Raw genomic sequence first — 56831 nt, 5'->3', positions numbered from 1 at the left:
AAGCTGGCCGAGACGCTCGCGATGGGCGAAGCCCTGCTCGACGAGATTCCGGCCGCGGTGCGGGAGCAGTCGAACCTGGTGAAGGTGCTGAACAGCAGCGCCGGTTCGCTGGTCAAGTACGAGCCGCTGATCGTGCGCGGGCTGGCGTACTACACGTCGACCGTGTTCGAGGTCTTCGACACCTCGCCGCAGAACCGCCGGGCGCTGTTCGGCGGCGGCCGCTACAGCGACCTGGCGTCGATGTTCACCCCGCAGCAGATCCCGGGCATCGGGTTCGGCATGGGCGACGTGACGCTGATGGACTTCCTCGACACGCACGGCCTGACCCCGGCCCCGCGCAACGAGGTCGACGTGATGGTGATCCCGGTGACCGAGGACCTCTTCGACGCGGCCCGGTCGGTCGCTTCGTCGCTGCGCGCCGCGGGGCTGCGGACGTCGACCCCGATCGACCACCGCAAGCTCGGCAAGGAGCTGACCCGCGCCGACAAGGCGGGCGCGGCCGCGGTGGTGATCGTCGGCCAGGAGGACTGGGCGGCGGGCAACGTCACGGTCCGCAGCCTGGCAACACGCGAGCAAAACCCGGTAGCAGTCGCCGACGCCCCCGCAGCAGTCCAAGCCCTCCTGGCGTAACCCGCGTGATCGAGCGCGGATCTCGCGTGATCGAGCGCGTAACTCGCGTGATTGAGCGCGTAACTCGCGTGATCAGAGGGGCATCTCGCGTGATCGGGGAGGCATCACGCTGATGCCCGCCGGATCACGCGAGATGCCCGCTCAATCACGCGAGATCCGCCTCCAATCACGCGAGATCTGCCTCTGATCACGTGGGTTGCGGGTTGGGTCACGAGGGGTCGGCGCGGAGGAGGCGGAGGGTGAACGTGGCTCCGGCTCCGGGGCGGGCCGCTGCGGCGATCGTTCCGCCGTGGCCCGTCACCACTTCGCGGACCAGCGCCAAGCCGATGCCGAAACGGCGGCCGTCGCCGTCGGAGCCTCGGGCGAACCGCTCGAAGATGCGTTCCGCGTCGGCCGGCGGGAAGCCCGCTCCGGTGTCGCGGACCCTCAGCTCCACGTACCGCGAGTCGGGGACACCGAGCCACACCTCGATCGACCCACCCGGTGGTGTGTGGCCGAGCGCGTTGTCCAGCAACGCCGACAGCACGCGGCGCAACGCCGTCGGGACGCCCTGGACCACGTACGGCCGCCGCTCGCGGGTCACCGCCAGGCGGACTTGGCCCTCCGAAGCGCGCACCGCCTCCGCCGCCACCGCCTCCTCGGCCAGCACGCCCAGCTCGACCAGCTCCAGCGCCGGCCGCTCGCCGCACGCCTGGGCCGACAGCAGCAGGTCCTCGACGACCTCGCCGAGTTCCCGCGTGCCGCGGACCAGGTGGTCGAGTTCCGCCGCGTCGCGGCCGGACGAGCGGCGGGCCAGCAGCTGCGCGCGCGTGTGCAGCCGGGTCAACGGCGCCCGGAGCTCGTGGGACGCGTCCGCGACGAACGTCCGCTGCCGCCGCAGCGCGTCCTCCAGCGGCCGGATCGCCCGGCGCGCCAGCACCCGCCCGCACCCCAGGGCCGCCAGCAGCGCCAGCACCTCGGCGACGCCGAGCCCGAAGACCAGCGACGCGCGGTCCTGGATCTGGTAGCGCTCCTCGAAGAACGCCTGGGAGACGACGCCGCCGTGGTTCTCCACCCGGAACGTGTACGTCATCCCTTCGATCGACCGGCGTTCGGTGTGGACGTCACCCGGCGCGGGCACGAGTGCGTTCAGTTCGGGGATCGGCATCCCGGCGGGCGGCGGCCCGGGCGGCGCCTGCGCCCCCGGCGTGAACAGCCAGACGCAGCCGGGCGGGGTCGCGCCCGGGCCGAGCTGGATGGTCCTGGCCAGCAGCCGGTCGGCGTCGGCGTGCTGGCCGGACAGCAGGATGCCGTACGCGATCGCGCCCGCGACGGCCACCAGCAGCGACACCACCACGGCGATCTGCGCGGTGATCACCCACCGCGCCCGCCGCAGGGCCCGTTCCTCGGGTTCGGGGCTCATACCACGCCGATCTGGTACCCCAGGCCGTGCACGGTCCGCACGGCGTCCCGGCCGAGCTTGCGCCGCAGGTAGTAGACGTATGTGTCCACAATGGACTCTCCGGTGGTGTCGGCGAACACGCGCGTGCGCAGGGCCGCCCGCGGGTGGATCGCCTTCGGCCGCTGCGCCAGCGTCCGCAGCAGCTCGAACTCCCGCCCGGACAGCGTGATCCGCTCGCCGCGCGGCAGCACGACCTCGTGACGCCGCAGGTCGAGCGCCGCCGTGCCGAGCGGCAGGCACTCGGCGCCTTCGAGGTCACGGCGGCCCAGCGCGCGCAGCCGCGCGAGCAGCTCCTCGGCCTCGAACGGCTTGACGAGGTAGTCGTCCGCACCGGCGTCCAGGCCGGCCACGCGGTCGGCCACCTCGCCCAGCGCCGAGAGCACCAGCACCCGCGTGGTGACCGCGCGGGCCCGCAGCTGCCGCAGCAGCTCCAGCCCGTCGAGCACCGGCAGCCGCCGGTCGATGACCATCACGTCGTACCGTCCGGTGAGCCCGAGGTGCAGGCCGCGCTGGCCGTCGTGCACCGCTTCGGTCTCGTAGCCTTCGTCGGTGAGCAGCTCCCCCAGCATGCCCGCCAGTTCGCGGTCGTCTTCGACCAGCAGCACCTTCGGTTTCGCCACCCCGTCGCGCACCGATCCATCTTGACAGTTATTTCCGAACTTGAATAATCAACTTTTCCCGGTCAGCGGTACAGGTTCGGCCGTCAGGAGTACGTCGGTGCTCCCCCTGCGGGCATCGCGGCGGTCGAGCCAGCCCAGCGCCGGCGCGGTCATGATGGTGGTGACCAGCGCGACGAGCACCAGCACGGTGAACAACGCCGGCGAGACGATCCCGGCGGCGAGGCCGACGTTCAGCGCGATCAGCTGCATCAGCCCGCGGGCGTTGACCAGCACGCCGACGCGCGTCGCGATGGCCTGCGGCTCCCCCGCCAGCCGGGCCGCGCCCCAGGACGCGCCCAGCTTGCCGATGATCGCGACCACCACGCACAGCACCGCGAAGGCGAGCAGCTTCGGGTCGGCGAGCAGGGCGAACCGGGTGTTCAGGCCGGAATAGGTGAAGAACAGCGGCAGGAACACGATCCGGCCGATCGGCATGATCTTCGCGAGCACGGCGTCGGCGGCCGGCGTCCGGGGGAACGCGATGCCCACGCAGAACGCGCCGAACACCGCGTACAGGCCGATCACATCGGTGAACCAGGCAGCGGCGAACAACGTCATCGCGGTGACGAGCACCCGCTGGTCGAGCCCCATCCGCTCGCTGCGCATCGCCCTCGCCAGCAGCCGCCGCCCGACGATGAACACCAGCCCGGCGAACAGGACACCGCCACCCAAAGCGAGCGCGATCGGCCCGGCCGACCCGGCGTGCATTCCCAGCACGACCGCCAGCAGCAGCCAGGCCAGGACGTCGTCGAGCGCGCCGCAGGCCAGGGCCAGTGAGCCGAACTTCGTCCCGGCGATCCCGCGTTCGGTGATGATCCGCGCCAGCATCGGGAACGCCGTGATCGCCAGCGCGACCCCGACGAAAGCCGCCGACGTCGCCGGCGAAACGCCGTCCTTGCCGATGCCGACCCACGACATGCCGACGACCGCGACCCCGATGCCGAGCAGAAGCGGCACCAGCGTCCCGGCCGCTGAGACGGCCGCGACGGACTTCCGCGACTGCCGGATGCTGCGGGGGTCGAACTCGTAGCCGGCGCCGAACATGTAGATCACCAGGCCGATCTGGCCGCCGACGTAGAGCAGCGGCCGGATCCCGTCCGGGAACAGCGCCGTCTGGACGCCCGGCAGCAGCAGCCCCAGCAGTGAGGGGCCGAGCAGCACGCCGGCGATCATCTCCCCGACGACCGGCGGCTGGCCGAGCCGGACCGCGGCCAGGCAGACCAGCCGGGCCACCACGAGGATCACCACGACGGCGAGGAAGAAGACCGGTGCCGCTTCGGACGGGCTCATCGGTTGCCTCCGGCGAAGTAGGTGGAACACAGGGCCTGGCGACGGGCGTCGAGGACCATGTACGTGCCGAACACGAGCTGGGCGAAGCTGCGCCAGACGTCTTCCCAGCGGTCGCGGACCGCGAGCCACACCAGGGGCGCGCGCCCCCGCCGGGCCCCGCGGGGGGTGAGCAGCACCGGGCCGCGGTTGGGGATGGAACGCGTGTGGGCGGCCGTCGAGGCGAGGCCGAAGCGGCGCAGCACTTCCTGCGCGACGACCCGCATGGTCGGCGGCGCGAGCCCGCGCGCCGGGCAGGCGCGGTTCTGCGCGACGCCGAACGGGATGAACTCCTCCTTGGGGGCCTGCTCGGCGAAATCGGGGTAGCTGAAGCACAGCACCGTCCCGGCCGGGATGGTCAGGTGGTCCAGCTCGATGTCCGCGGTGGAGATCCGGTGCGCGATGCCGAACAGCGGGTACGCGCGCAGGCCGTCATCGATCACGCGGTCGATGTCCTCCGGGTGGTCGGCGAGCCGCTGCTGGCTGCCTTCGTCCTGCGCGATGATCATCAGCAGGTGCGCCATCGCCTCCGACATCTGCACGACGGCGGTGGTGAAGAAGGTGCCCTGCAGGTAGTAGGCCTGCTCCTCGGGGGTCAGTGACTCCGGGAGCGGGTGCGGGACGTCGGCGAGCCGCTGCCTGAGGTACTTCGTCAGCCGGGCCCGGCGGCGCATGTTCCGCGGCCGCACGCACTTCAGCGCCGAGGCGACGTCGTCCGCGTGCGCCACGATCAGGTCGCGCGCCTCGGGCGGGCACGGCTCGTCGAACACCAGCTCGTAGTACAGCTCGGCCCAGATCGGCATCATCTCGTCACGCAGCCGGACGAGCCCCGGGCGGACGCCGTCCAGGACGTGGCCTGCCACGCGCCGGGCCAGCTCTTCGGAGTCCTTTTTGGACTTGACCAGGATGTGGCGGGTGCACTTGGCGACCTCGTCGTAGCGCGGCCCGGCTTCCAGGTGTTCCTGGTGCACTTCGGCCCCCGGCGACAGCCAGTACCAGAACAGGTCGGACAGCGCGGCGCCCCGGCTGCGGCCGTTCGCCGCCGGGTCGGCGTAGACGCGCTTGAAGTCCGCGGCGCCGACCTGCGGCCCCGGGACCGTCACCACGTCCTGGCCGTTGACCAGCGCGAAGATCCGCATCCGCAGCGCCACCACGCGCTCCGGCAGCCAGGCGAGCACCTTGCCGATCATCGCCGCACCTGGTCCGGGGTCAGGTCGGCCGGGTGCCGGCCACCGCACATCGCGAGGGCCTGGTCGAAGTCGTCGCGCAGCAGCTCCAGGACCTGCGTGACGCCTTCGCGGCCGCCCGCGGCCAGGCCCCACACGACCGGGCGGCCGACGCCGACCGCGTCCGCGCCGAGGGCGAGCGCTTTCACGACGTCGGTGCCCCGCCGGAGCCCGCCGTCGAGCAGCACCGGGATCGCCTTGCCGACCGCCGCGGCGATCTCGGGGAGGACGTCGACGGTCGCGGGCACGGTGTCGAGCTGGCGGCCGCCGTGGTTCGAGACGACGATCCCGGCGACGCCGTGGTGCACCGCCAGGCGCGCGTCCTCGGCGTGCAGCACGCCCTTGATCAGCACCGGCAGCTTGGTCTTGCCCCGCAGCCACGCGATGTGGTCCCAGTTCAGCCCGGCCGACATGACGATCTCGCGAACATGGCTGACATTGCCGCCGCTGCGGTTTTCCCCGATGTTGCGCAAGTTCTCCACGACCAGCCCCGGCGGCAGGTCGTGGAAGCCGTTGCGGTCGTCGCGCTCGCGGCGGCCGAGCACCGGCGAGTCGACCGTGACGACGAACGCCTTCACGCCCGCGTTCTCGGCCCGGCGCACGATCGCCTCGGTGAACTCCAGATCCGGCTGCAGGTAGAGCTGGAACCACAGGCCGGGGTCCGGCGCGACCTCGCGGGCGGCCGCGGCGATGTCCTCGATCGCCGTGGTCGCGGCCATGCTGACGATCATGATCGTGCCCGCCATCGCCGCCGCCCGCGCGGTGGCCAGTTCGCCGTCGGCGTGCGCGAGCCGGTGGAAAGCGGTGGGCGCGACGAGGATCGGCATCGACGACGGCGTCCCGAGCAGTGTCAGGCTCAGGTCGCGCTTGTCGCTGCCGCGCAGCACCCGCGGCAGCAGCCGCAGCTTGCGGAACGCCGATTCGTTCTCCGCCACGGTGATCTCGTCCTGCGCGCCGCCCGCGAAGTAGTCGTAGTGCACCGGGTCGAGGCGCTGCCGGGCCGCCGCCTCGAACTCCGCGACCGTGCGCATCAGAGCTCCCGGGTGAAGAACGCGGTCAGCGGCTCGACGTGCACCTCTTTGTCCCACTCGTTCTCGAGGTTCTCGGTGACGTGGTGGGTCGCGACGAGCTCGCCGCGGCGGTAGTGCCGGACGATCGGGTGCAGGTAGTGGCCTTCGCCGTGGTCGTTGGCCTTGTCCTGGGCGGCACGGGCGACGAAGTCGAACGGGTCGATCTTGTCGTGGTCCGGGCCGTAATCGAGGGTGACGACGTAGGCGTCGTCCGGCGGGTTCTCGAGCACCCGGTCGACCGGCACCTCTTCGAGGTAGCGGGCGGTGTCGCCGTCGACGACCAGGACGTCGCCGAGAAAGCCGAACTGCTGGTACAGCGCGGAAGTCCGGTTGATCCGGGTGATCACGGCTTCGGTCAGCGCGTCCGGTTTGGCGGCCAGCTCGGTGTGCGGCCACGGGACGTCGTGGTAGCGCTCGTTCAGCACCTTGGCCAGCGCGCGGACGCCGTAGCGGAAGCCGTGGATGAAGGCGCTGGTGGCCTTCTTGAAGTCGCGGACCTGGGTGATCGTGCCGGCGAAGTGGAGGCCGGGCACGTTGACCGACTCCCAGCTCGGCGTCTGCGCCGGGAACCGGTCATCGATGGTGAGCTCGGGGCGGCAGTCTTCGTCGAAGAGGTCGGCGTCGAAGCGGAATCCGGTGCAGCCGATCACGCGGTCGTAGCGGATCTCCTTGATGACCTCGTCGGCGCGGGCGAAGGCGAACTTGACGTGGTAGCCGTCGGCGTCCTTGCGGATTTCCCGCACGTCGCCGTCGAGGATCGCGTGCTGCAGCTTGAGCTGGTACATGTCGAGGATGCCCGCGTTGTAGGCGCGGAGGTGGCCGACGAAGTGCGTGCGCCAGGCCAGCTTCACCGGCCGCGGCCCGCCGACGTGCACGACGGCGGCCTGCTCGATCAGGTTGTCGGCCGTCTCGAAGGCGGAGTTTCCCTTGCCGAGCACGAGAACGCGCTGGTCGGTGAAGCTCTTCGGGTCGACGTCGACGTCCACGTACTGGTCGATCAGCTCGGCGCCGGGGAACTGCGGGATGTACGGCTTGGTGACGCCGGTGGCCATGATCAGCCGGTTCGCCCGGTACTCGGCGTCACCGGCGGTGAGGACGAAAGTTTCGTTCTCACGGCGGATGCGTGTCACCCGGGTGTCGTACCGGATGTTCAGCTGGTGCTTCGCCGCGTAGTCGGCGAGGTAGCGGAGGAGGGTTCCGGCTTCGGGGAACAGCTTTTCGCTGTAGCCGGTGAAGAGGATCGGGTCGACGTCGCCCTCGGCGAGGATCGAGTTCCAGTCCATCCGCAGGCGCAGCTCGGGATCGGCGTACCCGGTGTGCTTCTTGTTGATGGAGATGAGGGTCCGGTGCCGCGGGAAGGTCTCGAAGAAGTGCCCGGGCGCGGAACCGGCCTCCAGCACGAGGTACCGGCGCCCGGCGTGGCCGAGGTGCTGCGCCAGCTGCAACCCGGCCGGCCCGGCCCCGACGACCAGATAATCGAGCACTTCCTCCGCCACGACGACCTCCTGAAGCTCGGCACCGATCGCATGATCGGCGCCGAGCCTGCTCCGGAGATCTCAGAAAAGCCTCAGAGCCCGGCTTTCCCGTGAAAGTTTCGCGTCAGCGGCCCGTGATCGAAGCCGGGACTCGCGTGATCAGCCGCGTGACCCGCGTGATCAGGGCCGTAACTCGCGTGATCGAAGCCGGGCCGGGCCGGATCACGCGAGTTACGGCTCGGATCACGCGAGTTCGGGGTTCGATCACGCGCGGTGCGGGCTCAGCGGCCGGCTGCGCGGGCGAGGCGTTCCGGGTAGCGCTCCCCCGCGATCGCGTCCGCGGGAGCGGCCGCCGCGATCGCCGCCAGGTCGTCCGCCGTCAGCTCCAGCGAAGCCGCGGCCACGTTCTCCTCCAGGTACTTGCGGCGCTTCGTGCCCGGGATCGGCACCACGTCCTCGCCCTGGGACTGGACCCAGGCCAGCGCCAGCTGTCCCGCCGTCACGCCCTTGGCCGCGGCCAGCTCGCGCAGTGCCTCGACGATCGCCATGTTGCGCTCGAAGTTGCCCTCGGCGAACCGGGGCAGGCCGCGGCGCATGTCGTCCTCGGGCAGGTCGGCCATCGACGTCACCGCGCCCGTCAGGAACCCGCGGCCCAGCGGCGAAAACGGGACGATCCCGATGCCGAGTTCCCGGCACGTGGAAAGGATTTCGCCTTCGATCCCCCGCGTCCACAGCGACCACTCGCTCTGCAGCGCCGTCACCGGGTGCACCGCGTGCGCGGCGCGGATCGTCGCCGCGCCGGCCTCGGAAATCCCGGCGTACCGGATCTTTCCGGCCTCCACCAGCGAAGCCAGCGCGCCCCAGGTCTCCTCGATCGGGGTGTCCGGGTCGACGCGGTGCTGGTAGTACAGGTCGATGTGGTCGACGCCGAGCCGGCGCAGCGACTCGTCGCAGCTCTGCTTCACGTACTCGGCGTCACCGCGGGCACCCATCGCGCCGTCGTTCCACACGATGCCGAACTTCGTCGCGAGCACGACCTCGTCGCGGCGGCCGGCGATCGCGCGGCCGACCAGCTCCTCGTTGACGCCGCCGGCGTAGACGTTCGCCGTGTCCAGCAGCGTCACGCCCAGCTCGAGCGCGCGGTGGATGGTCGCGATCGACTCGTCGTCGTTGTCGCGGACGCCGTAGGCCTGGCTCATGCCCATGCAGCCGAGCCCCTGGGCACCGACTTCCAGGTCGCCCAGCTTCCTCTTCTTCACGCGGAAATCTCCTCCACACCGGGTTCCACGCCGAGCACGTTGCGCTCGACCTGGGCGTAGTTCTCGATCTTGTAGTCGAGGATGTCGAGACAGCCCTGCAGTTCGGCGATCCGCTCGGCGACCGACCGGCGCTGCTCCACCAGCAGGGCCTTGCGCCGGCCCGCGCTCGCGACCCCGTGCCGGCGCAGCGACGCGTACTCGCGCATGCTCTTGATCGGCATCCCGGTGGTGCGGAGCTTGGTCAGGAAGCCCAGCCAGTTGAGGTCGTCGTCGGAGTAGGCCCGGCGGCCCGCCGCGTCCCGCGCGGGCGGGTCGAGCAGTTTGATGCGCTCGTAGTACCGGAGAGTGTCGATGGACAGTCCGCTACGTCGAGCGGCTTCCGCTATCGAGTAGCTCATGGCCCGACAGTACGACCTGGAGTGCACTCCAGGTCAAATCCGCTCCCTGGTCTTTCATAACAGCGTTCCGATACGCTGGGTGCATGGCGCGACCACGCACGCACGACGAAGCGCTCCGGCTCAAGCTGCTCGACCGGGCCGGCGAGCTGATCGCCGCCGACGGGCCGAAGGCGCTTTCCCTGCGCAAGCTGGCCGCCGACGCCGGGACGTCCACCACCGCCGTGTACTCGCTCTTCGGCAGCAAACCCGATCTGGTGAACGCCCTCTACACCGAGGGCTTCCGCCGGTTCGGCGCCCGGATGGCCGGGACGCCGCTGACCGGTGACGCGGTCGAGGACCTGGTCGCGCTCGGCAGCGCCTACCGCCGGAGCGCGCTGGCCGACCCGAACCTCTACGGGATCATGTTCACCAAGTCCGTCCCCGGCTTCGAGCCCAACGAAGACGCCGAGAAGCTCGCCCGCAAGACCCTGGAACCCCTGGAGCGGATCATCCGCCGCGCCATCGCCGACGGCGTCTTCCTCGACGTCCCGCCGGAGACGGTCGCGGTCGGCTGCTGGGCCATCGTCCACGGCCTGGTGTCGCTGGAGCTGACCGGCAACCTGCCGGAGGAGTTCGACGTCACGGGCGCGTACGAAGCGGCTCTGCGCGCAAACGCCTCCGGCTGGCTGCGGCCTCAGAGCAGCGGCAACGTCCCGTCGTAGACGACCGCGCCCGTCGCGTCCCGCGCCACCACGCGCGCGGTCGCGTCCGGCACGTACCGCTCCTTCGGGATCCAGGTCGAGGCCATGCCGTCGACGACGTCGGCCTCGACGCTGCTCCCGGTGCCGAAGTCGACGGCCGCCTTCGCCGCGGTCAGGGGCAGCGCCAGGACGAACGGCGTCCGCGACTTGCCCGGCTCGCCGCCCGCTTCGACCGCGCCCAGGGTGCTCACCCGCAACGCCCGCACCGGCGCCACCGGCCGTGGGGTGAGATCGGGGTACAAGCGGAACCTGTTCTTCCCGGGCCGCTGGTGGTCGGGCTCGGTCGTGCAGACCACGACCCGGTCACCGCGGCGGCCCGGAACCACCTGGTAGCCGTCCGCGTCGAGCAACGGCCCCGGCGCGTAGCCCGCGGCGTCGGGGACCACCTCCTCGGCGGCGGCCAGGCACTCGCCCAGCGCCCGTCCCGCCGGGGAGGTCCGGTCGGCGGTCACCGGCCGGTCGACGACCGAAATCAGCGATGCCGGCGCTTCGGGCAGCTCGACCCCCCTCTGTTCCGGAGGGTTCGAGAGGGTGAGCTTCGTCCGCGCCGGGTCGGTCAGGGTCATCGCGACGAACTGGCGGCTGACCGGGGAGAACCGGATGTCCTGCGACGCGGCGTCCCCGTCCTCGGTGCGCGACTCGAGGGAAGCGCCCTCCGCGCCGGGCCCGAGGAGCCCGCCGACCACGCCCGTGGCGCTGTGGAACAGCAGCTGGAAGTTCACCCCGGGCACCGTGGCCGGCGCGGCGGCCGGATCCGACAGCGTCACGGTCGTTTCGGTCGTCTCGCAGAACATCGGCTTGCTCGCCGCGGTCAGTGCGACCACCGAGTCCGCGCCGGCGGTCCGGGTGAACAGCGGGACCCATTCCTCGCGCGGGGGCACGTAGCCCCCGTCCGCCGACTTGCCCGCCGCTTGCAGAGCCGCCCAGCAGCGGTCGAGCGCGGCCGTCGCCACCCGGGTGTCCAGGGTCAACCCCCCGTCGGCCGTCGGGGCGGGGGCGACGTCGGCGGGCTGCCGGAGCACCTGCGTCGCGACGACCGCCCCGGCGGCCAGCACCACGACGGCCGCTGCGGCGGCGACGTACCGGACGCGGGATGGACGCCGCTTCCCCATGCCCCGGCGCAGCTCCGCCCGCAACCGCGCCCGGACGTCGTCCGGCAGCTTCCGCCGGAGTGGCAGCCCGAAGTCGTCGCTCATTTCTCCTCCAGCAGCGTGCGCAGCCGGGCGCGGGCCCGGGACAGGTGGGCGCGGACGGTGACCTCGGCGACGGCCAGCAGCGCCGCGGCGTCGGCGGCGCTCACCTCGGCCAGCAGGCACAGCTCGACGACCTCCCGCTGGGCCTTCGGCAGCGTCCGGACGGCCTCGACCACCTCGCGCAGCCGCCGCTCGCCGTCGAGCCGCTCGGCCACGGCGTCGGCGTGGTCGGACACGACCGGCGGGTCCGGCACCTTCCGCAACAGCCGCAGCCGTCTCCGCGCGCTGCGGTACTCGTCCCGGGCCGCGTTGCCGGCGACGGTGTAGAGCCACGGCAGCGCGCTGTCGCGCACCAGCGTGACGTCGGCGCGCCGGCGCCAGGCGGTCAGGAAGGTGGTGGAGGTGAGGTCTTCGGCGCCGACCCACGAGCCGGTCAGCCGGTAGGCGTGGTTCCAGACGGCCTCGGCGTACCGCTCGAAGAGCTCGGTGAAGGCCGCTTGGTCACCCTCGGCCGCCCGGTCCCACAGAGCGCGGTCGCCCACCGGCGCCCCCGTCGCTTGGCTGGTCACACCTCTCAGTGGCCGGCACGGGCCCGGACGTTGCGCTACCCGGCCTCGGGGAACCGCGCGTCCGCGAGGTCGAGTTCCTCGTGTTCGCCGTCCTCGAAGACAGCGCCCCGGTGACCGCGACGGCGGTCCACCGCCGCTTCAGCACCGGTACCGGCTCAGACGGCGCCGTACTGGCGGTCACCCGCGTCGCCGAGGCCCGGCACGATGAAGCCCGAGTCGTTGAGGCGCTCGTCGATGCTCGCCGTGACCACCCGGACCGGCAGCCCGGTCTTCTCCAGGTGCGCCAGGCCCTCCGGCGCCGCCAGCGCGCAGATCGCCGTGACGTCGTCGGCGCCGCGGTCGGTGAGCAGCCGGATCGTGTACTCCATCGAGCCGCCGGTGGCGAGCATCGGGTCGAGCACCAGCACCGGCCGGTCGGCGAGCGACTCCGGCAGCGATTCCAGGTACGGCGTCGGCTTCAGCGTCTCCTCGTCGCGCGCCAGGCCGACGAAGCCCATCTGCGCGTCCGGGATCAGCTTGTGTGCCTGGTCGGCCATGCCCAGCCCGGCGCGCAGGACCGGCACCAGCAGCGGCGGCTTGGCCAGCTTGAAGCCGTCGGTGCGGGCGACCGGCGTGTGAATCTTCTCGATCTTCACCGGAACATCGCGCGTGGCTTCGTAGACCAGCATGACGGTCAGCTCGTGCAGCGCGGCCCGGAACGCGGCGCTGTCGGTGCGCGCGTCGCGCATCGTGGAGAGCCGGGCCTTCGCGAGGGGGTGGTCGACGACGTGCACATCCATGCGCGTCAATCTAGCTGTTTCGCGAAGCTCTTCACCCAGCCGCGCTGCCAGGGTGTTTCGACGGCCCGCTCGTGGTAGTTCGCCCGGACCCAGGTCACGGCTTCCTCGGCCGGGACACCGGAGAGGACCGCCAGGCAGGCCATCACCGTGCCGGTCCGGCCCGCGCCTCCGTAGCAGGCGACTTCCACCTTTTGGGTCTTCGCCCGTTCGTGGAGGGCTTTGATCTTCTCGCGGGCGTCCGCGGGGTTGGTGGGCAGCAGGAAGTCGGGCCAGGTGATCCACTCGTGCGGCCAGGTGATGCCCCCGCCGTGCTTGCGCCGCAGCCGGCTCGTGCCCAGGTAGAGCCCGAAGTCGGGGGTGGGTTCGTCGGGGCGGGGGCGGCCGAGGCCACGCCCGTGCACGCGGGTGCCGTCCGGAAACTCGACCATGCGGCCAGTGTCCTCCGGAAGATGGACACGCAGGGTGGTTTTCGCCGATAAGCTGCGCCGGGTGAGCGAACTGACGCCCGACCAGATGCGGGCCTCCGACGCGGACCGTGAACGCGTCGCCCAGGTGCTGCACAACGCCCTCGCGGAGGGGCGGATCACCGTCAACGAACTGGAAGAGCGGCTCACCACGGTCTACGCGGCGAAGACGCTGGGAGAACTCAAACCGGTGACGGCGGACCTGCCCTCGTCGTCCGCGGCCGTCGAGCCGGCCACCACCCGGGCGCTCGGGTTCCCGGACCAGCGGATCGGCGGCCACCCGGGCAGCCCGGTGTCGATCGGCGTGCTGTCGGGAGCGGTCCGCAAGGGCAGCTGGGTCCTGCCCCCGCAGCACAACAGCCTGGCGTTCTGGGGCGGCGCGGAGATCGACCTCCGCCAGGCCCGCTTCGCCGACCGCCACTGCACGATCACCGCGGTCGCGATCATGGGCGGCATCCAGATCACGGTGCCGGACGACATCAACGTGGACGTGACGGGCATCGGCCTGATGGGCGGGTTCACCCTGGAGGACAAGTCGGGCGCGCCGCCCGCACCGCCGACCGCGCCGACGGTGAAGATCAACGGACTGGCGTTCTGGGGCGGGGTCGTCGTGTACCGGAAGCCGGCGAAACGGGCTGAGCCGCCGCAGATCGAAGGCGCCTGACCTCGTCGTTGTGACGCGCTCAGCACCCAGCGTCACAACCGATGGGGGCTCGAACTGTCGGACCCGCCGCCTAGACTCAGGCGCATGACAGCCACGACCAGCACGTCAGCGGCGCCGGCCACCCCGGCACCGCTGGTGGACGCGACTCGCGACGACGCGAGCCTGCGCCGGTTCCTGCTCGGGCTGCCCGGTGTCGACCAGGTCGGCGTCGAGCAGCGCGCGGCGGGCCTCGGCACGCGCAGCATCAAGAAGGACGCCAAGCGGTGGGCCATCGACACCGCCATCTCCATGGTCGACCTGACCACCCTGGAGGGCGCCGACACCCGGGGCAAGGTCCGCGCGCTCGCCGCGAAGGCCGTCCGGCCCGATCCCGAGCGGCAGGACACCCCGCGCGTCGCCGCCGTCTGCGTGTACCCGGACATGGTCGCCACGGCCGTCGAAGCGCTCGAGGGCAGCGGCGTGCACGTCGCCAGCGTCGCCACCGGCTTCCCCGCCGGGCGCACCAGCCTCGAGATCAAGCTGGCCGACACGAAGATCGCCGTCGACGCCGGTGCGCACGAAGTCGACATGGTGATCGACCGCGGTGCCTTCCTCGAAGGCCGGTACATGGCCGTCTTCGAAGAGATCCAGGCCGTCAAAGCCGCCTGCGGGGACGCCCACCTGAAGGTCATCCTCGAGACCGGTGAGCTGGCGACCTACGACAACGTGCGGCGCGCGTCGTGGCTGGCGCTGCTGGCCGGCGGGGACTTCATCAAGACCTCCACCGGCAAGGTCTCCCCCGCCGCGACGCTGCCGGTCACCCACATCATGCTGCAGGCGGTCCGCGACTGGCACGCACACACCGGCGAGCTGCGCGGGGTCAAGCCCGCCGGCGGCATCCGGACGACGAAGGACGCGATCAAGTACCTGGTCGCGGTGCACGAGGTGGCCGGCGAGCAGTGGCTGACCCCTGACCTGTTCCGCTTCGGCGCGTCCAGCCTGCTCAACGACCTGCTGCTGCAGCGCCGCACCCAGGTGGACGGCCACTACAGCGGCCCCGACTACGTGACGGTGGACTGATGCCCGTTTTCGAGTACGCACCGGCGCCGGAGTCGCGCGCCATCGCGAACCTCAAGGATTCCTACAAGCCCTTCGTCAACGGCGAGTTCGTCGACGGCTCGGGTGAGCCGCTCAAGACGATCAACCCGGCCACCGAAGAGGTGCTGGCCGAGGTCGGCACCGCGTCGAAGTCCGATGTGGACGTCGCGGTGAAGGCCGCGCGCAAGGCGTACAACGGTGTCTGGTCGAAGATGCCGGGCACCGAGCGCGCGAAGTACCTCTTCCGGATCGCCCGGCTGATCCAGGAGCGCTCGCGCGAGCTGGCGGTGCTGGAAAGCCTGGACAACGGCAAGCCGATCAAGGAGTCCCGCGACTCCGACGTCCCGACGGCGGCCGCGCACTTCTTCTACCACGCGGGCTGGGCCGACAAGCTGGAGTACGCGGGCTACGGGCCCAACCCGAAGCCGCTGGGTGTCGCGGGCCAGATCATCCCGTGGAACTTCCCGCTGCTGATGCTGGCCTGGAAGATCGCCCCGGCGCTGGCCACCGGCAACACGGTGGTCCTCAAGCCGGCCGAGACGACGCCGCTGACCGCCCTGGTGTTCGCGGAGATCTGCCAGCAGGCCGAGCTGCCGCCGGGCGTGGTGAACATCCTGCCGGGCGCGGGTGACATCGGTGCGTCCATCGTGGCGCACGCGGACATCGACAAGATCGCCTTCACCGGCTCGACCGAGGTCGGCAAGGCGATCCAGCGCCAGGTCGCGGGCACGCCGAAGAAGCTGACCCTCGAACTGGGCGGCAAGGCGGCGAACATCGTCTTCGAGGACGCGCCGCTGGACCAGGCCGTCGAGGGCATCGTCAACGGCATCTTCTTCAACCAGGGTCACGTCTGCTGCGCGGGTTCGCGCCTGCTGGTCCAGGAGTCGATCGCCGAAGAGGTGCTGGAGAAGCTGCACCACCGCGTCTCGACGCTGCGCATCGGCGACCCGCTGGACAAGAACACCGACATCGGCGCGATCAACTCCGCCGAGCAGCTGGCGAAGATCCGCGGGCTCGTCGAGTCCGGTGACGCCGAAGGCGCGGAGCGCTGGACGAGCCCGTGCCCGGTGCCGGACCGCGGGTTCTTCTTCGCCCCGACGGTGTTCGCGAACGTCCACCAGTCGATGCGGATCGCGCGCGAGGAGATCTTCGGCCCGGTGCTGTCGGTGCTGACGTTCCGCACGCCGGACGAGGCCGTGGCGAAGGCGAACAACACGCCGTACGGCCTTTCGGCGGGCATCTGGACCGAAAAGGGCTCCCGGATCCTGTGGATGGCGAACCAGCTGCGCGCCGGCGTGGTCTGGGCCAACACCTTCAACCGCTTCGACCCCGCCGCCCCGTTCGGCGGCTACCAGGAATCCGGCTTCGGGCGCGAAGGCGGCCGCACCGGGCTGGAGGCGTACCTGAATGTCTGACCGGATTTCCGTCGCCAAGACGTACAAGCTGTACATCGGCGGCAAGTTCCCCCGTTCGGAGTCCGGCCGGGTGTACCCGGTGACGGACGCGAAGGGCAAGTTCCTGGCGAATGCGGCCCACGCGTCCCGCAAGGACGTCCGCGACGCGGTGGTGGCGGCCCGCAAGGCGTTCCCCGGCTGGGCCGCGGCCACGGCGTACAACCGCGGCCAGGTGCTCTACCGGGTGGCCGAGGTCCTGGAGGGCCGCCGCGACCAGTTCGTCGCGGAAGTGTCCGCTTCGGAGGGTCTGGCGGCGAAGAAGGCGGAGTCCGTTGTGGACGCGGCCATCGACCGCTGGGTCTGGTACGCGGGCTGGACGGACAAGATCGCCACGGTCCTGGGCGCGGCGAACCCGGTGGCGGGGCCGTACTTCTCGTTCACCGTCCCGGAGCCGACGGGCGTGGTGGGTGTCCTGGCGCCGCAGGGCTCGTCACTGCTGGGCCTGGTCGAGGTCCTGGCCCCGGTCCTGGCCACGGGCTCGACGGCGGTGGTGGTCTCCAGCGCGGAGCGGCCGTTGCCGGCGATCACGCTGTCGGAGGTCCTGGCGACGTCCGACGTCCCCGGCGGGGTGGCGAACATCCTGACCGGGCGGGCCGCGGAGCTGGGTCCGTGGCTGGCTTCGCACGGAGACGTCAACGCGCTGGACCCGACGGGAGCGGCCCCGGCGGACCGCGTGGAGCTGGCCCGCGAAGCGGCGAACACGGTGAAGCGGGTGCTGACGGTCCCGGAGTCCGAGCCGGACTGGACGGCAGCCCCGGACCTGACGCGCTTGCGGCGGTACCTGGAGGCGAAGACGGTCTGGCACCCGCTGGGCGTCTGAGTTCGACGACGGAGGCCACCCCCGTGGTGGCCTCCGTCGCGCTTTGCCTGACACTCACCCCGATCACCGGTACCGTCCCCCCGGGTACGGAGCGTGACGCATCGGGGAGGGTGCAGATGCCGGACGACGAAGAGTGGGCATTCGAGGCGGAGACCGACCTCTGGGACGACGGCGAACGCCCGTCGCCGGCCGCCGACGAGCCGGAACCGGACGGCCGGGACGGGGACGCGGTCGTGACGGTGACCGTCGCTCCCGACGGCGAGGTCCGGCAGGTCCGGCTCACCGAAGTCTGGAAGAGCAAGGTCGATCCCCGCGGGCTGCACTCGAACGTCCTGACCGCGGCCAACGCGGCGGCCATCGAAACGCTGGCCCAGCGGGCCCGCGAAGTCCAGGAGAACCCACCTCCGCGACCGCCGTCCGAGGCGGACGAAACACCCCTCCCGGCCCAGGACGTCCTCCGGCTGGAGGACGCGGTGCGGGCGAACTGGAGCAGTACTCCGCCCGGCTGTCTTCGGCCGGAACCGGCATCGTCTCCGCGGAAAGCAGCGGCGGCCACGTGCGCGGCTTCGATCGCCCGGAACACCGAGGTGGAGAGCGAACTGCTCGACGTGCTCCGCATCTTGCACCGGCGGTCGGCCCCGGCGGACTTCGCACCGCAGCCGCGAGGCCCCGCCTACACGGAACTGATGAGCCTGCTGGCCGACCACGCGAGCCGCCTCGGCAAGCTCGACGGGCACTGAGGGGACGAACGTGACCGCACCGGGCGGCACCGCGATCATCGATCGGACCCTGGACGACCTGCGCGCCATCGAGGAAAAGTTCCGCCATCGACCTGGTGAACCACGTCAACGAAAAGTTCGCCGCCTACCAACGAGCGACCGTGCGGTTCTGGTCCGATCAAGGCGATTCCGACAAGCTCAAGCAGGTCGGGCGGCAGTGGATCGAGGAGTTCTCGCACACGGTCGACGAGATCGCGAGCACGCTGCACCTGGACAAGCTGAAGGCCAACATCGAGTGGCAGGGCCGGGGCGCCGAAACGTACAAAGCCGCGGTTCCCGCACAGCTCGAGCACCTGGACTCGATGAAGGACCTCGGCGAGCAGATGCGCGACTCGCTCACCAGCCTCGCCAACGGCATCGACTCGTTCTGGCTCGCCATGAAGGTAATCGCCGGCGGTCTCGTCGCCGCGATCGTGTCGGCCATCCTCACCGCGGTCACCGTCGTGGGTCTGCCGCTGGCGCTGGGGATCCTCTCGGCCGCGATCTCGATGGCCGTTCCCGCCATCACCGGCACGATCGTCGCGATCGAGACCTTGCTGTTGTTCGCCCCGGCCTGGGTCGAGGTCGGGCACTACCCCGGCGGTACCGGCCACATTCTGCGGCTCCGGCCCGCCTCCGTGTCCGTCGGCCCGCTCTGCGGTGGGGCCGTTTCGATCGTCGGGTGGCCGCTGTTCTACCTCTCCTACGCCACGCCGCTGACCTGGTCCGACCCCGGCCCGGTCAACCCGCACGGGTTCGTCCAGATCACCTTTGGCATCTTCGTCCTGCTGGTCATTCCGGTGATCGCCGTCGTGCTCGGGGTCGTCGACCTCATCGTGGGGCTGCCGGCGCTGCGGCCCTCGCCGCAGACCCTCCAGCGGTACGCCCGCTAGCTCATCGTCACCGAGAAGTCCGACAGCGTGAACCGCGCCTTGCCGCCGCCCGTCGAGCAGAACTCGATGCCGTAGCCGATCTGGTTGACCGTCGGGTTCGGCGGTATCAAGCCCTTGCCGATCGCCCAGGCGATCATCGCCTTCAGGTCCACGCTGCCCGAATACTGCGTCGAGCGGGACACGAACGCCACGTACCCCTGGTCCTCCGCCCAGACGTCGTACGTGGTGCCAGCCGCCGTGTACGTCGTCAGCTTGTCGCCTGCCGGGACCTGCTTGTGGTTCTCCGTCCAGACCATCAGCTCGCTGACGCCCTTGCCGTCGCCCACGCCGTTCAGCCACAGGTCGTACGCCACGTCGTAGACGCCCGTGCCCGGGCCGCGGCCGGCGAACGTCGATTTGATCACCGAATAGTCGTTGAACGGTTTCCCGTTCTGGTCGTTGATGTCCTTGTGCACGTTCGGATAGGTTTTCACCGACGTCGAATCGGGTTGGGTGGATTCGACGTACCAGTTGTCGTACGCGCACGCGCGCAGCGTTTCCGGGCCCGCTTCCCCGGCGTTCCACATGTTGTTGTGGACGTAGTAGCCGCCGTCCGACCAGCCGCCGTCGGGGTCGCTGGTGGTGAACTCCGGGGTGCGGCAGTTCCGCACCGGCGTGGTCGACGGGGGCGTCGGAGTCGGCGGAGGCGCAGGTACAGAGGACGAAACCGAGGACGGAGACGGCGAAGCCGAGGTGGGCGTCACGGAGGCGGCGGCCGGGGACGGCGGCGGCACCGGCGCGGCCGCCACGCCGTCGACCGGTGCGCTCCCGCACCCGGCGACCGGCAGAAAGGAAATCGCCAACAACACGGCCAGTGTTCTTCGTCGCATTTTCCCGCCCGCAGCTGCAATTTGGCAGAACGAGGCGGAACCCTAACACGGAAATCCGCGAATTCAGTCCGGGTCGAGGTCGCCGGAGGTGATCGGACGGCCGGGAAGCGACGAACCCGGCCGCGCGCTCAAGCCGTCGATCATGATGCCGACGCACCGGCGCGCCGCCATCTCGGCGACCTCCGGCGTCTTCGCGCGCGCCTGGCGCAGCAGCGTCGCGAACAGGATCGCGATGTCGCCCGCGCCGACGTCGTCACGGAGCTTGCCCTCGGCCTGCGCGCCCTCGACGAAGGCGTCGAGGACCTCCAGGATCTCGTCGCGCAGCCGGCGGACCTCGGGGTCGTTCTTGAGGATCACCAGCGCCCGGTGCGACACCATCGCCAGCTGCACGCTCAGCTGCAGCTCCACCGACTGCCGCAGCAGCCGCTCCAGCGCGCGCCACGACGACGTCTCCTCGGCGGCGATCACGCGCGCGTCGATCAGCACCCGCTCGAAGTTGTCCATGGCGACCGCGCGGACCAGCGCGTCCCGGTCCGGGAAGCGGCGGTACAGCGTGCCGACGCCGACGCCCGCCGCGCGGGCGATCTCCTCCATCGGCACCTCGGGACCGGAAGCGGCGAAGATGCTCTTCGCGGCGGCCAGGATCTGGTCGCGGTTGCGGCGCGCGTCCGCCCGCAGGGTGGTCTCGGGGTCTGCCGTCATGCCGTTCGCCTTCCGCTGAATCGCGCGGGGTGATTCTCGCACGGTCAACGGGCCACGCACCGCCTCCTCGAATGGGTAGGCGGCACCTAGTGGACGACTTCCTTCCGCTTCGGTACCTTGGGAGCTAGAACCGGAATGTAATCCTCCGCATACTTTCCGTCCGATTTAGGGGGTCCGAAATGACTGATCTGGCCGAACCTGCAACCCAGGACGAGACCTTCCCGATGGCCCGCACGTGCCCGTTCGCCCCGCCGCCCGCGTACGAGAAGCTGCGCGAAGCCGGTCCGGTCCACCGCGTCACGCTGCAGTCCGGCCAGGAGGCGTGGGCCGTGACGCGCCTGGAGGACGTCCGGACCGTGCTGAACGACCCGCGGTTCAGCTCCGACCGCTTCAACCCGGGCTTCCCGATCCTGACTCGCGAGGGCCGCCCGCAGCGCCGCCGCTTCACCGCGTCGCTGATCAACATGGACCCCCCGGAGCACGGCGCCGCCCGCCGCGAGGTCGTCGGCGAGTTCACCGTCAAGCGCATGAAGGCGCTGCAGCCGCGGATCCAGCAGATCGTCGACGAGCACATCGACGCGATCCTGGCCGGCCCGAAGCCCGCCGACCTGGTCTCCGCGCTGAGCCTGCCGGTGCCGTCGCTGGTCATCTGCGAGCAGCTCGGCGTCCCCTACGCCGACCACGACTTCTTCCAGTCGCGCAGCTCCACCCTGCTGAACCGCGAGGTCTCGCAGGAGGCGCGGATGCAGGCCGTCGAAGAGCTGCAGAACTACCTCGACGAGCTGGTCTCGGAGAAGGAGGCGAACCCGACCGACGACCTGCTCGGCCGGCAGGTCCTCAAGCAGCGCGAAGAGCACGGCGAAGCCGCGCACGACGAGCTCGTTTCGCTCGCCTTCCTGCTGCTGCTCGCCGGGCACGAGACGACGGCGAACATGATCTCCCTCGGCACCGTCGCCTTCCTGGAGAACCCGAAGCAGCTCGAGCTCGTCAAGAACGACCCCGGCAAGACCCTCGACGCCGTCGAGGAGCTGCTGCGGTACTTCACCATCGCCGAGTTCGCGACCTCGCGCGTCGCCACCGAGGACGTCGAGATCGGCGGGCAGCTGATCCGCGAGGGCGAAGGCGTGCTCGGCCTGAGCTACTCCGGCAACCGCGACCCGGCCGCGTTCGACAACCCGGACGAGCTGGACATCGAGCGCGGTGCCCGCCACCACGTCGCCTTCGGCTTCGGCCCGCACCAGTGCCTCGGCCAGAACCTCGCCCGGATGGAACTGCAGATCGTCTTCGACACCCTCTTCCGCCGCATCCCGGACCTCAAGCTGGCCGCCCCGGTCGACCAGCTGCCGTTCAAGCACGACTCGTCGATCTTCGGCCTCTACTGCCTGCCCGTGACCTGGTGAGGGAGACGTCATGACCGCGGTCCACGAATTCCCGATGACGCGGACGTGCCCGTTCGCGCCGCCGCCGGCGTACACCGAGATCCGCGAGGAGGACCCGGTCACCCGGGTGGGGCTGCCCGACGGCCGGAGGGCCTGGGTGGTCAGCAGGCACGAGGACGTCCGGACCGTGCTGAACGACCGGCGGTTCAGCGCCGACCGGCAGCACCCGGACTTCCCGCAGCTGGTGCCCGGGTTCCGCCGTCCGGACGACGAGCGCACCATGATCACCATGGACGCGCCCGAGCACGGGCCGGCCCGCAAGGCCGTGCTCGGCGAGTTCACCGTGCGCCGGATGGAGGCGCTGCGGCCGCGGATCCAGGAGATCGTGGACGAGCGGATCGACGCGCTGCTGGCCGGGCCGAAGCCGGGCGACCTGGTCGAGGCGCTGTCGCTGCCGGTGCCGTCGCTGGTCATCTGCGAGATGCTCGGCGTGCCCTACGCCGACCACGACTTCTTCCAGACCCACACGGCGAAGCTGATCAAGCGGGACACGCCCCCGCAGGAGCGGCGGGCCGCGGTCGAGGCCGTGCGCGAGTACATGAGCGACCTCATCGCCGGGAAGGAGGACAACCCGCCGGACGACCTGCTCGGGCGGCAGATCGTCAAGCTGCGCGAAGAGGGCACCTACCGGCGGGCGTCGCTGGCCGCGACCGGCTTCCTGCTGCTCGTCGCCGGCCACGAGACGACGGCGAACATGATCTCCCTCGGCACGGTCGGGCTGCTGGAGAACCCGGACCAGCTGGCGCTGATCACCGGCGACCCGGGCAAGACGCTCGACGCCGTCGAGGAACTGCTGCGGTACTTCACCATCGTCGACGCGGCCACGGCCCGGCTCTGCGTCGAGGACGTCGAGGTCGGCGGGCAGCTGATCCGGGCGGGCGAGGGCGTGCTGGCGCTGGGCTACGCGGCCAACCGCGACGCGGCCGCGTTCGAGAACCCCGACGAGCTGGACATCGAGCGCGGCGCCCGCCACCACGTCGCCTTCGGCTTCGGCCCGCACCAGTGCCTCGGCCAGAACCTGGCCCGGATGGAACTGCAGATCGTCTTCGACACCCTCTTCCGCCGGATACCCGGGTTGAAGCTGGCCGCGCCGGTCGACGACCTGCCGTTCAAGGACGACGCGAACATCTACGGCCTGTACCGGCTGCCGGTGACCTGGTAGAGACGAACTGCCACACCACCACAGGGAGAAGAGGACCATGAAGATCATCGCGGACACCGGCAAGTGCGTCGGCGCCGGTCAGTGCGTACTTACCGAGCCCTCGCTGTTCGACCAGAGCGAGGAGGACGGCACGGTCATCGTGCTCGACGACCAGCCCGTGGGCGACCTGGTCGAGAAGGCCCGTGAAGCGGTGCACGTCTGTCCGAGCCAGGCCCTCTCCCTAGAGGAGTGACGCGCGCGGAGGCCACCTCGAGCCGGGCTCGAGGTGGCCTCCGGCGTTGCCTGTCACTTGACCGCGCCCATGGACAGGCCGCGGACCAGGTGGTTCTGCGCGATCCAGCCCACGATCATCACCGGCAGCGAGGCCAGCAGCGCCGCCGCCGACAGCTGGGCCCAGTACAGGCCCTCGCTGGTGATGAACCCGACCAGGAACACCGGGACCGTGCCCGCCCGCGCGGCCGTCAGGTTGACCGCGTAGAAGAACTCCGTCCAGGAGAAGATCACGCAGATCAGCGCGGTCGCCGCGATCCCGGGTGCCACCACCGGCATGATGATCTTGCGCAGCAGCGTCGGCAGGTTGGCGCCGTCGATGCGGCCCGCCTCGATCATCTCGTGCGGCACCTCGAGGAAGAACGACCGCATCATCCAGATGGCCAGCGGCAGGTTCATCGACGTGTACAGGATGACCAGCGCCCACACCGTGTCGAGCAGCTCGGTGTTCTGCGAAATCACGTACAGCGGGATGATCGCCGCCACGATCGGCAGCATCTTCGTCGAGAGGAAGAAGCCGAGCGCGTTCGACGTGCCTTTGACCGGCGCCAGCGACAGCGCGTACGCGGCCGGGACGCCGAGGAGCAGCACCAGCAGCGTCGAGAGGACCGTGACGAACGCCGAGTTCGACAGGTACGGCAGGAACCCGCCGCTCAGGACGTTGCCGAGCTGCTCGAACGTCGGGGTGAAGAACAGCTTCGGCGGGTCGGTGTAGGCGTCGGCCTCCTGCTTGAACGCGGTGAGGATCATCCACAGCAGCGGGAAGACGAACAGGATCGCGATCACCCAGGTCGCGACGGTCAGCGAGCCCTTGCCGTACTGCTTCTTGCGGGGAGCCACGGTGGTCACTTGATGCCTCCGCTCACCGAGAAGGTCCGGAACATCAGGCGCAGCGCGAAGGTCGCCACGATCATCGTCAGGATCACGACGATCACGCCCATCGCCGAGGACTGGCCGACGTCGAAGCCCTCGAACGCGCGCTGGTAGATGTAGTACGGCAGGTTGGTGCTCGCCGTGCCCGGGCCGCCCTGGGTCATCAGGAAGATCGCGTCGAAGCTGTTCACGATGTAGATCGCGCCCAGCAGCGTGGCCAGCTGCAGGAACCGGGACAGGTGCGGCAGCGTGATGGAGACGAACGTCCGCCACCGGCCCGCACCGTCCACATTGGCCGCTTCGAGCACGTCCTTGGCCTGGCTCTGCAGGCCCGCGAGGATCAGCAGCATCATGAACGGCGTCCACTGCCACACGATCTGGGCCATCACCGACGCCAGCGGGAACTCCGAAAGCCAGTCGACGTCGGTGCCGAAGACGAAGTGCAGCAGCCCGTAGGTCGGGTCGAACACCGTCGTCTTCCACAGCAGCGCGCCGGCCGCCGGCAGGATCAGGAATGGCGTGATCAGCAGCGTCCGGACGACGCCGCGGCCGAGGAACTTGCGGTCGAGCAGGATGGCGAGGCCGAGGCCGAGCTGCAGCGCGACGAACACGCACACCACGGTCAGCAGCACCGTGTTGAGCAGCGCGACCAGGAACGTCGTGTCGCTGAAGACGTCGACGTAGTTCTGCAGGCCGACGAAGTGCCGCGAGCCGGGCCGGACCAGGTTCCAGGACTGGAACGAGTAGAACACGGTGAGCAGGAAGGGCAGCTGCGTCACCGCGATGACGAAGATGAGCGCGGGCAGCAGCGGGAGCCGCCGTTTGGCCGCGGTGCTCAGGCCGCGTTTCTCCGCGACCTGCGCCTTCGCCTGGGAGGTGGGGGTGGATACGGAGAGCGTGGACATCACTGCACCGCCTTGTACGAGTCGCCCACGGTTTGCGCGTAGTCCTGGGACTGCTTCAGCGCGTCTTCGACGGATTCGCGGCCGGCGATCGCGGCCGACAGCTGCTGGCTCACCCGGGTGCCCAGGTCCTGGAACTCGGGGATGCCGACGAACTGGATGCCGGGGTAGGGCACCGGGTTCGCCATCACCTTCTGCTGGTTGGCGTCCGCGATGCCGTCGAGCGTCGGCTTCGCGTAGGCCTTCGCCGCGTCGGCGTACTCGGGGATCGCGTAGGTCGACTGGCGGACGCCCGGCGGGACGCGGTTCCAGCCGTAGGTGTGGCCGACCTTCTGCACGTACGCCTTGTCGGTCATCCAGGCCATGAACTTCCAGGCCGCGTCCTTGTCCTTGGCCACCTTCGGGATACCGAGGGCCCAGGTGTAGAGCCAGCCGCTGGCCTGGGTCTTGACGACCGGGGCGGGCGCGTAGCCGGACTTGCCGACGATCTTGCTGCTGGAGGGGTCCTCGTTGGTGCCCGCCATGACCGTGGCGTCGTACCACATCGCCGCGTTGCCCTGCGTGTAGCGCGTGCCGCACTCGGAGAACCCGGCGCTGGAGGCGCCGACCTCGCCGTGCTCGCGGACCAGGTCGACGTAGAAGTTCGCGGCCTGCGTGAACTCCGGCGAGGTCAGCTTGGCGTTCCAGTCCTTGTCGAACCACTGGGCGCCGAAGGTGTTCGCGACGGTCGTGAACGGCGCGAGGCTCTCGCCCCAGCCGGGCTTGCCGCGCAGGCAGATGCCCGCGACGCCGTCGGCCTTGTCGTCGAGCTTCGCGGCGAAGTCCGCGATCTGGGGCCAAGTCGGCCTGGCCGGCATGGTGAGCCCGGCCTTGTCGAAGAGGTCCTTGCGGTAGGCCAGGAAGGACGACTCGCCGTAGAACGGCACCGCGTACATCTGGTTCTGGTACGACAACGACGTCTTGATGCTGGGGATGAAGTCGGCTTCGTCGTAGCCGGGGGTGGCCGCCATGTGCGGTTCGAGGTTCTCGAGCCAGCCGTTGGCCGCCCACTGCGGGGCCTCGTAGTTGCTGATCATGACGACGTCGAACTCGCCGCCCTCGGTGGCGGTCGACGCGGTGATCTTCGCGCGGGCCTGGTTTTCCGGCAGGGACACGAACTTCAGCCCGATGCCGGTGGCCTTTTCGAACTCGGGCGCGAGCGCGATCGCGTCCTTCATCTGCGGGTTGGACACGATGGCGATGACGAGCGTGCTGCTGCCGGTGCCGAGCGAACCGGCGCCCGCGCAGCCCGTGGCCAGCAGCGACGTCGCCGCGATTAGGGTGAGGAGCTTACGCACGGCCACCTCCGGGGAGGACTTGCACCTTCAGGCCCGCGCCGCTGCGCATCTTGGCCAGCGCCTCGGGGTACTGCTCCAGCGGCAGGGTGTCGGTGAGCAGCGCGCCGGTGTCGATGGCGCCGGTCGCGACGAGGTCGAGGGCAGCGCCGAAGCTGTGCAGCACGGCCATCGAGCCCACGATGGTGATTTCGTCGTTGTAGATGCGGAACGGCGAAAGCGCGACGCGGGCTTCGGCCGGGGCGACGCCGAAGACGAGCAGCCGTCCGCCGCGCCGGATCGCGTCGAAGGCGGCTTCGATGGCGGGCGCGGCGCCCGTGCAGTCGACGGCGACGTCGAACTTCTCGCCGTTGAGGTCACTTACGTCTTTCGCGGTGGCGACGGCACCGAGGCTCTTCGCGCGCGGCAGCCGGGCTTCGTTGCGGTCGACCACCGTGACCTGCGCGCCCGAGCGCTGCAGCAGCTGCTGCATGATCAGGCCCATGGTGCCGGCGCCGACGACGAGGAACCGTTCGCCGGCCTCGACGCCGACGCGGCGGACGCCGTGCACGGCACAGGAAACCGGCTCGACCAGGGCGCCCTGCTCCCAGGTCATCGCGTCGGGCATGCGGTAGCAGGTGGACGACGGGACGGCGACGTACTCGGCGAAGGCGCCGTTGACGGTGTCGCCGGTGGCGCCCCAGTTCGCGCACAGGTTGCCGTGGCCGGCGCGGCACGGGCCGCAGTAGCCGCAGAACAGGGACGGGTCGACGGCCACCCGGTCGCCGACCTTCCACTCGCCCGGCACGTCCGCGCCGAGCTCGACGATCTCCCCGGCGAACTCGTGCCCGGGGACGATGGGGTACGGGGTGGGCGGGAAGTGCCCGTCCGCGATGTGCAGGTCGGTGCCGCAGATGCCGCACGCTCCGACCTTGACGACGACCTGACGTTCCCCGGGTTTCGGATCGGGCACCTCGCCGACCCTGATCTCACCGGGCCGGTCGACGATGGCGGCACGCATGCCTTCCCCTTCCTCGCCGCTCATATGAGCAACATTGACCTATTGCGTCGAGAACATGTGAAGGCATTACAGGTCTGACGTCGGCGTTACGTCAACCTTTCGGCTGGATTTCGCGCTATTATGCTCAGATGAGCGCTTCTCGTAAGAGCGCTTCGCTCACTGAAGCGATGCTGCTCGCCACCGTCGCCCGGCGCTTCTACGTGCAGGGACGCTCCAAGCTGGAGATCGCTGGCGAGTTCGGCGTCAGCCGGTTCAAGGTGGCACGAATGCTCGACACGGCCATGGAGTCCGGCCTGGTCAGGGTGGAGTTCTCGCTGCCGGCCCCGGTGGACCTGGCGCTGTCGGACGAGGTGCGTTCGGCGTACGGTCTGGAGCGGGCCCTGGTGCTCGAACGCTCAACCGAGCGGGAGCCGAGGGAGGTCGTCCGGGCGAAGATCGGCTCGCTGGCGGCGCGGCTGCTGGAGGAGATCGCGGTCCCGTCGGACGTGATCGGGCTGTCGTGGGCGCGGTCGGTGAACGCGATGGCGGAGGCGGTCCGGTCCCTGCCCCGGTGTCCGATCGTCCAGCTGTGTGGGGTGCAGGCGGGGATGGACATGCGCGGCCGGTCGGTGGAGACGGTCAGCCGCGTGACGTCGGTGTCGGGCGGCGACGCGTACCCGATCTTCGGTCCGCTGGTCCTGCCGGACCGCCGCACGACCGAGACCCTGCGGCGGCAGCCGGGCATCGCGGAGACCTTCGGCCAGTTCCGGTCACTGACCAAGGCGGTGGTGAGCATCGGGGCGTGGCAACCGGGCGAGTCGACGGTGTACGACGCGCTGGACGAAGCCGAGCGAGCGGCAATCGCGGCCCGAGGGGCGACGGCGGAGGTCGCCGCGCGCCTCTTCGACGCCTCGGGAAACGCGCTTTCGACCGGCTTGGCCCACCACGTCCTGGCGATCAGCCACGAGGAGCTGATGGCGGTCCCGGAGGTGATCGCTTTGGGTTACGGCAGGCCGAAAGCCGCGGCGGTGGACGCGGTGTTGCGGTCCGGCATGGTCTCGACGCTGATCACCGACGCGGCTGCCGCGGTCCCGCTGCTCGCCTTGGCGGCGAAGAACCCGCCGCGCTGACCTAGCGGCCTTTCCGGATCAGGCCGGTGGCCCGCTCGCCCTCGGCGAGGCTGAGCGGTCCCGAGCCGTCCGGGTCCGTGACGCCGAGCGCCACCGCGAGGTCACGCGCGTGGAGGTCGACGGCGGCTTCGGCGAGCGAGGTCAGGTCGGTGATCGCGGACCGGCCGCGCAGCCAGCCGGTCAGCCCGGCGGCGACGGCGACGAGCAGCGCGGGCCACCAGAACACCCCGAGCACGAGGTACGGCACGGCCCACGTGCCGGTCGCGACCGCGGCCGCGAACGCGGCGTGCGCGTTGCCCAGTTCGGTGCGCACGGTGTCGGGCAGCACCAGCCACAGCCGCGGCCAGCCGAAGGCCAGGTCGAGCCCGTAGCGGTTCAGCGCCACCGCTTCGACCGCGTGGACCCGGTCGCCCATCCAGGTCGGCCGCCCCGGCTCGGCCAGCGCCAGCCGGTTGACGCGGTGGGCGGCCGCGTCGATCCGGTCCTGGTCGCCGGAATCCCGTTCCAGCACCCGGCGGCGTTCGACCAGCTCGGACCAGCGCGCCCGGCGGCGGCGGGTCAGCGGCGCCGCCAGCGGCCGCGGCCACTGCCCCAGCCAGATCCGCCGGGTCACCCCGGCGAGCGCCTGCACGGCGACTCCCACCCCCGTGGCGGCCAGCAGGAACGCGACCACGAGCAGGATCTGCGCCCCGGCCGGCAGGTTCTTGACCGCGGTGGCCGCGGTGCCGGAGCGCCGGACCAGCGAGTCGGGGTTCAGGGCGTGTGCCTGCCCGAGCGTGGCGGCCGGCCAGACCGCGGCGGCGAAGAACGCACCGGGCAGCGCGAGCAGGCTGAGCCAGCGCTGGGCCAGCACCTTGGCCAGCTCCTGGAAGAATCCGCCCACCGGGCTACATCCGTTCCATGGGCAAGCCCGTGACGCGGCAGCGGGGCAGCGCGCCCGCGGGCGGCGGCACGTCGATCCGGTCGCAGGCGCCGTCGGGACAGCCGAACCGCTCCGCCGTGGCGCGCCCGGGCCCGGCGCCCGGCAGCCCGGCGCCGAGCGCGCGCAACGTGGTGTCGTTGTCGGTCCCCAGCAACCCGCTGATCAGGTCGAGCACCGGACGCCGGGCCTTCGCCTCGGCCGCGATCCGGTCCAGCAGCTGTACTCGATCGGGTGAATGTCGCCGTGCCTCCTCGCGAAGCGCGTCCCACTCCCGGCACAGACTGGTCAAAGCCGCCCGCTCCCTGTCCACGAGCCAGATACTGTCACAACGTGGTCACCGGCTCCGGTTACGCGCGTTCGCTGTCCGACAACGCCATCGCGTGGTGGACGCAGGCGCAGCAGACCGGGCGGCTCGCGGACGTGGACCAGGCCATCGGGCTCGGCCGCCAGGCGATCGCCGCGAGCGGCCCCGGCGAGCCCGACTACCTGACCTACGTCGCCAACGTCGGCACGTACCACCTGACCAGGTTCGGGCTGAGCGGCGAAGGCGCGGACCTGGACCAGGCGATCGCCCACCTCGGTCCCGGCGCCGGCGTACCGGGGCCGAACCAGGTGCTGTTCCGGACCAACCTGGGCGCGGCGTCGCTGCTGCGGTTCCAGCTCACCGGTCAGGTGGCGGATCTGGACCAGGCCGTCGCGCAGCTTGCCTCCGTCGCCGACGTGCCCGGGCCGAACCAGGTGACCGCGCGGACCAACCTCGGCGCCGCGCTGCACCACCGGTTCGAGCTGCACGGCCGGATGGCGGACCTCGACGCGGCCATCGGGCAGCTCGGCCTGGCGATGGCGGCCGCACCCGGATACGGGCCGGCGGCCGGCAACCACGGCACCGCGTGCTGGTCCCGGTTCGAGCGCACCGGCGACCCGGCCGACCTGGAGGGAGCCATCGGTTCGCTGCGGAAAGCCGTCACCGTCGGGCCGGGCGACCCGCACCTCGCAACGTTCCTCAGCCATCTGGGCTTGGCCCTGCAGGCACGCTTCGAGCGCACGGGCGTACTCGCCGACCTGGAGGAGGCGATCACGCACCACGATCGCGCGGTGGTCGCCGGCGAGACCCAGCCGCACGGGGCTCCGGCGCGGTTGTCGAACCTCGCCTGGGCGTACCTGGCCCGCTTCGAACGCCTAGGCCGACCGGCGGACCTGGACCGGGCCATCGACGCGGGGCGCCGGGCCGTGGCCGCCGTCGGCGACGGACCGCTGACCGCGCCGATGATCAACAACCTCGCGATCAGTCTCCAGACCCGGTTCGAGCGCACCGGCGAGCTCGCCGACCTCGACCTGGCCGTGGAACTCAAGGAGCGGGCGGTCGCCGCGACCCCGGACGGCAGCCCCGGCAAACCGGTCTGGCTCATGAACCTCGCGAGCGCCTACACCATGCGGCTCGAACGGACCGGTCATCCCGAAGACGGGGACCGGGCGGTCGAAGCCGGGCGGCGAGCGGTGTCGGCCATGCCGGCGAACCACCAGCGCCGGGGGATGGCCCTGTCGAACCTCGGGGCGGCACTGCAGGAACGGTACGACCGGACCGGGGACCTCGCCGACCTCGAGGAAGCGGTCGCCGCCAAGGAGCAGGCGGTGTCGGTCACGCCCGAGGGGCATCCGGACCGCCCGCTGTTCCTTTCCAACCTCACGCTGGCCTACCAAGAACGGCACGTGCGCACCGGAAGTGCCGCCGACCTCGACCGCGCCATAGAGGCCGGCCGCGCGGCACTCGAGGCCGTCCCCGGCGACCACGCCGACTATGCGCTCTACTTGAACAACGTCGCGAGCGCCTACCAGTCGCGCCACACCCGGTTCGGCAGCCAGGCCGATCTGGACCTCGCCATCGAATACCGGGAGCGGGCACTGGCCGCCACCCCCGACGACCACTACCGACGAGCGTTGTACCTGTCCAACCTCGGGAGTGCCCGGTTGTCCCGGGCGTCGAGGACGAAGTCACCGTCCGACTTGGACGCTGCGATCGACGCGGGCCGCAAGGCCGTCGCGGCCACCCCGGCCGATGCCCCGGACCGGTGGCAGCGCCTGATCAACCTCGCGGCGATGTACCTGGAGCGCTTCGACCGCACCGGTGACGGCGCCGACGCGGACCTCGCCGTGCACAACGCGCGGCAGGTGGTCGACAGCGCGCCCGCCGGGCATCCCGTCCACACGAGCGGCCTGTTCCGGTTCGGCGCCGCCTACCTCGCGCGGTTCCGCTTCACCGGCGCGCTGCCCGATGTGGAACTGGCGATCGAGACGGCGCTGCGGGCGGTCGCGGAGACTCCCGAGGACTACCCCTTCCGCGCGTCCCGGCTCTACATCGTCGTGGCCGGGTACCTGCGCCGGTTCGAGGCGGGCGGCGGCGCGCCGGACCGGGCGCGGGTCGACGAGCTGGTCGCGCAGGTGGACGGGGTGCGGGAGTCCCTGCCCGGCGACCGCGTGATGCTGGGCTGGGCCGCGGGCCGGCTGCTGGAAGCGCTGGGAGACCACGAAACCGCCCGCCGACTGCTGGACACCGCGGTCCGGCTGCTGCCCGCGGTCGCGTCCCGCGTGACGCCGTTCGCCGACCAGGAAGACCGGCTCGGCGGGCGCATCGGGCTCGTCGGCGAGGCGATCGCCGCGCACTGCGCGCTCGGCGACGCGGCCGGTGCGCTGGAAGTGGCCGAGCACAGCCGGGGCATCCTGCTGGCCGCCCAGCTGGACAGCCGGACCGAACTCGACGCCGTGCCGCCGGCCCTGGCGGACCGCTTCCGCCACGTGCGGGACCGCCTCAACGCCGCCGACCTCGGCACCGACGTCGTCGACCGCCGACGGCGGCTCTGGGCGGAGTACGACGCACTGGTCGGCGAAATCCGCCGGCTGCCCGGCCTGGCCGGGTTCCTCGTGCCGCCGAGGTGGCAGGACCTGCGGCCGGCGGACGGGGTCGTGGTGCTCCTCAACGCGGGACGGCGGGGCGGGAACGCCGTCGTCGTCCCGGCCGGCGCGGAGCCCGTGCCGGTGGCGCTGCCGGAGCTGACGGCCGCGGAAGTCGAGGCACGGGCGGACGAGCTGGCCGGCGCGATCGCCGACCCCGGCGCCTTCGCGGGGGAACTGCGCCGCCAGCGGGTCGTGGCGGAACTGCTGGCGTGGCTGTGGGAGGCGGCCGTCGGCCCGGTGCTGGAGGTCGTCGCGGCGCCGCGGGTGTGGTGGCTGCCGACGGGCGGGCTCGGGATGCTGCCGCTGCACGCCGCCGCCCCGGCGGACGGCCCGGGTGCGCTCGACCGGGTGATCTCGTCGTACACGCCGACGTTGCGCGCGCTCGGCCACGCGCGCGGGCGCGCCGCGGCGGCGGCCCGGCACCACCTGACGGTGGCGATGGAGCACACCCCGGGCCTGCCGGACCTGCCCGCGACCGTCGCCGAGGCCCGGTCCGGGCACGCGGGCACGCTGCTCACCGACGAACAGGCCACTGTGGACCGGGTGCTGGCCGCGCTGCCGCAGGCGAGCTGGGCCCACTTCGCCTGCCACGCGGGCACGAACCCGCGCACGCCGTCCGAAGGCGCCCTGCACCTGCACAACGGCACGCTGCCGATCGCGCGGATCAGCAGGCTCGCCCTGCCCACGGCGGAACTGGCGTACCTCTCGGCGTGCTCGACCGGGCAGATCGGCTGGCGGCACGCCGAGGAGTCGATCCACCTCGCGTCGGCGTTCCAGCTGGCCGGGTTCCGGCACGTGATCGCGAGCCTGTGGCCGTTGGAAGACCGCACCGCCGCCGTCGCCGCCGAACGGTTCTACGCGCTGATGCCGGCCACCCCTTCGGCCGGCCAGGCCGCTGTCGTCCTGCACCAGGTGGTGCGGGAGCTCCGCGAAGCGCAACCCGACCGGCCCCACGTATGGGCCCCGCTCATCCACGGCGGCCCGTGACCGCTGGGGTATGGGACACGGGACCGCGTACCCCACCGGGTGTACGCCCGGCCCGCCCGGGTCCGGGGCGAAACCCGGGTCGCGCCCGATGTGCCCGCGCCCGCGCTTCGCGAGCCTGGAGGCCGTGAAGACTTCTCCTCGCTGGCGCCAGGCCGTCGTCTGGCTGCACGCCGTGTCCTCGGTGGGCTGGATGAGCCAGGCCCTCGCCCTGGTCGTGCTCATGTCGTCGGGTGCGCCCGCGGCGGCCGACCGGCTCGACTCCGCCCTGCTCGCACCCATGGCCAACGTCTCGGCGTTCACCGGCCTCCTGCTCGCCGGGGCGACGGCGTGGGGCTACTTCCGGCACTGGTGGGTGCTCACCAAGTTCGCCCTCACGCTGATCCAGCTCTACGCGGGGATCTTCCTGCTCTCCCCCGCCCTCCGGAAGTCCGCGGACACCGGCGCCGTCGCCTGGCCGCAGATCGCCGGGGCGTCGCTGATGGCGAGCGCGCTCGCGTTCCAGGCCTGGCTGTCGGTCGCGAAACCGGGCCGCAGGACGCCGTGGTCCCCCACCGCCAAGCCGCCGACCGCGCCGGCCTGGGTGTTCGTGGCCGGCCTCGGCGCGCCGGCGTTCGACGTCACCGCCGGGCTGCTGCTCGGCTACCCGCTGCCCGCGGTGGAGCTGCTCACGCTGATCGTGCTGCTCGGCTTTGAGCGGCGACGACGTCGTCGCCGTGCTAGGCGGCCCAGCGCCCGAAACCCTCGATCGGCTCCAGCAGCGTCTCACCCAACGGCGTAAGCGCGTACGCACCTTCGCGCCGCTCGACCAGGCCGTCGGACTCCAGGCGCCGCAGGGCTTCCGTGAGCACCTTCGCGCTGATGCCGCCGATGGTCCGCCGCAGGTCGACGTGCCGTCGCGGACCGTGGCGCAACGCCCACAGCACCACCGGGTTCCAGGTGTTGGCGACCAGGTCGAAGGCGAGCCGCGTACGGCAGTTCCTGCCATCGTGCTCGCACCAGCCAATCACCAGGAAACGTGTGCGGAGCAGGCTCTTCGGGACGGGCGGGATGGCGGACACGCTCGGCACAAAGTGGGGTCGGGCCGGTCACGACTTGATAGTGAGCGGCCGCTCGGACCCGAGCGCCTTGGCTGGGCGGCTCGACGCGACCGGAACCGGGCGCGAGAGAGCCACCTTGTTCGAAGCCCTGACCCTGGCCGCCCCGCGGCCGCGATCAGCGCGGGTGCTCACCGATGCGGTGCTGGCGGACAGGACCGCCGAACCCGGCCTGACGGGAACCCCGGTGCAATCGCGGATCACCAAGGCGACCGACGACATGCGGCTGTGCAACTCGGCCCACGTCGACGCCCAGCGGACCACCCCGCCGGTTTTCGCCATCGGTCTCGCTGTGCGGCGACGCCTGCGCAGCGCTCGACGCCGTCAGCACGCGGGCCCGCGACACCTGCGCTCACCCGGCCCCGCCGGCGTTCGTCATCGGGCTGTGGTTCGCCGGCGAAGACGCCCAGGCGATCCTGACCCCGGTGAGCTGAGGCTCAGAGGCCGTATTCGATGGCGGTCGCGTCGGGGCTCGCCAGCAGGGCGTACTCCACCATCGATGCGGCCGACGCGGCCGGAGCCAGCGCCACGACCACCGCCGCAGCGAAGAAGATCCCGGCCAGCAGGCGCTTGACGTTCCCCATGGTCCCTCCCAGGTCGCGAAGCTCCACGCTAACGCGGAACCCCGCCGCCGGACTGGGCCGTTGGGCGCAACCGGTGCTAGTGCGGGCCCACCTCGGTCACCCGGACGACCGCCATCCCGGCCTCGTCCGACGCGGCCAGGTCGACCTCGGCGCTGATGCCCCAGTCGTGGTCGCCCGCCGGGTCGTCGAAGATCTGGCGGACCTTCCAGACGTCCGGCTGCTGGTCGATCAGCAGCAGCTTCGGGCCGCGCGCGTCCGGGCCGGTGCCGAGCGAGTCGTACTCCTCGAAGTAGTCCTCGATCGCTTCCTGCCACGCGTCCGCGTCCCAGCCCGAAGCCGCGTCGAGCTCGCCGAGCGGGAACCACGCGCGCCGCGCGAACAGCTCGACCCGGCGGAACAGCTCGTTGCGGACCAGGACGCGGAACGCGCGCTCGTTGCGGGTGACGGCCGGCGGTTCGGACGGCGGCCGCGTCGAGACCGGGCCCTCCTCGGCCGGGTGGCGCAGCGCCTCCCACTCGTCGAGCAGGCTGGAGTCGACCTGGCGGACGAGCTCGCCGAGCCATTCGATCAGGTCCTGCAGCGGCTCGGTCTTGGCCTCGTCCGGGACCGTGTGGCGCAGCGCGTCGTAGACGTCGGCGAGGTAGCGCAGCACCAGGCCCTCGGACCGGGCCAGCTGGTAGAAGCCGATGTACTCGACGAAGTTCATCGCGCGCTCGTACATGTCCCGCACGACCGACTTCGGCGACAGCTCGTAGTCCGCGACCCACGGGTGGCCCTGCCGGTAGCTGCGGTAGGCGTTGTTCAGCAGCTCTTCGAGGGGCTTCGGGTAGGTGACGTTCTCGAGCAGCTCCATCCGCTCGTCGTACTCGATGCCCTCGGCCTTCATCGCGTTCACGGCCTCGCCGCGCGCCTTGAACTGCTGCTGCGACAGCACCGGCCGCGGGTCATCGACTGTGGATTCCACAATGGACACGACGTCGAGCGGGTACGACGGCGACTCCAGGTCGAGCAGTTCGATCGCGGCCAGCGCGAACGGCGAAAGCGGCTGATTGAGTGCGAAGTCGAACTGCAGGTCGACGGTGAGCCGGATGATCCGGCCCTGTTCGTCCGGTTCGGACAGTCGTTCGACGACGCCGGCGGCGAGCAGCGCGCGGTAGATGGCGATCGCGCGCAGGATCAGCTTGCGCTGCGACGCCCGGTCTTCGTGGTTGTCCTCGAGCAGGTGCCGCATCGACTCGAACGCGTTGCCCGGCCGCGAGATCACGTTCAGCAGCATCGAGTGCGTGACCTTGAAGCTGGACGTCAGCGGCTCCGGGTCGGCCGCGATGAGCCGGTCGAAGGTGCTCTCGGTCCAGTTGACGAACCCCTCCGGCGCCTTCTTCCGGACGATCTTCTTTTTCTTCTTCGGGTCGTCGCCGGCCTTCTCGAGGGCCTTGGCGTTCTCGACGACGTGGTCGGGCGCCTGGACGACGACGTAGCCGTCGGTGTCGTAGCCCGCGCGCCCGGCCCGGCCGGCGATCTGGTGGAACTCGCGCGCCTTGAGGTGGCGCTGGCGGACGCCGTCGTACTTCGTCAGCGCGGAGAAGACGACGGTCCGGATCGGGACGTTGATGCCGACGCCGAGGGTGTCGGTCCCGCAGATCACCTTGAGCAGCCCGGACTGGGCCAGGGTCTCGACCAGCCGGCGGTACTTCGGCAGCATGCCGGCGTGGTGGACGCCGATGCCGTGGCGGACCAGCCGCGAGAGCGTCTTGCCGAAGCCGGCGGAGAACCGGAAGTCGCCGATCAGCTCGGCGATGGCCTCCTTCTCGGCCTTCGACGTCACGTTGATGCTCATCAGCGTCTGCGCCCGCTCGATGGCCGCGGCCTGCGAGAAGTGCACGACGTAGACCGGCGCCTGGCCGCCGTTGAGCAGCTCGGACATGGTCTCGTGCAGGGGCGTCAGCGCGTACCGGAAGGTCAGCGGGACCGGGCGCTGCGCCGACGTGACGACGGCGGTGGGCCGTCCGGTGCGGCGGGTGAGGTCCTTTTCGAAGAAGGAGACGTCGCCGAGGGTCGCCGACATCAGGACGAACTGGGCCTTCGGGAGCTCCAGCAGCGGCACCTGCCAGGCCCAGCCGCGGTCGGGCTCGGAGTAGAAGTGGAACTCGTCGGCGACGACCTGCCCGACCGGGGCGTCGGCACCGAACCGCAACGCGATGTTCGCCAGGATTTCGGCCGTGCAGCAGATGATCGGGGCATCCGGGTTGACGCTGGAGTCACCGGTCATCATGCCGACGTTGTCGGCGCCGAAGATGTCGATGAGCTGGAAGAACTTCTCCGAGACGAGGGCTTTGATGGGCGCGGTGTAGTAGCTGCGGCGGCCCTGGGCGAGCGCGGTGAAGTGCGCGCCGACGGCGACGAGGCTCTTCCCGGAGCCGGTCGGCGTCGAGAGGATGACGTTCGCTCCGGAGACGACCTCCATCACCGCCTCCTCCTGCGCCGGGTACAGCTCGATACCCCGTTCGGCCGTCCAGGTCGTGAAGGCTTCGAAGAGGGCGTCGGGGTCGGGATCCGCAGGCAGGAGGTCGGTGAGAGTCATCAGACGTCCATCGTGCCATCCGCTCGTCGCAAAGTCGGCAGGGGCGATCGCATCGCGCGTGGTTAACCCGTAGGCTTCGCGTTACCGCGCACCGACCGGGGGATACATTCGGTCTCGCGCGCACACGGGCGGTACTCCGGAGGGCTAAGGAATGGCACAGGACATCATCCCGATCGAACTCGGCCTGCCGCAGGGCGACGTCGTCACCCTGTGGGCGCCGCGCTGGCGGGAAGACGGCGAGGAGTGGGAAGCGTTCCTCGGCGACGAGGACGACCTGTACGCCTTCGCCGACGCCGCCCACCTGGCCGCGTTCGTGCGCACGTCCGAGCGGCACGACCTGCTGGACCACCCGGCGTGGGACGCGGTGCCGTCGCTGAACGTGCCGGAGCTGATCCCGGACGAGGACCACACGTACGACCTCGTCGGCGTGCCGGAGCTGGTCGCCGAAGAGCCGGACGTCTGGCACATCGCCGAGCTGGCGGAGATCGTCGGCATCGTGCGCTCGCTCGCCGACGTCTGCGACCTCGAAGAGGTCCACGAGATCCTCGACTCGACCGAGGGCTTCTCGCTGCTCGACCAGGGCACGCTGCCGTTCACCGGGAGCGTCGGCGTCCAGGTGTGGAACGACCTGTCCGAGACGGTGTCGCAGAAGTGGGACACCGTGCTCGACGCGATCGACGGCCTGGTGACCCAGCCGGAGGTCGACGAGAAGGTCCTGGAGCAGACGGCCGAGGAGCTGGCCGCGTTCCACGAGGAGTCCGCCGAAGCCGAGGCCGGCGCCGAGGGCGAAGAGGACCTCGAAGCGCTGTCCTCGGATGAGGACGAGGACTCGATCGAGGAAGAGGGCCCGGTCGGCTTCTGGGCCGAGGTCGGCATCGACCCGATCAAGATCATCACGTCCGGCGCGGAGTACTACACGCTGCGCTGCTACCTCGACGACGCCCCGGTGTTCCTGGGCAGCGACGGCGAGATCGACGTGTTCACCTCGCCGTCCGCGCTCGCCCGCGCCCTCGCCGACGGCAAGGAGCTGGCCGACACGGACCTCGCGGACGTGTCCACGTGGGACGAGGTACTGGCCAAGGCGACGGCCGGCGAGCTCGAGATCGAGGTCGACCCGGAGAACACGTACGTCCTGACGGGCCTGGACGCGGACATCGCGGAGGGCCCGGAGTCGATCGACCCGACGCAGCTGGAGCTGGCGGTCGAGCTGATCACGGACGCGGCGGAGTGGGCCGGGGACGACTCGGCGGAGACGGCGTTGGCGGGCAACGAAAGCCTGGGCTGGCTGGTGTCGTTCGTCCTCCGCCCGGACCCGACCCGCCTGGAGCCGTCGGCGCCGTTCGACGCGGAGCAGAGCGCGTGGCGCAAGCTGGTCGAAACTTTCGAGAACCGGCTTACGGTGGCTTGAGTTTCGCGTTGAAGGCCGCCTCCCGCGGGTTGGGGAGGCGGCCTTCGCCGTGTCGACCCTCCAATCACGCGTGTCGACCCCTCAATCACGCGTGTCGACCCTCCAGGCACGCGAGTCGTCCACCTGGGTACGCAAGTCGTCCGTCCAGGTACGTGAACCGACCGTCCAGGTACGCCGGCCGACCCTTCGGGTACGCAAACCGACTGTCCAGGTACGCCGGCTGTCCCTTCGGGTACGCGAACCGACCGTCCGGGTAGGCGGATCGGCCGGTCCACAGGCGAGGCGAGATGTGGACTACTCGGCCGAGCGCGCCCCTCGCCGCCGGTTTTCGTCATGGGCGGCCGATACGCTGGAGACGGGGGGCGCCCCCGCGGGGCTGAGCGGAATTTCGGCGCTGAGCGCGAGGGCAAGCTGCGGAACCCATCTCGTCGATCGGCTTGCCTGGGCGCGCGGTGCGCCGCCCGCCCATCGGCCGGCAGACCGGGCGGGCGGCTTGGCGGCGTGGCTCGTGCACCCGAACGAGCGGTTCCCGCATCCAGATGGTCGACCAGCGCGCCCAGGCGGTCGGCCCGCGTCCCCAGACGGTCGCCCCGCGTCCCCAGACGGTCGGCCCACGTACCCAGACCGTCGGCCGTGCATCTGAAACATCGGCCGGCGTGCTCAGCCGGGCATCTCCCGTGATCGCGCGGGCATCTCGCGTGATCGGAGGGGCATCACGTGTGATCCCGGAGTCGACACGGGTGATTGGAGGGTCGACACGGCATCACGGGGACGGGGGTTCGGCGCGGACCGGGACCACCGCCACGGCCAGCGCCGGGAAGATCGCCGCCACGCAGAACGCGAGTGCGTACCTGCTGTCGCCGATCAGCAGGCCCAGCAAAGGCGGGGTCAGGGAGGCCGCGATGTTCTGGGCCGTGTTCTGCGTTCCCATCGCGCGCCCCGACCACGCCAGGCCCGCCAGCTCGGCCGAGGCCGTGAAGCCCAGGCCGTTGTCCGCCACCGTGATGATCCCGCCCAGCGCCAACGCCAGCAGCACCAGCCACGGCCAGGAAGCGTCGCCGAGCGCGACCAGCAGCATGACCAAGCAGCTCAACACCGCCAACACCCGCATCGGGCGCAGCCGGCTGCCCACCCGGTCCGACCACCAGCCCGACCCCAGGCGTCCCAGTGCCCCCAGCACCTGGACCACCGCCAGGTACCAGCCCGCCGCCAGCGGGCTCCAATGCTGCACCGCCACCAGGTACACCGGCGCGAACGCCGACACCGCGAACTGCGGCACCACCAGCAGCGCACTCGCCCCGTGCACCCGCCACAGCGCCGCGTGCCGGTACGGCGAAGGCGGCCGCTCCCCCGCCACCGCGCGAGGCGGCCGCGGCGGGTCCGTCACCAGCCACGCCACCAGGAGCGCGACCACGATCGCCAGCCCGGCCGGCAGCAGCAGCGCCGCCCGGAAGCCGTGGTGCGCGGCCAGCGGCGGCAGCCCCAGCGCCGCCACGCCCACGCCGAGCGGCTGGGCCGTCTGGCGGATCCCCATCGCCACGCCCCGCTCGGACTTCGCGAACCAGCCCATCACGACGCGCCCGCTCGCCGCGTTCACCGAAGCCGTACAGGCGCCGGCCGCCAAGAACACCCCAAAGAGGAGCCCGACCGGGTGATTTCCTACCCCGGCGTACACCAGGAGTAACCCCGAGATGCCCAGGCCAAGGGCCATGATGAGGCGCTCCCCGTAACGGTCCGCAGCCGCGCCCCACACGATCAGGGTGAACAACAGCCCGATGCTCGGCGCCGCCACGACCGTGCCGACCTCGGCCAGCGTGAGCCCTTCGGCAGCACGCATCGCCGGGACCAGGAACGGAAGGCCGTACAGGAACGAGCAGCTCGCCGTCTGCGCGGCGAGGCCGAGGGCCAGGACGAGCCATCGCCGCCGACTGGTCGATACCGCCACGACCTGCGCCATCATCGTCACCGTCTCAAATAATGAGATACATTTCCTACATGGTGAACGATAGTTGGCATGGCTAAGGACCGCAAGCGAGTTGCGGTCCGAAGCGGGGAGGGTCAGGCGAGCGCGGCGTACCCGGGCTTGATGACGTCGTCGATCAGCGCGAGCCGGGCGTCGAAATCGATGAACGCGGATTTCATCGCGTTGATCGTGAACCAGCGGAAGTCGTCGATACCATAGCCGAACGTCTCGTGCAGCGCGGCGAATTCGCTGGTCATCGTGCATCCGCTCATCAGCCGGTTGTCCGTGTTCACGGTCACCCGGAAGCGCAGCTTGGCGAGCAGGCCGATCGGGTGCTCGGCGATCGAGCGGACCGTGCCTGTTTGGACGTTCGACGTCGGGCAGATCTCCAGGGGGATGCGGCGGTCGCGGACGTACGCGGCCAACCGTCCAAGGTGGACCGTGCCGTCCGCGTCGGTCTTGATGTCCTCGGCGATCCGCACGCCGTGCCCGAGCCGCTCGGCACCGCAGTGCTGAATCGCCTCCCAAATGGACGGCAAACCGAATGCCTCGCCAGCGTGAATGGTGAAATGCGCATTGTTCTGACGCAGGTATTCGAACGCGTCGAGATTGCGGGTCGGCGGGAATCCGTCCTCCGGGCCGGCGATGTCGAACCCGGCGACGCCGGCGTCGCGGTAGCGGACGGCCAGGTTCGCGATCTCGAGCGCCCTGGCGTGCTGGCGCATCGCGCAGAGCAACGTCCCGACGCGGATCGTGCCGCCGTTCGCGGCCACCCGGCGTGCGCCCTCCGTGAACCCCGCCTGCACGGCCTCGACCACCGCATCGAGTGACAGACCGCGTTCGACGAACAACTCCGGTGCGTAGCGCACCTCGGCGTAGACGACGCCGTCGGCGGCCAGGTCCTCCACCGCCTCCGCGGCGACCCTGACCAGCGCTTCCTCCGTTTGCATCACTCCGCACGTGTGCGCGAAGGTCTCGAGGTAGGAGACGAGTGAGCCGGAGTCGGCCGCTCGGCGGAACCAGTTGCCCAGGTCGGCCGGGTCCGTGGTGGGCAGACCGGCATAGCCGGTCGCGTCGGCGAGCTCGGCGACGGTGGCCGGGCGGAGCCCGCCGTCGAGGTGGTCGTGCAGCAGCACCTTGGGTGCGCGGCGGAGTGTCTCGGTGGGCAGAACAGGGCTTTCGTCAGGCATCCCCCAACGGTAACCTCGTTGTCATTCCCCTACATGGCCGTAACTCTCAGGCTCGGGCTAACCCTCAGCGTTGAGGATCATGTCCCGAATCGGCCATCCGGGGGCTGCCTCCGCAATAGCCTCTTCACGGGGGCCATACAGACAGCAATTTTTCCAATCGATAAGCTTCGTGGCACGTCCCTCCATTTCCCCGCCGACGAAGGACACACAGCAGTGACCACTGACAACCACATTGCCGCCCCGTCCTTCGACCGGATGCGCAACATGCTGGTGCGCGCGGCCGAAGTGCGTGAGAGCGAGCAGCAGCAGATCTTCGACGCGCTCGACGACATCTACGCCCGCCTCGCGCCGGTCGACTCGCTGGGCGCCGTCCGCAAGCGGCTGTCCGAGATGCCCGACCGCACCGAGGTCAGCGTCCTCGCCGAGCGCCTCGACGAGACGATGTCCCGCCTCGAGGCCCAGGACGCGGCGATCGCCGCCCTGACCCGCGCGGTCGAGAGCATCGTCGACAAGCTCGCCAAGCCCTTCGCGCAGCTCGACGGCCGCCTCGACGGCGTCGCCGCGCGCTTCGAGGGCGTCGCCGGCCGGATGGACGGGCTCGAGGACAAGCTCCAGAACATCCACCGGCGGCTCGACGAGCTGGGCGGCCACCTCGACAAGCAGGACGCGAAGCTCGACTCGATCCCGCAGTCGGTGCACGGCCCGGTCCGCGAGCGGATCGAGCAGACCGAGGCGACGCTGCGCGAGCGCATCGACTCCACCGACCACGAGCTGCGCGGCAAGGTCGACGAGCTCAGCCGCGTCACGCAGGAGCGCGTCGGCGAGCTGGGCCGCACCACGCACGAGCGGATCGACGCCAACACCGAGGCGCTCAAGGTGGCGCTGACCGAGACCGGCGAGATGATCGACGCGTCCGACCGGCTGGAGAACCTGGGCAACCGGCTCGAAACGGTCACCACCCGCCTCGACGACCTGGCCTCCCGCCTCGACAAGGTGGAGGACGGCTTCCTCTCCGGCATCGGCGACCTCGACGGCGCGCTCAAGGCCGGGCTGTCGAAGGTCGAAGGCACGCTGTCCAAGCAGCCGGACACCGACTCGGTGGACTCGCTGGTCCGCAAGAGCAACGACGAGAGCGTCCGCCGCATCGGCGGCCAGCTCGACGAGGCGATGGCGACGTTCGCGGAGCTGATGCTCGGCGGCGGCCCGGCGGTCCAGCAGATCGCCCCGCCCCCGCCGGCCCCGCGCCAGCCGCGCCGCAGCTCCCGCAACGGCCGCGCGCCCAAGCCGGCCGACGGCAAGGCCAAGGCCGAAGGTGCGGAAGAAGCAGCGGAGTAAGGCTCACGCATGAAGAAGGCCCCGCCGGGATCCCGGCGGGGCCTTTCTCATGCTTCAGATGTCACTCGGACGGGTGATCATCTTCGCGACAAGCATCACACCTCGGCGCGGATGGTGTCCACGACGATCGGGCCCGGCTCGGGTGCCGAGTCCGCGATCGAGAACCCGCCTTCGAGGGCGGCCAGGGCCGCGGGGACCGCGTCCGGTGTGTCCGTGTGCAGCTCCAGGAGCGGGTCACCGGCCGAGACCCGGTCGCCCGGCTTCGCCAGGCACAGGATGCCCGCCGCCGCTTGGACCGGGTCCTCCTTGCGGGCCCGGCCCGCGCCCAGCCGCCACGCCGCGACACCCACCGCGTACGCGTCCAGCGAAGCCAGCACCCCCGACGCAGGCGCCGACACGACGTGTACGTGGGCAGGCGTGGGCAGCGCCGCCGAAGGGTCGCCGCCCTGGGCGGAGATCATCCGGCACCAGACCTCGTACGCCTTGCCGGAAGCCAGCACCGGCTCCGGGTCCACGTCGAGACCGGCGAGGGCCAGCATCTCCCGCGCCAAGGCGAGAGTCAGCGCCACCACGTCCGCCGGCCCGCTGCCCTGGAGCACGTCGACCGACTCCGCGACCTCCACCGCGTTGCCGACCGCCCGCCCCAGCGGGACGTTCATGTCGGTGAGCAACGCCGTCGTCGGGACGCCGTGGTCCGCGCCGATCGAGGTCAACGCGGAAGCCAGCGAACGCGCCTGGTCGAGCGTCTTCATGAACGCACCCGACCCGAACTTCACGTCCAGCACCAAACCGGACGCGCCCTCCGCGATCTTCTTGCTCATGATCGAGCTCGCGATCAGCGGGATCGACTCCACCGTCGAGGTGACGTCCCGCAGCGCGTACAGCTTCTTGTCCGCCGGCGCCAGCCCGTCCGTCGCCGCGCAGACCACCGCGCCGACGTCTTCCAGCTGCCTGGCAATCTCCGAAGTGGACAGTGCGGCCCGCCAGCCGGGGATCGACTCCAGCTTGTCGAGCGTCCCACCCGTGTGGCCGAGCCCGCGCCCGGACAGCTGCGGCACCGCCGCCCCGCACGCCGCCACCAGGGGCGCCAGCGGCAGCGTGATCTTGTCGCCGACCCCGCCCGTCGAGTGCTTGTCGACCGTGGGCCGGGAAACGGACAGCGAAAGCCGTTCCCCCGACGCGATCATCGCGTGCGTCCACCGCGAGATCTCCGCCGAAGTCATCCCGTTCAGGAAGATCGCCATGGCCAGCGCCGACATCTGCTCTTCGGCCACGACCCCGCGCGTGTACGCGTCGACGACCCAGTCGATCTGCTCGTCGGAGAGCGACCCGCCGTCCCGCTTCGCCCGGATGACGTCGACCGCCGCGAACGCGCTCACGGCAGGTCGTCCGGGCCGAACGCGTCCGGCAGGACGTCGGACATCGGCAGGATCCCGCTCGGCGTGTCCACCAGGCACGAAGACCCGCCCAGCTCGAACAGGATCTGGCGGCACCGCCCGCACGGCATCAGCAGGTCACCGGCACCCGAACGGCAGGCCACGGCGACCAGCCGGCCGCCACCGGACAGCCGCAGCTGCCCGGCCATCGTGCACTCGGCGCACAGCCCGAGCCCGTAGGACGCGTTTTCGACGTTGCACCCGGTCACCACCCGGCCGTCGTCGACGATTCCCGCGACCCCCACGTGCAGCCCCGAATAAGGCGCGTACGCGTGGGAAGCCGCCTCGATCGCCCGGGAGCGCAGCGCGTCCCAATCCACAGTAGACACTCAGTCCTCACCCCGTCGGTACGGCTGGCCGTCGGCCTTCGGCGGCCGCAGCCGCTGCGAAGCCACCGCCAGCACGATCAGCGTCACGAAGTGCGCGGTGTACGGGATCAGGTCCGACGGCAGCGTGTCGTTGGACCAGTAGATCGCGTACAGCACACCCGCGCCGAGCACGCCGAGGCCGGCCGCGATCCACTGGCGGCGGAACAGCTGCACGACGACGATCACGGCGACCAGGATCACCGCGCCGTACAGCAGCGCCAGCACCGCTTCGCCACCGCCGGCCAGCTGCAGGCCGTCCGCGTAGCCGAACAGCGCCGCGCCGCCGAGCAGGCCGCCCGGCCGCCAGTTGCCGAAGATCATCGCCGCCAGGCCGATGTACCCGCGGCCGTTCGTCTGGTTCTCCAGGTAGTCCGCGCCGCCGCGCAGCAGCACCAGCGAAGCGCCACCCATGCCGGCGAACGCGCCGGAGATGATCACGGCCACGTACTTGTGCAAGTAGACGTTGACGCCGAGGGACTCGGCCGCCACCGGGTTCTCGCCGCAGGAACGCAACCGCAGGCCGAACCGGGTCTTCCAGAGGATCCAGAAGCTGACCGGCACCAGGACGATCGCGAGCATCGTCAGCGGCGCCACCTCGGTGACCAGGCCACGCAGGATGCCGGCGACGTCGGAAATCCCGACGCGCTGCTGCTTCTCCAGGTCGCCCAGCCAGTCCGAAAGGAACGTCGCCGAGTACGTGTCGAACTTCGGCACCACCGGCGACTGCCGCGGGTTGCCGGAGATCGGCGCGAAGATCAGGTTCGCCAGGTACTTCGTGATGCCAAGGCCGAGCAGGTTGATCGCGACACCGGAGACGATGTGGTTGACGTTGAACGTCACCGTCGCGACCGCGTGCAGCAGCCCGCCCAGCGCGCCGAACACGATCGCGGCGATCAGGCCGGCCCAGACGCCACCGTTGTAGGAACCCCAGGCGGCGCCCCAGGTCCCGAGGATCATCATGCCCTCGAGGCCGATGTTGACCACGCCCGCGCGCTCGGCCCAGAGGCCGCCCAGCGCGCAGAGCAGGATCGGCAGCGCCAGGCGCAGGGCCGTCGAAGCGGTGTTCGACGACGTCAGCGCGGAGACACCGGTGGAGTACGACGCCGTCGAGATGACGGCGATGGCGATGACGGCCCAGATGACCCCGCGCAGCCAGCCGGGGACCCGGCCCCGGCGGCGGCGCTGCACCGGCATGGTCGAGCCGGATTCGGGAGCGACGTCGGTGATCACACCGCACCCCCTTCGGCGACCGAGGAACCCTTGCGGGCGGCGAGCGCGCGGCCCACCCTCCGTTGTTCGGCCGCGAGGTCGGCCCGGCGCACGATCTCGTACGCCACGACGACCGACAGCACGATGATGCCCTGCATGATCGTCGCGATCTCCTTGGACACGTTGATCTGCTCCAGCGACACCGCGGAGGTGTCGAGGAACGCCCACAGCAGCGCGCCGAGCGCGATGCCGCCGGGGTGGTTGCGGCCGAGCAGCGCGACCGCGATGCCGGTGAAGCCGTACATCTGGGTCGCGGTGATGCCGTAGCTGTAGTCGCGGCCGAGCAGCTCCGGCATCGCGACCAGGCCGGCGACGGCACCGGAGAGCAGCATCGCGATCAGCGTCATCTTCTTGGCGTTGACGCCACCCGCGGCGGCCGCGGTGGTCGACTCGCCGGACGCCTTGAGCTCGAAGCCGAACCGCGTGCGGTTGAGCATGAACCAGTAGGCCCCGCCGACGATCGCGGCGATGAACACGAACCCGAACAGCGTGCCCGAGCCGAGCGGGATGCCCGGGATCCGGCCCGACGGCTCGATCACCCGGGTGCCGATGTTGTTGCCGGTCTGCACGCCGAACTGGTCGGCGTTGATCAGGAACGCGATGATCCCGGCGACGATCGCGTTGAGCATGATCGTCGAGATGACCTCGCTGACCCCGCGGGTCACCTTGAGGACGGCCGGGATGGCCGCGTAGGTCATCCCCGCGACGACCGCGACCAGCAGGATCGCGATGACGTGGATGACCGGCGGCAGCTTCATCGCGCCACCGGCGATCGCGGCGACGACGGCGGCGAAGCGGTACTGGCCTTCGACACCGATGTTGAAGAGGTTCATCTGGAAGCCGATGGCGACCGCGAGCCCGGACAGGTAGTAGACCGTCGCCAGGTTCACGGTGTCGACCGCGGTCGAGCCCTTGAACATCTGGCCGATCATCGTCCCGTACGCCTGCAGCGGATCGGCGCCGGAGATGAGCAGCGCGATCGCCGACAGCAGGACGGCGAACACGATCGCCAGCAGCGGTGGCAGCAGTTTCGTGCGCCAGGAAGTCATTCTTCGTCACCTTCTCCGGCGCCGGTCATCGCCGAGCCCAGTTCCTGCGGCGTCACCGTGGCGGGGTCGGCCTCGCTGACGAGCCGCCCGCGCAGCATGACGCGGATCGTGTCGGACAGGCCGATCAGCTCGTCGAGGTCGGCGGAGATGAGCAGCACGGCGAGGCCGGCCGCGCGGGCCTGGCGGATGTTCTCCCAGATCAGCGCCTGCGCGCCGACGTCGACCCCGCGCGTGGGGTGCGACGCGATCAGCAGCACCGGGTTGCCCGACAGCTCGCGCCCGACGATCAGCTTCTGCTGGTTGCCGCCCGAGAGCGCCGCGGCCGGGACGTCGATGCCCGGGGTGCGGACGTCGTAGTCGCGGACGATCCGCTCGGTGTCGGCGCGGGCGCCGGCGATGTCGAGCAGCTGGCCCTTCGAGACCGGTTCGCGGGTCTGGTACCCGAGGATCCGGTTGACCCACAACGGTTGCGTGAGCAGCAGGCTGTGCCGGGTGCGGTCCTCGGCGATGTAGCCGATGCCGGCTTCCCGCCGCGCCAGCGTCCCGGTCTTGGTGAGGTCGCGGGCCTTGCCGTCGGCGTCGACCAGTTCGATCGTGCCGCCGGTCGCCTTGCGCATGCCCATGATCGTCTCGACGAGCTCGGTCTGGCCGTTGCCCTCGACGCCGGCGATGCCGAGCACCTCGCCCGCGCGCACGGTGAACGTGACGTCGTCGAGCGCGTTGCGGTCCGAGCCCTCGGAGCCCAGCGTCAGCCCGGACAGGCGCAGCACGGCGCGGTCGGTGACGGTGGACTCGCGGGTCTCCGGGCTGGGCAGCTCGGAGCCGACCATCATCTCCGCGAGCTGGCGGGAGGTGATGGTCTTCGGGTCGGCGGTGCCGACGGTGGTGCCGCGCCGGATCACCGTGACGGTGTCGGCGATCGCGCGGACCTCGTCGAGCTTGTGCGAGATGAAGAGGAACGTGTAGCCGCCGTCCTTCATCTCCCGCACGGTGTCGAAGAGCGCGTCGACCTCCTGCGGCACGAGCACGGCGGTCGGCTCGTCGAGGATGATGATCTTCGCCCCGCGGTAGAGCACCTTGACGATCTCGACGCGCTGGCGGTCGGCGACGCCGAGCTCCTCCAGCAGCGTCTCCGGCTTGGCGTGCAGGCCGGTGCGCTCGGCGAGCTCGGCCAGCCGCGCGCGGGCGGCGCGGCCGATGCCGTGCAGGCCCTCGGCGCCGAGGAAGACGTTCTCGCCGACGGTCAGGTTGTCGGCGAGCATGAAGTGCTGGTGCACCATGCCGATGCCGGCGCGGATGGCGTCCTGCGGGTTGCGCAGTTTCACCTCTTCGCCGTTGATCGCGATGGTGCCCTCGTCCGGCGGCTGCATGCCGTACAGGATCTTCATCAGGGTGGACTTGCCGGCGCCGTTCTCGCCACAGATGGCGTGCACCTCGCCGGCGGCGACGGTGAGGTTGACGTCGGAGTTGGCCACCACGCCGGGAAAGCGCTTGGTGATCCCGGTCAGCTGGACGGCGGGGGCGCCCCGGTCGGGGACGGCCTCGGCCGGGGCCTCGGCTGTGCTCATGGGCGGGAGAATTCCCTATCTCGTGTAAACGCGTGAGGGGCCCGGAGGAGAGTTCCTCCGAGCCCCGGACACGTCGTGAGCTACTTCTGCGGCTTGTCCGAAACGGTGATGGCACCCGAGATGATCTGGGCCTTGTAGCCGTCCAGAACATCCTTGATGTCGTCGACCTTGCCGCCGGAGGTGGCGTAGCCGACGCCGTCGACCTTGAGGTCGAACCGCTTCGGCAGGACGCTCAGGTCGCCCTTGGCGACGGCCTGCACGTAGTCGAACACCGCGACGTCGACGCGCTTGAGCATGGACGTGATGATGACGTCCTTGTCGGCCTCGACGGTCTTCTGGTTGTACTGGTCGGAGTCGACCCCGATGGCCAGCGCGTTGCCCGCCTTGGCGGCGTCGAACACGCCCTTACCCGAGGCGCCCGCGGCGTGGTAGACCACGTCCGCGCCCTTGGCGATCTCGGCCGCGGCCTTCGCGTTGCCCTTCGGCGGGTCCTGGAACCCGGAGAAGTCACCGGCCGGGGTCAGGTACTCGTCCTCGATCTTGATCTTGGACGAAACGGTCTTCGCGCCCTGCAGGAAGCCCGCCTCGAACTTCTGGATCAGCGGGGTGTTGACACCGCCGACGAAGCCGATGTGGCAGTTCTTGCTCTTGTACGCGGCGGCGACGCCGGCCAGGAACGAGCCCTGCTCCTCGGCGAAGACCAGCGGCGTCACGTTCGGCAGCTGGATCGAGTCGTCGTCGACGATGGCGAACTTGGTGTTCGGGTACTTGGCCGCGACGACCTTGACCGACGGCGCGTAGGCGAAGCCGACCGCGATGATCGGGTTCAGGCCCGAGGAGGCCATCTGGTCGAGGCGCTGCTGCTTGGCCGACTCGGCCTCGCTGGCGCTGGCGGTGCTCTCGCTGACCGTCGTCACGCCGAGGTCGGACTTCGCCTTGTCGGTGCCCGCGGCGGCGGCGTCGTTGAACGACGCGTCACCCCGGCCGCCGACGTCGAAGGCCAGGCCGATCTTCAGCTGGCTGCCGTCGACCTTGCCACCGGCCGCGGTCGAGCTGCTGGCGGCGGCGGGCGCCGCGGGCGGCTTCTGCGCGGTGACGCAGTCGGAACCGCCCGTCGAGGCCGCGGTGTTGTTCGAGCTGTTACCACCGCCGGAATCCTTGGCGCACCCGGCCAGGGTGAGCACCCCGGCCATGGCCGCGGCGGCCAGCGCGGTTCCACGCATGCGACGCAACGTGTGTCTCCCTCCCCGCTGATCCAGCGGATGGTCAAGGGCACGACCCGGCCCTACTGCCGGGTCGACCGCCAGACCGTACCCGCCGGACCGGAAGGCGCCATAGGAAAGGCACGCTACGTAACACAAACGTTTACTCACGAGTCGCGCGCGCGACGAATCGGACACCGAACGTGATCATCGGGCCGATCGAAAACGACTTTCGGCGGGTCGTTTCGCTTTGGGACGGCGAAAATGCCGTTTCGTGTCACTCAGTGTGCCGGGCTGACCGGTGAGTGGGCCAGCCCGGTCACTCTGTGAGATGACGATCATTCAGCCGCAGGTGAGCCGGGCGGCTGCCCAGTCGCTGCGGTCGTACGAGTTCCCGTCGCCGCCGTCGGTGACGACCAGCCGCAGGTACTGCGCCCCGTGCAGGTCCGCCGCCAGCGGCGTCGCCGGGTCCTGCCAGGTCCGCACCCCGGTCGAGGCGGCCTTCGCGGCGTCCGCGTAGACCTCGAACGTCGCCGAACCCTGCTTGTTCGTCGCCTCGCGCTCGTCGTCGACGCCGACGTCCGCGGTGAACGCCGTACAGCGTCCGCCCAGGTAGAAGACCACTTCGCTGGGCGCGTGCGCCCCGAGGCCCTTCGGGTACACCACGCCGTTGACGGTCAGCGGCTTGCCGTCGCCCGCCGGGATGCCGCCGTTGGACATGTCCCGCTCGACCGGCCCGTAGCCGTTCTTCTCCGCCGCCCAGCGCAGGTCACTGGCCCACGACGGCGCCGACGGCGGAGCCGCGGGCACCGTCAGCTGTTGTTCACCGGACCAGGTGACCGGCCCGAACCCGGCCGCGCGATAGGTGACACCGCCGTGCAGCACCGCCGTCGTGCCCTCGGTGCCGGACGGCGGGGTGACCCGCCACCGCCCCGAAGCCGTCTCGCCGGTCCCGAGCACGAGCTTCCGCGGCCGCGCGACCTGCTCGACGTGCCAGCCCGCGGGCGCGCTCAGCGTCACGCGCGGGTCGAACACCGGGACCCGGCCCTCGTCGGTGGCGGACACGGTCACCTCGAACGGCCGCCCGGCTGGCGTGATCTCGCCCGGGACGCCGGCCACCGGCGCGGCGACCTCGACCCCGGTGCTCACCAGCGGCGGGTTCCGCCACCACGCGCCGCCCGCGTGGACGCGGTAGACGGCCGTCGCGTGCGGCGGGACGACCGCGGCGATCCGGCCCGCCGTCTGCAGGTCGCGGTGGGCCCAGAGGTCGCGCGCGGTGTAGCCGACGGCGTTCGGCAGGCCGGCGGCGGCCGCGGTGGTGGCGATCGGCGCGCTGGACGTCGTCTCGTTGAACAGCGCGATCGCCACGTCGCCGTTTTCCAGGGGCTTGGCGAACACCCAGTGTCCGTCCTGGTTGGACAGCACGCGGGCCTGGACGCCGCGGCGGTCCTGGTCGAGCGCGATGACCTCGGCGTTGCGCAGGACGTCGAAGTTCGCCGGCGACACCTTGCGCAGGTCGGCGCCGATGAGCAGCGGGGCGGCCATCATCGCCCACAGCGAGAAGTGGGAGCGGTACTCCTCGGTCGTCATGCCGCCGTTGCCGACCTCGAGCATGTCGGGATCGTTCCAGTGCCCCGGACCGGCGTACGGCGCGAGCGGCGCGTTCGCCTTGAGGATCTGCAGCACCTTGGCCCAGTTGTCCTTGATGTCGCCGGTGGTCCGCCACAGGTGGCCGACGTCGGCGCCCCACGTCCACGGCTTGTTCTCGCCCCACTCGCAGAGCGAGTACACGATCGGGCGACCGGTCTTCAGCAGCGCGTCGCGCATCTTCGTGTAGCGCTCGAGCGCCGGGCGGCCCTGGTTGTTGCAGTTGTCGTACTTGAGGTAGTCGACCCCCCAGTCCGCGAACGTCTGCGCGTCGACGTCCTCGTGGTCGAGCGCGCCGGGCTGCGTCTTCGCGCAGGTCAGCGTGCCCGCGCTGGTGTAGATGCCGAACTTGAGGCCCTTCGCGTGGACGTAGTCGGCCAGCGCCTTGATGCCGCTCGGGAACCGGGCCTTGTTCGCTTGCATGCGCCCGTCGGCGTCGCGGGAGGGCTCGGCCCAGCAGTCGTCGACGTTGACGTACTCGTAGCCGGCGGCCTTCAGTCCTTTGTCGACGAAGATGTCGGCGGTGTCGCGGATGAGCTGCTCGTCCACGGCACAGCCGGTGGTGTTCCAGTTGTTGAAGCCCATCGGTGGTGTCAGCGCCAGTCCGCCGGGCAGTGCCCGCGCGGGCGTGACCGACACCACGGGCAGCAGCACCGCGACGGCGATCACCAGGCCGAGTCGTCGCACCAGAACGTCACCCCATCGTGAGAGATCCGATGTTTGCCCGAGCGACGCTAAAGACGGCGTCGGGGTTGGTCAATGACAGACCGGCATCACCAGCCTTTCGGCGTAGCGCATCAGATATCAGATCTCCTAGACGTCCGATCTCCGGTGAGCGGAACACGACTGGCCGCCGCGCCACCGAGTGCGCTGCGCCACACCGCCGGGTGGCGGCACGGGAGCGCCGGTGTCTGGTCCATCACAGAGGGGAACCCGGAGGTGAGCCGCGTTCCGGGTGCGGGTCTAGCATCCGATTCATCCAGGCTCGATGACGTTGATCTCGGCACAGCCGCCGTTCCCGCGGCGACAGCGGACCTCACGGCCACCGGGCGCACAGTCAGACGTTGGAGGCCGTTCACCGATGTCCACCACGGCGAGCCATGCCCCCGAGGCAGGGGCGAGCGATCGGGCGGGTGCCTCACGCCGGCAGGGGACCTTCTACCGGGGTGACCCCGGCATGTGGTCCTGGGTGCTGCACCGCATCACCGGCGTGCTCACATTCTTCTTCCTGTTCGTGCACGTGCTCGACACCGCGCTGGTGCGCGTGTCGCCGAACACGTACGACCAGGTCATCGAGACCTACAAGACGCCGATCGTGAACCTCCTGGAGGTCGGCCTGGTCGGCGCGGTGCTGTTCCACGCGCTCAACGGCATCCGCGTCATGCTGGTCGACTTCTGGTCGAAGGGGCCGAAGCTGCAGAAGGCGATGCTGTGGGTCATCGGCGTCGTCTGGGTCGTCGTGATGGTCCCCGGTGCGTTCTTCATGCTGAAGCGCACCGTCGAAACGCTCTTCGGGGGTAACTGACATGGCCGACCTCGCTCTCGCCAGCCCCCGCTCGCCGAAGCGCCCGGCCGCGCGCCGCAGCAACTTCGAGCTCTACAGCTGGCTGTTCATGCGGATCTCCGGCATGGCGCTGGTCATCCTGGTGCTCGGCCACCTGCTGATCATGAACATCCTCGACGGCGGCGTGCACCGGATCAACTGGGGCTTCGTCGCCGGCCGCTGGGCCTCGCCGTTCTGGCAGTTCTGGGACCTGGCCATGCTCTGGCTCGCCGAGATCCACGGCGGCAACGGCCTGCGCGTCATCATCGACGACTACGCCCGCAAGGACAGCACGCGGTTCTGGCTGAAGATCCTGCTCTACGTCTCGATGGTGCTCATCCTGGCCGTCGGCACGATGGTGATCTTCACGTTCGACCCGAACATGCCCGCGAACTGAAGCCACGGAGACTTTCCCCATGCAGTTCCACAAGTACGACGTGGTGATCGTCGGCGCCGGCGGCGCCGGCATGCGCGCGGCCATCGAGTCCGGCCAGCGCGCCCGCACCGCGGTCCTCACCAAGCTCTACCCGACCCGGTCCCACACCGGCGCGGCCCAGGGCGGCATGTGCGCCGCGCTGGCGAACGTCGAAGAGGACAACTGGGAGTGGCACACCTTCGACACGGTCAAGGGCGGCGACTACCTCGTCGACCAGGACGCCGCGGAGATCATGGCCAAGGAGGCCATCGACGCGGTGCTCGACCTGGAGAAGATGGGCCTGCCGTTCAACCGCACGCCCGAGGGCAAGATCGACCAGCGCCGCTTCGGCGGGCACACGCGTGACCACGGCAAGGCCGCGGTGCGCCGCGCCTGCTACGCCGCGGACCGCACCGGTCACATGATCCTGCAGACGCTCTACCAGAACTGCGTCAAGTACGGCACGGAGTTCTTCAACGAGTTCTACGTGCTCGACCTGATCCTGTCGGAGGACGACAACGGGAACCCGGTCGCTTCGGGTGTCGTCGCCTACGAGCTGGCCACCGGTGAGCTGCACGTCTTCCAGGCGAAGTCGATCGTGTTCGCCACCGGCGGCGCGGGCAAGATCTTCAAGACGACGTCGAACGCGCACACCCTCACCGGTGACGGCCTCGGCATCATCTTCCGCAAGGGCCTGCCGCTGGAGGACATGGAGTTCTTCCAGTTCCACCCGACCGGCCTCGCGGGCCTGGGCATCCTGATCTCGGAAGCCGTCCGCGGCGAGGGCGGGATCCTGCGCAACGCCTCCGGCGAGCGGTTCATGGAGCGCTACGCCCCCACCATCAAGGACCTCGCGCCGCGCGACATCGTGGCGCGCTCGATGGTGCAGGAAGTGCTGCAGGGCCGCGGGTGCGGCCCGAACAAGGACTACGTCGTCCTCGACGTCACGCACCTGCCGGTCGAGGTCCTCGAGACCAAGCTGCCGGACATCACCGAGTTCTCCCGCACCTACCTGGGCGTCGACCCGGTGAAGGAGCCGGTGCCGGTGTTCCCGACCTGCCACTACGTGATGGGCGGGATCCCGACCAACGTGCACGGCGAAGCGTTGCGGGACAACGAGAACGTCATCCCGGGTCTGTACGCGGCCGGCGAGGTCGCGTGCGTGTCCGTGCACGGTTCCAACCGCCTGGGCACGAACTCGCTGCTGGACATCAACGTGTTCGGCCGCCGCGCCGGTATCGCGGCCGCGGAGTACGCGCTGGCCCACGAGCACGTCGAGCTGCCTTCGGAGCCCACCAAGCTGGTCGAGGAGCAGCTGGCGGGCCTGCTGTCGGAGCACGGCGACGAGCGCGTCGCCGACATCCGCAAGGAAATGCAGCAGACGATGGACTCGCACGCGTCGGTGTACCGGACCGAGGACACGCTGAAGCAGGCGCTGACCGACGTCCAGGCGCTGAAGGAGCGGTACCAGCGGATCACGGTGGCGGACAAGGGCAAGCGGTACAACACCGACCTGCTCGAGGCCGTCGAGCTCGGCTTCCTGCTGGAGCTGGCCGAGGTCCTGGTCGTGGGCGCGCTGGCCCGCAAGGAGTCCCGCGGCGGCCACGCCCGCGAGGACTACCCGAACCGCGACGACACGAACTTCATGCGCCACACCATGGCCTACAAGCAGGGCTCTGGTCTGTCGTCCGACATCCGGCTGGACTACAAGCCGGTCACCTTCACCCGCTACGAGCCGATGGAGCGGAAGTACTGATGACTACGGCCACTGAATCTCCTGCGGCTTCTGTTTCGGACGAGCACACGCCGATCACGGTCACGCTGAAGATCCTCCGGTTCAACCCGGAGGTCGATTCGGAGCCGCACTGGGAGTCCTACGACGTCCCGGCCCAGCGCACGGACCGGCTGCTGAACCTGCTGTTCTACGTCAAGGACTACATCGACGGCACGTTCTCGTTCCGCCGCTCGTGCGCACACGGCGTGTGCGGGTCCGACGCGATGCAGATCAACGGCATCAACCGCCTGGCGTGCAAGGTCCTGATGAAGGACCTGCTGGAGAAGGACGGCAAGAAGACCACGATCACGATCGCCCCGATCAAGGGCCTGACGACGTTGAAGGACCTGTACGTCGACATGGACCCGTTCTTCGAGGCGTACCGGGCGATCAAGCCGTACCTGATCACGTACGGCAACGAGCCGACGCGCGAGCGCATCCAGTCCCAGGCGGACCGCGACCGGTTCGACGACACGACCAAGTGCATCCTCTGTGCGTGCTGCACTTCGTCGTGCCCGGTGTACTGGAACGACGGCTCGTACTTCGGCCCGGCGGCGATCGTGAACGCCCACCGGTTCATCTTCGACTCCCGGGACGAGGGAGCCGAAGAGCGGCTGGACATCCTGAACGACGGTGAGGGTGTCTGGCGGTGCCGGACGACGTTCAACTGCACGGATGCTTGCCCCCGTGGGATCCAGGTGACGAAGGCGATTCAGGAAGTGAAGCGGGCGCTGTTGTTCAAGCGCGTTTGAGTCAGGCCGAAAGGCCCTCCGGCGGGTTTCCGCCGGAGGGCCTTTTCTTTTGCGTTGATGGAACCGGCGGCCGAACGGACGGCGTGAACCGGCGGCCGAACCCACAACACCAACCGGCGGCCGGTAACGCAAGGCGACCAAACACCTCACCAGACCTCCCCCGCCCCTCATCCCTGCTATCTGTTCAGCCGCCGGGTGGGTTTGTCAAGGCACGCTTTCCCGCCTTGACAAACCCAC

53 protein-coding genes (1 of these 53 running past the window's edge) are annotated in these 56831 nt (G+C 70.5%); 21 read left to right on the top strand and 32 right to left on the bottom strand.

Annotation, left to right across the window (positions count from 1 at the left end; translation table 11 throughout):
- Positions 1-630: the final stretch of a histidine--tRNA ligase gene (hisS, locus tag ABZX11_RS42200; RefSeq protein ID WP_354924098.1), read on the top strand. Its footprint begins 660 nt before the window's first position; only the last 630 of its 1290 coding nucleotides appear in the window; its start codon lies beyond the left edge, outside the window; the stop codon is at positions 628-630.
- A 208-nt stretch (positions 631-838) separates the two neighbouring features.
- Here hisS and ABZX11_RS42195 read toward each other — a convergent pair whose 3' ends face one another.
- The 8 genes from ABZX11_RS42195 to ABZX11_RS42160 all read right to left on the bottom strand — a co-directional run bounded on the left by ABZX11_RS42195 (position 839) and on the right by ABZX11_RS42160 (position 9484).
- A complete protein-coding gene (locus tag ABZX11_RS42195; RefSeq protein ID WP_176173115.1) occupies positions 839-2032 on the bottom strand; it encodes a HAMP domain-containing sensor histidine kinase in 1194 nt (397 codons plus the stop codon).
- Positions 2029-2676, bottom strand: a complete 648-nt coding sequence (locus ABZX11_RS42190) for a response regulator transcription factor (RefSeq protein WP_176177949.1) — start codon at positions 2674-2676, stop codon at positions 2029-2031. The genes ABZX11_RS42195 and ABZX11_RS42190 overlap by 4 nt, the downstream gene beginning before the upstream one ends.
- 63 nt (positions 2677-2739) lie before the next feature.
- The gene (locus ABZX11_RS42185) at positions 2740-4020 is read right to left on the bottom strand and encodes a cation:proton antiporter (RefSeq protein ID WP_176173116.1); all 1281 of its coding nucleotides are present in this window, start codon (positions 4018-4020) and stop codon (positions 2740-2742) included.
- Entirely contained in the window at positions 4017-5246 is a 1230-nt protein-coding gene (locus ABZX11_RS42180) for a cytochrome P450 (RefSeq protein WP_354924096.1), read from the bottom strand. Before ABZX11_RS42180 ends, ABZX11_RS42185 begins: the two co-directional genes overlap by 4 nt.
- Positions 5243-6313, bottom strand: coding sequence for an alpha-hydroxy acid oxidase (locus tag ABZX11_RS42175; RefSeq protein WP_354924094.1), 1071 nt, complete (start codon positions 6311-6313; stop codon positions 5243-5245). Before ABZX11_RS42175 ends, ABZX11_RS42180 begins: the two co-directional genes overlap by 4 nt.
- Positions 6313-7848 (bottom strand): NAD(P)-binding domain-containing protein, encoded by a 1536-nt coding sequence (locus tag ABZX11_RS42170; protein ID WP_354924092.1) that lies wholly within the window; start codon positions 7846-7848, stop codon positions 6313-6315. The genes ABZX11_RS42175 and ABZX11_RS42170 overlap by 1 nt, the downstream gene beginning before the upstream one ends.
- 260 nt (positions 7849-8108) lie before the next feature.
- Complete coding sequence (locus ABZX11_RS42165; RefSeq protein ID WP_354924113.1) at positions 8109-9032, bottom strand: aldo/keto reductase; 924 nt, start codon at positions 9030-9032, stop codon at positions 8109-8111.
- 50 nt (positions 9033-9082) lie between these two features.
- Entirely contained in the window at positions 9083-9484 is a 402-nt protein-coding gene (locus ABZX11_RS42160) for a MerR family transcriptional regulator (protein ID WP_176173120.1), read from the bottom strand.
- An 83-nt stretch (positions 9485-9567) separates the two neighbouring features.
- On the opposite strand from ABZX11_RS42160, the gene ABZX11_RS42155 reads away from it, so the two are divergent.
- Positions 9568-10185 carry a TetR/AcrR family transcriptional regulator gene (locus ABZX11_RS42155; RefSeq protein WP_176173121.1) on the top strand — a complete coding sequence of 206 codons (618 nt, stop codon included), beginning with the start codon at positions 9568-9570 and terminating at the stop codon, positions 10183-10185.
- Here ABZX11_RS42155 and ABZX11_RS42150 read toward each other — a convergent pair.
- The 4 genes from ABZX11_RS42150 to ABZX11_RS42135 form a co-directional block, all read right to left on the bottom strand.
- The gene (locus ABZX11_RS42150; RefSeq protein ID WP_354924089.1) at positions 10158-11420 is read right to left on the bottom strand and encodes a hypothetical protein; all 1263 of its coding nucleotides are present in this window, start codon (positions 11418-11420) and stop codon (positions 10158-10160) included. The two genes, ABZX11_RS42155 and ABZX11_RS42150, sit on opposite strands and share 28 nt — an antisense overlap.
- Positions 11417-11986, bottom strand: coding sequence for an RNA polymerase sigma factor (locus ABZX11_RS42145; RefSeq protein WP_354924087.1), 570 nt, complete (start codon positions 11984-11986; stop codon positions 11417-11419). Before ABZX11_RS42145 ends, ABZX11_RS42150 begins: the two co-directional genes overlap by 4 nt.
- 155 nt (positions 11987-12141) lie before the next feature.
- Positions 12142-12765, bottom strand: a complete 624-nt coding sequence (upp, locus tag ABZX11_RS42140) for a uracil phosphoribosyltransferase (protein WP_176173124.1) — start codon at positions 12763-12765, stop codon at positions 12142-12144.
- Between the two features lie 5 nt (positions 12766-12770).
- A complete protein-coding gene (locus ABZX11_RS42135) occupies positions 12771-13193 on the bottom strand; it encodes a protein-tyrosine phosphatase family protein (RefSeq protein WP_354924085.1) in 423 nt (140 codons plus the stop codon).
- Positions 13194-13278: 85 nt separating this feature from the next.
- Between ABZX11_RS42135 and ABZX11_RS42130 the strand changes: the two genes are divergently transcribed.
- The 6 genes from ABZX11_RS42130 to ABZX11_RS42105 all read left to right on the top strand — a co-directional run bounded on the left by ABZX11_RS42130 (position 13279) and on the right by ABZX11_RS42105 (position 18895).
- Positions 13279-13893, top strand: coding sequence for a DUF1707 domain-containing protein (locus ABZX11_RS42130; protein WP_176177950.1), 615 nt, complete (start codon positions 13279-13281; stop codon positions 13891-13893).
- Between the two features lie 84 nt (positions 13894-13977).
- Complete coding sequence (gene deoC / locus ABZX11_RS42125) at positions 13978-14952, top strand: deoxyribose-phosphate aldolase (protein WP_354924083.1); 975 nt, start codon at positions 13978-13980, stop codon at positions 14950-14952.
- Complete coding sequence (locus ABZX11_RS42120) at positions 14952-16385, top strand: aldehyde dehydrogenase family protein (protein WP_354924081.1); 1434 nt, start codon at positions 14952-14954, stop codon at positions 16383-16385. The genes deoC and ABZX11_RS42120 overlap by 1 nt, the downstream gene beginning before the upstream one ends.
- Positions 16378-17244: an aldehyde dehydrogenase family protein gene (locus tag ABZX11_RS42115; RefSeq protein WP_354924079.1), complete on the top strand. Its 867-nt coding sequence runs from the start codon at positions 16378-16380 to the stop codon at positions 17242-17244. Before ABZX11_RS42120 ends, ABZX11_RS42115 begins: the two co-directional genes overlap by 8 nt.
- A 116-nt stretch (positions 17245-17360) precedes the next feature.
- On the top strand, positions 17361-17984 hold the full coding sequence (locus tag ABZX11_RS42110; protein WP_354924077.1) for a hypothetical protein: 624 nt from the start codon (positions 17361-17363) through the stop codon (positions 17982-17984).
- A 95-nt stretch (positions 17985-18079) separates the two neighbouring features.
- A complete protein-coding gene (locus ABZX11_RS42105) occupies positions 18080-18895 on the top strand; it encodes a hypothetical protein (protein WP_354924075.1) in 816 nt (271 codons plus the stop codon).
- Here the strand turns inward: ABZX11_RS42105 and ABZX11_RS42100 are convergent.
- Positions 18892-19545, bottom strand: coding sequence for a hypothetical protein (locus ABZX11_RS42100; RefSeq protein ID WP_254896989.1), 654 nt, complete (start codon positions 19543-19545; stop codon positions 18892-18894). The two genes, ABZX11_RS42105 and ABZX11_RS42100, sit on opposite strands and share 4 nt — an antisense overlap.
- On the opposite strand from ABZX11_RS42100, the gene ABZX11_RS42095 reads away from it, so the two are divergent.
- A complete protein-coding gene (locus ABZX11_RS42095; RefSeq protein WP_354924073.1) occupies positions 19529-19810 on the top strand; it encodes a hypothetical protein in 282 nt (93 codons plus the stop codon). The two genes, ABZX11_RS42100 and ABZX11_RS42095, sit on opposite strands and share 17 nt — an antisense overlap.
- Positions 19811-19827: 17 nt before the next feature.
- On the opposite strand, the gene ABZX11_RS42090 is transcribed toward ABZX11_RS42095, so the two are convergent.
- Complete coding sequence (locus ABZX11_RS42090; protein WP_176173133.1) at positions 19828-20466, bottom strand: TetR/AcrR family transcriptional regulator; 639 nt, start codon at positions 20464-20466, stop codon at positions 19828-19830.
- Between the two features lie 179 nt (positions 20467-20645).
- Between ABZX11_RS42090 and ABZX11_RS42085 the strand changes: the two genes are divergently transcribed.
- Genes ABZX11_RS42085 through ABZX11_RS42075 form a run of 3 tightly spaced genes read left to right on the top strand, consistent with a single transcriptional unit; the run spans position 20646 to position 23299 of the window.
- Positions 20646-21866 carry a cytochrome P450 gene (locus tag ABZX11_RS42085; protein ID WP_176173134.1) on the top strand — a complete coding sequence of 407 codons (1221 nt, stop codon included), beginning with the start codon at positions 20646-20648 and terminating at the stop codon, positions 21864-21866.
- Positions 21867-21876: 10 nt separating this feature from the next.
- Positions 21877-23067: a cytochrome P450 gene (locus ABZX11_RS42080; RefSeq protein WP_354924070.1), complete on the top strand. Its 1191-nt coding sequence runs from the start codon at positions 21877-21879 to the stop codon at positions 23065-23067.
- Positions 23068-23104: 37 nt separating this feature from the next.
- On the top strand, positions 23105-23299 hold the full coding sequence (locus ABZX11_RS42075; protein ID WP_176173136.1) for a ferredoxin: 195 nt from the start codon (positions 23105-23107) through the stop codon (positions 23297-23299).
- Positions 23300-23352: 53 nt separating this feature from the next.
- On the opposite strand, the gene ABZX11_RS42070 is transcribed toward ABZX11_RS42075, so the two are convergent.
- From ABZX11_RS42070 to ABZX11_RS42055, 4 genes are read right to left on the bottom strand one after another with little or no spacing between them, the layout of a single operon-like run.
- Positions 23353-24186, bottom strand: coding sequence for a carbohydrate ABC transporter permease (locus ABZX11_RS42070; protein ID WP_354924068.1), 834 nt, complete (start codon positions 24184-24186; stop codon positions 23353-23355).
- Positions 24183-25115, bottom strand: coding sequence for a sugar ABC transporter permease (locus ABZX11_RS42065; RefSeq protein WP_354924066.1), 933 nt, complete (start codon positions 25113-25115; stop codon positions 24183-24185). Before ABZX11_RS42065 ends, ABZX11_RS42070 begins: the two co-directional genes overlap by 4 nt.
- On the bottom strand, positions 25115-26455 hold the full coding sequence (locus ABZX11_RS42060) for a sugar ABC transporter substrate-binding protein (RefSeq protein WP_354924064.1): 1341 nt from the start codon (positions 26453-26455) through the stop codon (positions 25115-25117). The genes ABZX11_RS42065 and ABZX11_RS42060 overlap by 1 nt, the downstream gene beginning before the upstream one ends.
- A complete protein-coding gene (locus ABZX11_RS42055; protein WP_354924062.1) occupies positions 26442-27446 on the bottom strand; it encodes a zinc-dependent alcohol dehydrogenase family protein in 1005 nt (334 codons plus the stop codon). Before ABZX11_RS42055 ends, ABZX11_RS42060 begins: the two co-directional genes overlap by 14 nt.
- 128 nt (positions 27447-27574) lie before the next feature.
- Here ABZX11_RS42055 and ABZX11_RS42050 point away from each other — a divergent pair, with 128 nt between their 5' ends.
- The gene (locus ABZX11_RS42050) at positions 27575-28555 is read left to right on the top strand and encodes a sugar-binding domain-containing protein (RefSeq protein WP_176173141.1); all 981 of its coding nucleotides are present in this window, start codon (positions 27575-27577) and stop codon (positions 28553-28555) included.
- A 1-nt stretch (position 28556) separates the two neighbouring features.
- On the opposite strand, the gene ABZX11_RS42045 is transcribed toward ABZX11_RS42050, so the two are convergent.
- Positions 28557-29438 (bottom strand): hypothetical protein, encoded by an 882-nt coding sequence (locus ABZX11_RS42045; protein ID WP_354924060.1) that lies wholly within the window; start codon positions 29436-29438, stop codon positions 28557-28559.
- A 4-nt stretch (positions 29439-29442) separates the two neighbouring features.
- On the bottom strand, positions 29443-29766 hold the full coding sequence (locus ABZX11_RS42040) for a hypothetical protein (RefSeq protein WP_254896991.1): 324 nt from the start codon (positions 29764-29766) through the stop codon (positions 29443-29445).
- 41 nt (positions 29767-29807) lie between these two features.
- On the opposite strand from ABZX11_RS42040, the gene ABZX11_RS42035 reads away from it, so the two are divergent.
- On the top strand, positions 29808-33416 hold the full coding sequence (locus ABZX11_RS42035; RefSeq protein WP_354924058.1) for a CHAT domain-containing protein: 3609 nt from the start codon (positions 29808-29810) through the stop codon (positions 33414-33416).
- 124 nt (positions 33417-33540) lie between these two features.
- Positions 33541-34194: a hypothetical protein gene (locus ABZX11_RS42030; protein ID WP_354924056.1), complete on the top strand. Its 654-nt coding sequence runs from the start codon at positions 33541-33543 to the stop codon at positions 34192-34194.
- On the opposite strand, the gene ABZX11_RS42025 is transcribed toward ABZX11_RS42030, so the two are convergent.
- The 3 genes from ABZX11_RS42025 to ABZX11_RS42015 all read right to left on the bottom strand — a co-directional run bounded on the left by ABZX11_RS42025 (position 34133) and on the right by ABZX11_RS42015 (position 37675).
- On the bottom strand, positions 34133-34420 hold the full coding sequence (locus ABZX11_RS42025) for a helix-turn-helix domain-containing protein (protein ID WP_354924111.1): 288 nt from the start codon (positions 34418-34420) through the stop codon (positions 34133-34135). The genes ABZX11_RS42030 and ABZX11_RS42025 overlap by 62 nt on opposite strands.
- A 527-nt stretch (positions 34421-34947) precedes the next feature.
- Complete coding sequence (locus ABZX11_RS42020; RefSeq protein WP_176173146.1) at positions 34948-35094, bottom strand: hypothetical protein; 147 nt, start codon at positions 35092-35094, stop codon at positions 34948-34950.
- Between the two features lie 76 nt (positions 35095-35170).
- Positions 35171-37675: a DUF3516 domain-containing protein gene (locus ABZX11_RS42015; protein WP_354924054.1), complete on the bottom strand. Its 2505-nt coding sequence runs from the start codon at positions 37673-37675 to the stop codon at positions 35171-35173.
- A gap of 151 nt (positions 37676-37826) precedes the next feature.
- Here ABZX11_RS42015 and ABZX11_RS42010 point away from each other — a divergent pair, with 151 nt between their 5' ends.
- Entirely contained in the window at positions 37827-39083 is a 1257-nt protein-coding gene (locus ABZX11_RS42010; RefSeq protein WP_176173148.1) for a primosomal protein, read from the top strand.
- Positions 39084-39846: 763 nt separating this feature from the next.
- Here the strand turns inward: ABZX11_RS42010 and ABZX11_RS42005 are convergent.
- The gene (locus ABZX11_RS42005) at positions 39847-41040 is read right to left on the bottom strand and encodes an MFS transporter (RefSeq protein WP_354924109.1); all 1194 of its coding nucleotides are present in this window, start codon (positions 41038-41040) and stop codon (positions 39847-39849) included.
- A gap of 101 nt (positions 41041-41141) precedes the next feature.
- The gene (locus ABZX11_RS42000) at positions 41142-42236 is read right to left on the bottom strand and encodes an adenosine deaminase (RefSeq protein ID WP_354924052.1); all 1095 of its coding nucleotides are present in this window, start codon (positions 42234-42236) and stop codon (positions 41142-41144) included.
- A 213-nt stretch (positions 42237-42449) separates the two neighbouring features.
- On the opposite strand from ABZX11_RS42000, the gene ABZX11_RS41995 reads away from it, so the two are divergent.
- Positions 42450-43571 carry a PA containing protein gene (locus ABZX11_RS41995; RefSeq protein ID WP_354924050.1) on the top strand — a complete coding sequence of 374 codons (1122 nt, stop codon included), beginning with the start codon at positions 42450-42452 and terminating at the stop codon, positions 43569-43571.
- A gap of 95 nt (positions 43572-43666) precedes the next feature.
- Here ABZX11_RS41995 and ABZX11_RS41990 read toward each other — a convergent pair whose 3' ends face one another.
- The 7 genes from ABZX11_RS41990 to ABZX11_RS41960 form a co-directional block, all read right to left on the bottom strand.
- Positions 43667-44950, bottom strand: coding sequence for a thymidine phosphorylase (locus tag ABZX11_RS41990; RefSeq protein ID WP_354924048.1), 1284 nt, complete (start codon positions 44948-44950; stop codon positions 43667-43669).
- Positions 44947-45336 carry a cytidine deaminase gene (locus tag ABZX11_RS41985; RefSeq protein WP_176173152.1) on the bottom strand — a complete coding sequence of 130 codons (390 nt, stop codon included), beginning with the start codon at positions 45334-45336 and terminating at the stop codon, positions 44947-44949. The genes ABZX11_RS41990 and ABZX11_RS41985 overlap by 4 nt, the downstream gene beginning before the upstream one ends.
- Positions 45337-46569 (bottom strand): ABC transporter permease, encoded by a 1233-nt coding sequence (locus tag ABZX11_RS41980; protein WP_176177954.1) that lies wholly within the window; start codon positions 46567-46569, stop codon positions 45337-45339.
- Positions 46570-46601: 32 nt separating this feature from the next.
- A complete protein-coding gene (locus ABZX11_RS41975; protein ID WP_176173153.1) occupies positions 46602-47693 on the bottom strand; it encodes an ABC transporter permease in 1092 nt (363 codons plus the stop codon).
- Positions 47690-49261: an ABC transporter ATP-binding protein gene (locus ABZX11_RS41970; protein ID WP_354924045.1), complete on the bottom strand. Its 1572-nt coding sequence runs from the start codon at positions 49259-49261 to the stop codon at positions 47690-47692. The genes ABZX11_RS41975 and ABZX11_RS41970 overlap by 4 nt, the downstream gene beginning before the upstream one ends.
- 80 nt (positions 49262-49341) lie before the next feature.
- Positions 49342-50484 carry a BMP family ABC transporter substrate-binding protein gene (locus tag ABZX11_RS41965; protein WP_176173155.1) on the bottom strand — a complete coding sequence of 381 codons (1143 nt, stop codon included), beginning with the start codon at positions 50482-50484 and terminating at the stop codon, positions 49342-49344.
- A 321-nt stretch (positions 50485-50805) separates the two neighbouring features.
- The gene (locus ABZX11_RS41960; protein ID WP_354924043.1) at positions 50806-52797 is read right to left on the bottom strand and encodes an NPCBM/NEW2 domain-containing protein; all 1992 of its coding nucleotides are present in this window, start codon (positions 52795-52797) and stop codon (positions 50806-50808) included.
- 394 nt (positions 52798-53191) lie between these two features.
- On the opposite strand from ABZX11_RS41960, the gene sdhC reads away from it, so the two are divergent.
- Genes sdhC through ABZX11_RS41940 form a run of 4 tightly spaced genes read left to right on the top strand, consistent with a single transcriptional unit; the run spans position 53192 to position 56594 of the window.
- Positions 53192-53635 carry a succinate dehydrogenase, cytochrome b556 subunit gene (gene sdhC / locus ABZX11_RS41955; RefSeq protein WP_063749389.1) on the top strand — a complete coding sequence of 148 codons (444 nt, stop codon included), beginning with the start codon at positions 53192-53194 and terminating at the stop codon, positions 53633-53635.
- 1 nt (position 53636) lies between these two features.
- On the top strand, positions 53637-54050 hold the full coding sequence (locus tag ABZX11_RS41950) for a succinate dehydrogenase hydrophobic membrane anchor subunit (protein ID WP_176173156.1): 414 nt from the start codon (positions 53637-53639) through the stop codon (positions 54048-54050).
- A 19-nt stretch (positions 54051-54069) separates the two neighbouring features.
- A complete protein-coding gene (gene sdhA, locus ABZX11_RS41945) occupies positions 54070-55824 on the top strand; it encodes a succinate dehydrogenase flavoprotein subunit (RefSeq protein WP_354924042.1) in 1755 nt (584 codons plus the stop codon).
- A complete protein-coding gene (locus ABZX11_RS41940; RefSeq protein ID WP_176173158.1) occupies positions 55824-56594 on the top strand; it encodes a succinate dehydrogenase iron-sulfur subunit in 771 nt (256 codons plus the stop codon). The genes sdhA and ABZX11_RS41940 overlap by 1 nt, the downstream gene beginning before the upstream one ends.
- Positions 56595-56831 lie beyond the last annotated feature (237 nt).

Source organism: Amycolatopsis sp. NPDC004169 (assembly GCF_040610315.1).
Classification (GTDB): domain Bacteria; phylum Actinomycetota; class Actinomycetes; order Mycobacteriales; family Pseudonocardiaceae; genus Amycolatopsis.
Note: the sequence above shows the minus strand (reverse complement) of the source record. Positions and strands in the feature narration are given on the sequence as shown.

Coding starts and splice junctions, on each gene's coding strand:
- ABZX11_RS42195 (WP_176173115.1), bottom strand. CDS start 2,032: ATGAGCCCCGAACCCGAGGAACGGGCCCTGCGGCGGGCGCGGTGGGTG.
- ABZX11_RS42185 (WP_176173116.1), bottom strand. CDS start 4,020: ATGAGCCCGTCCGAAGCGGCACCGGTCTTCTTCCTCGCCGTCGTGGTG.
- ABZX11_RS42180 (WP_354924096.1), bottom strand. CDS start 5,246: ATGATCGGCAAGGTGCTCGCCTGGCTGCCGGAGCGCGTGGTGGCGCTG.
- ABZX11_RS42175 (WP_354924094.1), bottom strand. CDS start 6,313: ATGCGCACGGTCGCGGAGTTCGAGGCGGCGGCCCGGCAGCGCCTCGAC.
- ABZX11_RS42165 (WP_354924113.1), bottom strand. CDS start 9,032: ATGGGCATGAGCCAGGCCTACGGCGTCCGCGACAACGACGACGAGTCG.
- ABZX11_RS42160 (WP_176173120.1), bottom strand. CDS start 9,484: ATGAGCTACTCGATAGCGGAAGCCGCTCGACGTAGCGGACTGTCCATC.
- ABZX11_RS42155 (WP_176173121.1), top strand. CDS start 9,568: ATGGCGCGACCACGCACGCACGACGAAGCGCTCCGGCTCAAGCTGCTC.
- ABZX11_RS42150 (WP_354924089.1), bottom strand. CDS start 11,420: ATGAGCGACGACTTCGGGCTGCCACTCCGGCGGAAGCTGCCGGACGAC.
- upp (WP_176173124.1), bottom strand. CDS start 12,765: ATGGATGTGCACGTCGTCGACCACCCCCTCGCGAAGGCCCGGCTCTCC.
- ABZX11_RS42135 (WP_354924085.1), bottom strand. CDS start 13,193: ATGGTCGAGTTTCCGGACGGCACCCGCGTGCACGGGCGTGGCCTCGGC.
- ABZX11_RS42130 (WP_176177950.1), top strand. CDS start 13,279: ATGCGGGCCTCCGACGCGGACCGTGAACGCGTCGCCCAGGTGCTGCAC.
- deoC (WP_354924083.1), top strand. CDS start 13,978: ATGACAGCCACGACCAGCACGTCAGCGGCGCCGGCCACCCCGGCACCG.
- ABZX11_RS42120 (WP_354924081.1), top strand. CDS start 14,952: ATGCCCGTTTTCGAGTACGCACCGGCGCCGGAGTCGCGCGCCATCGCG.
- ABZX11_RS42115 (WP_354924079.1), top strand. CDS start 16,378: ATGTCTGACCGGATTTCCGTCGCCAAGACGTACAAGCTGTACATCGGC.
- ABZX11_RS42110 (WP_354924077.1), top strand. CDS start 17,361: ATGCCGGACGACGAAGAGTGGGCATTCGAGGCGGAGACCGACCTCTGG.
- ABZX11_RS42090 (WP_176173133.1), bottom strand. CDS start 20,466: ATGACGGCAGACCCCGAGACCACCCTGCGGGCGGACGCGCGCCGCAAC.
- ABZX11_RS42085 (WP_176173134.1), top strand. CDS start 20,646: ATGACTGATCTGGCCGAACCTGCAACCCAGGACGAGACCTTCCCGATG.
- ABZX11_RS42080 (WP_354924070.1), top strand. CDS start 21,877: ATGACCGCGGTCCACGAATTCCCGATGACGCGGACGTGCCCGTTCGCG.
- ABZX11_RS42075 (WP_176173136.1), top strand. CDS start 23,105: ATGAAGATCATCGCGGACACCGGCAAGTGCGTCGGCGCCGGTCAGTGC.
- ABZX11_RS42065 (WP_354924066.1), bottom strand. CDS start 25,115: ATGTCCACGCTCTCCGTATCCACCCCCACCTCCCAGGCGAAGGCGCAG.
- ABZX11_RS42055 (WP_354924062.1), bottom strand. CDS start 27,446: ATGCGTGCCGCCATCGTCGACCGGCCCGGTGAGATCAGGGTCGGCGAG.
- ABZX11_RS42050 (WP_176173141.1), top strand. CDS start 27,575: ATGAGCGCTTCTCGTAAGAGCGCTTCGCTCACTGAAGCGATGCTGCTC.
- ABZX11_RS42020 (WP_176173146.1), bottom strand. CDS start 35,094: ATGGGGAACGTCAAGCGCCTGCTGGCCGGGATCTTCTTCGCTGCGGCG.
- ABZX11_RS42015 (WP_354924054.1), bottom strand. CDS start 37,675: ATGACTCTCACCGACCTCCTGCCTGCGGATCCCGACCCCGACGCCCTC.
- ABZX11_RS42010 (WP_176173148.1), top strand. CDS start 37,827: ATGGCACAGGACATCATCCCGATCGAACTCGGCCTGCCGCAGGGCGAC.
- ABZX11_RS42005 (WP_354924109.1), bottom strand. CDS start 41,040: ATGGCGCAGGTCGTGGCGGTATCGACCAGTCGGCGGCGATGGCTCGTC.
- ABZX11_RS42000 (WP_354924052.1), bottom strand. CDS start 42,236: ATGCCTGACGAAAGCCCTGTTCTGCCCACCGAGACACTCCGCCGCGCA.
- ABZX11_RS41980 (WP_176177954.1), bottom strand. CDS start 46,569: ATGCCGGTGCAGCGCCGCCGCCGGGGCCGGGTCCCCGGCTGGCTGCGC.
- ABZX11_RS41975 (WP_176173153.1), bottom strand. CDS start 47,693: ATGACTTCCTGGCGCACGAAACTGCTGCCACCGCTGCTGGCGATCGTG.
- ABZX11_RS41970 (WP_354924045.1), bottom strand. CDS start 49,261: ATGAGCACAGCCGAGGCCCCGGCCGAGGCCGTCCCCGACCGGGGCGCC.
- ABZX11_RS41965 (WP_176173155.1), bottom strand. CDS start 50,484: ATGCGTGGAACCGCGCTGGCCGCCGCGGCCATGGCCGGGGTGCTCACC.
- sdhC (WP_063749389.1), top strand. CDS start 53,192: ATGTCCACCACGGCGAGCCATGCCCCCGAGGCAGGGGCGAGCGATCGG.
- ABZX11_RS41950 (WP_176173156.1), top strand. CDS start 53,637: ATGGCCGACCTCGCTCTCGCCAGCCCCCGCTCGCCGAAGCGCCCGGCC.
- sdhA (WP_354924042.1), top strand. CDS start 54,070: ATGCAGTTCCACAAGTACGACGTGGTGATCGTCGGCGCCGGCGGCGCC.
- ABZX11_RS41940 (WP_176173158.1), top strand. CDS start 55,824: ATGACTACGGCCACTGAATCTCCTGCGGCTTCTGTTTCGGACGAGCAC.